50 protein-coding genes (1 of these 50 running past the window's edge) are annotated in these 57,671 nt (G+C 70.4%); 21 read left to right on the top strand and 29 right to left on the bottom strand.

The features are described from left to right. The 4 genes in view from AB0N82_RS10480 to AB0N82_RS10465 are tightly spaced (at most 52 nt apart) and all read left to right on the top strand, a layout consistent with a single transcriptional unit that may run on beyond the window. On the top strand, nucleotides 1–603 hold the 3' portion of the coding sequence (locus AB0N82_RS10480) for an iron-siderophore ABC transporter substrate-binding protein (RefSeq protein ID WP_315995844.1). Its footprint begins 429 nt before the window's first position; 603 of the gene's 1,032 nt are visible here — the last part of the coding sequence; the start codon falls outside the window, past its left edge; its stop codon occupies nucleotides 601–603. Nucleotides 604–628: 25 nt separating this feature from the next. After that, nucleotides 629–1,675, top strand: a complete 1,047-nt coding sequence (locus AB0N82_RS10475; RefSeq protein ID WP_363391325.1) for an iron ABC transporter permease — start codon at nucleotides 629–631, stop codon at nucleotides 1,673–1,675. Beyond that, nucleotides 1,672–2,748 carry an iron chelate uptake ABC transporter family permease subunit gene (locus AB0N82_RS10470; RefSeq protein ID WP_315995846.1) on the top strand — a complete coding sequence of 359 codons (1,077 nt, stop codon included), beginning with the start codon at nucleotides 1,672–1,674 and terminating at the stop codon, nucleotides 2,746–2,748. Before AB0N82_RS10475 ends, AB0N82_RS10470 begins: the two co-directional genes overlap by 4 nt. Before the next feature lie 52 nt (nucleotides 2,749–2,800). Continuing rightward, nucleotides 2,801–3,625: an ABC transporter ATP-binding protein gene (locus AB0N82_RS10465; RefSeq protein ID WP_363391321.1), complete on the top strand. Its 825-nt coding sequence runs from the start codon at nucleotides 2,801–2,803 to the stop codon at nucleotides 3,623–3,625. 81 nt (nucleotides 3,626–3,706) lie between these two features. On the opposite strand, the gene AB0N82_RS10460 is transcribed toward AB0N82_RS10465, so the two are convergent. From AB0N82_RS10460 to sufB, 7 genes are all read right to left on the bottom strand, one after another. Further along, nucleotides 3,707–4,636, bottom strand: coding sequence for a siderophore-interacting protein (locus AB0N82_RS10460; protein ID WP_363391318.1), 930 nt, complete (start codon nucleotides 4,634–4,636; stop codon nucleotides 3,707–3,709). Between the two features lie 125 nt (nucleotides 4,637–4,761). After that, complete coding sequence (locus AB0N82_RS10455) at nucleotides 4,762–5,925, bottom strand: aminotransferase class I/II-fold pyridoxal phosphate-dependent enzyme (protein ID WP_363391315.1); 1,164 nt, start codon at nucleotides 5,923–5,925, stop codon at nucleotides 4,762–4,764. A 136-nt stretch (nucleotides 5,926–6,061) separates the two neighbouring features. Then, the gene (locus AB0N82_RS10450) at nucleotides 6,062–6,391 is read right to left on the bottom strand and encodes a metal-sulfur cluster assembly factor (protein ID WP_013586729.1); all 330 of its coding nucleotides are present in this window, start codon (nucleotides 6,389–6,391) and stop codon (nucleotides 6,062–6,064) included. Nucleotides 6,392–6,400: 9 nt separating this feature from the next. Then, nucleotides 6,401–7,171: a Fe-S cluster assembly ATPase SufC gene (sufC, locus tag AB0N82_RS10445; RefSeq protein WP_058625386.1), complete on the bottom strand. Its 771-nt coding sequence runs from the start codon at nucleotides 7,169–7,171 to the stop codon at nucleotides 6,401–6,403. Nucleotides 7,172–7,210: 39 nt separating this feature from the next. Next, on the bottom strand, nucleotides 7,211–7,540 hold the full coding sequence (locus tag AB0N82_RS10440; protein WP_363391311.1) for a non-heme iron oxygenase ferredoxin subunit: 330 nt from the start codon (nucleotides 7,538–7,540) through the stop codon (nucleotides 7,211–7,213). Next, a complete protein-coding gene (gene sufD / locus AB0N82_RS10435; RefSeq protein ID WP_363391308.1) occupies nucleotides 7,537–8,727 on the bottom strand; it encodes a Fe-S cluster assembly protein SufD in 1,191 nt (396 codons plus the stop codon). Before sufD ends, AB0N82_RS10440 begins: the two co-directional genes overlap by 4 nt. Beyond that, on the bottom strand, nucleotides 8,728–10,146 hold the full coding sequence (sufB, locus tag AB0N82_RS10430) for a Fe-S cluster assembly protein SufB (protein ID WP_363391305.1): 1,419 nt from the start codon (nucleotides 10,144–10,146) through the stop codon (nucleotides 8,728–8,730). Nucleotides 10,147–10,395: 249 nt separating this feature from the next. Here sufB and AB0N82_RS10425 point away from each other — a divergent pair, with 249 nt between their 5' ends. The 3 genes from AB0N82_RS10425 to AB0N82_RS10415 all read left to right on the top strand — a co-directional run bounded on the left by AB0N82_RS10425 (nucleotide 10,396) and on the right by AB0N82_RS10415 (nucleotide 12,684). Further along, complete coding sequence (locus tag AB0N82_RS10425) at nucleotides 10,396–11,382, top strand: COX15/CtaA family protein (protein WP_363391302.1); 987 nt, start codon at nucleotides 10,396–10,398, stop codon at nucleotides 11,380–11,382. 172 nt (nucleotides 11,383–11,554) lie between these two features. Continuing rightward, a complete protein-coding gene (locus AB0N82_RS10420; protein WP_363391299.1) occupies nucleotides 11,555–12,046 on the top strand; it encodes a dinucleotide-utilizing enzyme in 492 nt (163 codons plus the stop codon). A gap of 83 nt (nucleotides 12,047–12,129) precedes the next feature. Then, nucleotides 12,130–12,684: a GNAT family N-acetyltransferase gene (locus AB0N82_RS10415; RefSeq protein ID WP_363391296.1), complete on the top strand. Its 555-nt coding sequence runs from the start codon at nucleotides 12,130–12,132 to the stop codon at nucleotides 12,682–12,684. A gap of 106 nt (nucleotides 12,685–12,790) precedes the next feature. On the opposite strand, the gene AB0N82_RS10410 is transcribed toward AB0N82_RS10415, so the two are convergent. After that, the gene (locus tag AB0N82_RS10410; protein WP_315995856.1) at nucleotides 12,791–13,717 is read right to left on the bottom strand and encodes a heme o synthase; all 927 of its coding nucleotides are present in this window, start codon (nucleotides 13,715–13,717) and stop codon (nucleotides 12,791–12,793) included. Nucleotides 13,718–13,944: 227 nt separating this feature from the next. Between AB0N82_RS10410 and tkt the strand changes: the two genes are divergently transcribed. From tkt to AB0N82_RS10375, 7 genes are all read left to right on the top strand, one after another. Next, entirely contained in the window at nucleotides 13,945–16,044 is a 2,100-nt protein-coding gene (tkt, locus tag AB0N82_RS10405; protein WP_363392275.1) for a transketolase, read from the top strand. A 19-nt stretch (nucleotides 16,045–16,063) separates the two neighbouring features. Further along, nucleotides 16,064–17,185: a transaldolase gene (tal, locus tag AB0N82_RS10400; RefSeq protein WP_363391293.1), complete on the top strand. Its 1,122-nt coding sequence runs from the start codon at nucleotides 16,064–16,066 to the stop codon at nucleotides 17,183–17,185. After that, nucleotides 17,182–18,807: a glucose-6-phosphate isomerase gene (locus tag AB0N82_RS10395; RefSeq protein WP_363391290.1), complete on the top strand. Its 1,626-nt coding sequence runs from the start codon at nucleotides 17,182–17,184 to the stop codon at nucleotides 18,805–18,807. Before tal ends, AB0N82_RS10395 begins: the two co-directional genes overlap by 4 nt. 2 nt (nucleotides 18,808–18,809) lie before the next feature. Then, nucleotides 18,810–20,360: a glucose-6-phosphate dehydrogenase gene (gene zwf / locus AB0N82_RS10390; protein ID WP_363391287.1), complete on the top strand. Its 1,551-nt coding sequence runs from the start codon at nucleotides 18,810–18,812 to the stop codon at nucleotides 20,358–20,360. Beyond that, a complete protein-coding gene (locus AB0N82_RS10385) occupies nucleotides 20,357–21,304 on the top strand; it encodes a glucose-6-phosphate dehydrogenase assembly protein OpcA (RefSeq protein ID WP_315995860.1) in 948 nt (315 codons plus the stop codon). Before zwf ends, AB0N82_RS10385 begins: the two co-directional genes overlap by 4 nt. Beyond that, entirely contained in the window at nucleotides 21,301–22,092 is a 792-nt protein-coding gene (gene pgl / locus AB0N82_RS10380; protein WP_315995861.1) for a 6-phosphogluconolactonase, read from the top strand. The genes AB0N82_RS10385 and pgl overlap by 4 nt, the downstream gene beginning before the upstream one ends. Nucleotides 22,093–22,353: 261 nt before the next feature. After that, nucleotides 22,354–24,885, top strand: coding sequence for a LuxR family transcriptional regulator (locus AB0N82_RS10375; protein WP_363391283.1), 2,532 nt, complete (start codon nucleotides 22,354–22,356; stop codon nucleotides 24,883–24,885). Here AB0N82_RS10375 and AB0N82_RS10370 read toward each other — a convergent pair. Further along, nucleotides 24,833–26,248 carry a glycosyltransferase family 2 protein gene (locus tag AB0N82_RS10370; protein WP_363391280.1) on the bottom strand — a complete coding sequence of 472 codons (1,416 nt, stop codon included), beginning with the start codon at nucleotides 26,246–26,248 and terminating at the stop codon, nucleotides 24,833–24,835. The genes AB0N82_RS10375 and AB0N82_RS10370 overlap by 53 nt on opposite strands. Before the next feature lie 374 nt (nucleotides 26,249–26,622). On the opposite strand from AB0N82_RS10370, the gene AB0N82_RS10365 reads away from it, so the two are divergent. The 5 genes from AB0N82_RS10365 to AB0N82_RS10345 are packed head-to-tail and all read left to right on the top strand — an operon-like array spanning nucleotide 26,623 to nucleotide 33,068. Further along, entirely contained in the window at nucleotides 26,623–27,954 is a 1,332-nt protein-coding gene (locus AB0N82_RS10365) for a nucleotide sugar dehydrogenase (protein ID WP_315995864.1), read from the top strand. Beyond that, nucleotides 27,951–29,015, top strand: a complete 1,065-nt coding sequence (locus tag AB0N82_RS10360) for a GDP-mannose 4,6-dehydratase (RefSeq protein ID WP_315995865.1) — start codon at nucleotides 27,951–27,953, stop codon at nucleotides 29,013–29,015. Before AB0N82_RS10365 ends, AB0N82_RS10360 begins: the two co-directional genes overlap by 4 nt. Continuing rightward, a complete protein-coding gene (gene glmS / locus AB0N82_RS10355) occupies nucleotides 29,015–30,823 on the top strand; it encodes a glutamine--fructose-6-phosphate transaminase (isomerizing) (protein WP_315995866.1) in 1,809 nt (602 codons plus the stop codon). The genes AB0N82_RS10360 and glmS overlap by 1 nt, the downstream gene beginning before the upstream one ends. 32 nt (nucleotides 30,824–30,855) lie before the next feature. Beyond that, nucleotides 30,856–32,322, top strand: coding sequence for a polysaccharide deacetylase family protein (locus AB0N82_RS10350; RefSeq protein WP_363391275.1), 1,467 nt, complete (start codon nucleotides 30,856–30,858; stop codon nucleotides 32,320–32,322). Continuing rightward, nucleotides 32,319–33,068 carry a hypothetical protein gene (locus tag AB0N82_RS10345; protein ID WP_363391272.1) on the top strand — a complete coding sequence of 250 codons (750 nt, stop codon included), beginning with the start codon at nucleotides 32,319–32,321 and terminating at the stop codon, nucleotides 33,066–33,068. Before AB0N82_RS10350 ends, AB0N82_RS10345 begins: the two co-directional genes overlap by 4 nt. 164 nt (nucleotides 33,069–33,232) lie before the next feature. Here AB0N82_RS10345 and AB0N82_RS10340 read toward each other — a convergent pair whose 3' ends face one another. The 11 genes from AB0N82_RS10340 to AB0N82_RS10290 all read right to left on the bottom strand — a co-directional run bounded on the left by AB0N82_RS10340 (nucleotide 33,233) and on the right by AB0N82_RS10290 (nucleotide 45,451). Continuing rightward, complete coding sequence (locus AB0N82_RS10340) at nucleotides 33,233–33,586, bottom strand: RNA polymerase-binding protein RbpA (protein WP_055955187.1); 354 nt, start codon at nucleotides 33,584–33,586, stop codon at nucleotides 33,233–33,235. 1 nt (nucleotide 33,587) lies between these two features. Next, a complete protein-coding gene (secG, locus tag AB0N82_RS10335; protein WP_315995869.1) occupies nucleotides 33,588–33,836 on the bottom strand; it encodes a preprotein translocase subunit SecG in 249 nt (82 codons plus the stop codon). 114 nt (nucleotides 33,837–33,950) lie between these two features. Then, nucleotides 33,951–34,742, bottom strand: coding sequence for a triose-phosphate isomerase (gene tpiA, locus AB0N82_RS10330; protein ID WP_363391268.1), 792 nt, complete (start codon nucleotides 34,740–34,742; stop codon nucleotides 33,951–33,953). Next, nucleotides 34,730–35,947 (bottom strand): phosphoglycerate kinase, encoded by a 1,218-nt coding sequence (locus tag AB0N82_RS10325; RefSeq protein WP_315995871.1) that lies wholly within the window; start codon nucleotides 35,945–35,947, stop codon nucleotides 34,730–34,732. The genes tpiA and AB0N82_RS10325 overlap by 13 nt, the downstream gene beginning before the upstream one ends. Nucleotides 35,948–35,953: 6 nt before the next feature. Next, on the bottom strand, nucleotides 35,954–36,964 hold the full coding sequence (gene gap / locus AB0N82_RS10320; RefSeq protein ID WP_076675342.1) for a type I glyceraldehyde-3-phosphate dehydrogenase: 1,011 nt from the start codon (nucleotides 36,962–36,964) through the stop codon (nucleotides 35,954–35,956). Between the two features lie 101 nt (nucleotides 36,965–37,065). After that, nucleotides 37,066–37,692, bottom strand: coding sequence for a superoxide dismutase (locus tag AB0N82_RS10315; RefSeq protein ID WP_315995872.1), 627 nt, complete (start codon nucleotides 37,690–37,692; stop codon nucleotides 37,066–37,068). A gap of 374 nt (nucleotides 37,693–38,066) precedes the next feature. Further along, complete coding sequence (gene whiA, locus AB0N82_RS10310) at nucleotides 38,067–39,044, bottom strand: DNA-binding protein WhiA (RefSeq protein ID WP_315995873.1); 978 nt, start codon at nucleotides 39,042–39,044, stop codon at nucleotides 38,067–38,069. 40 nt (nucleotides 39,045–39,084) lie between these two features. Continuing rightward, nucleotides 39,085–39,963 carry an RNase adapter RapZ gene (gene rapZ / locus AB0N82_RS10305; RefSeq protein ID WP_136585809.1) on the bottom strand — a complete coding sequence of 293 codons (879 nt, stop codon included), beginning with the start codon at nucleotides 39,961–39,963 and terminating at the stop codon, nucleotides 39,085–39,087. A 29-nt stretch (nucleotides 39,964–39,992) separates the two neighbouring features. Beyond that, the gene (uvrC, locus tag AB0N82_RS10300) at nucleotides 39,993–41,948 is read right to left on the bottom strand and encodes an excinuclease ABC subunit UvrC (RefSeq protein WP_363391262.1); all 1,956 of its coding nucleotides are present in this window, start codon (nucleotides 41,946–41,948) and stop codon (nucleotides 39,993–39,995) included. 3 nt (nucleotides 41,949–41,951) lie between these two features. Then, nucleotides 41,952–44,918: an excinuclease ABC subunit UvrA gene (gene uvrA, locus AB0N82_RS10295; RefSeq protein ID WP_315995875.1), complete on the bottom strand. Its 2,967-nt coding sequence runs from the start codon at nucleotides 44,916–44,918 to the stop codon at nucleotides 41,952–41,954. A gap of 104 nt (nucleotides 44,919–45,022) precedes the next feature. Then, the gene (locus AB0N82_RS10290) at nucleotides 45,023–45,451 is read right to left on the bottom strand and encodes a MarR family transcriptional regulator (RefSeq protein ID WP_363391258.1); all 429 of its coding nucleotides are present in this window, start codon (nucleotides 45,449–45,451) and stop codon (nucleotides 45,023–45,025) included. A gap of 36 nt (nucleotides 45,452–45,487) precedes the next feature. Between AB0N82_RS10290 and AB0N82_RS10285 the strand changes: the two genes are divergently transcribed. After that, the gene (locus tag AB0N82_RS10285; protein WP_315995877.1) at nucleotides 45,488–45,724 is read left to right on the top strand and encodes a hypothetical protein; all 237 of its coding nucleotides are present in this window, start codon (nucleotides 45,488–45,490) and stop codon (nucleotides 45,722–45,724) included. Between the two features lie 27 nt (nucleotides 45,725–45,751). On the opposite strand, the gene AB0N82_RS10280 is transcribed toward AB0N82_RS10285, so the two are convergent. From AB0N82_RS10280 to coaE, 3 genes are all read right to left on the bottom strand, one after another. Next, a complete protein-coding gene (locus AB0N82_RS10280; protein WP_363391255.1) occupies nucleotides 45,752–46,174 on the bottom strand; it encodes a VOC family protein in 423 nt (140 codons plus the stop codon). Between the two features lie 16 nt (nucleotides 46,175–46,190). Beyond that, the gene (gene uvrB, locus AB0N82_RS10275; protein WP_315995879.1) at nucleotides 46,191–48,260 is read right to left on the bottom strand and encodes an excinuclease ABC subunit UvrB; all 2,070 of its coding nucleotides are present in this window, start codon (nucleotides 48,258–48,260) and stop codon (nucleotides 46,191–46,193) included. A gap of 136 nt (nucleotides 48,261–48,396) precedes the next feature. Further along, nucleotides 48,397–48,999, bottom strand: a complete 603-nt coding sequence (gene coaE / locus AB0N82_RS10270; RefSeq protein ID WP_363391252.1) for a dephospho-CoA kinase — start codon at nucleotides 48,997–48,999, stop codon at nucleotides 48,397–48,399. 115 nt (nucleotides 49,000–49,114) lie between these two features. On the opposite strand from coaE, the gene AB0N82_RS10265 reads away from it, so the two are divergent. Further along, nucleotides 49,115–49,489, top strand: a complete 375-nt coding sequence (locus tag AB0N82_RS10265; protein ID WP_315995881.1) for a response regulator — start codon at nucleotides 49,115–49,117, stop codon at nucleotides 49,487–49,489. Nucleotides 49,490–49,498: 9 nt separating this feature from the next. On the opposite strand, the gene AB0N82_RS10260 is transcribed toward AB0N82_RS10265, so the two are convergent. The 6 genes from AB0N82_RS10260 to AB0N82_RS10235 all read right to left on the bottom strand — a co-directional run bounded on the left by AB0N82_RS10260 (nucleotide 49,499) and on the right by AB0N82_RS10235 (nucleotide 57,466). Next, complete coding sequence (locus AB0N82_RS10260) at nucleotides 49,499–50,656, bottom strand: hypothetical protein (protein WP_363391248.1); 1,158 nt, start codon at nucleotides 50,654–50,656, stop codon at nucleotides 49,499–49,501. Continuing rightward, entirely contained in the window at nucleotides 50,653–52,272 is a 1,620-nt protein-coding gene (locus tag AB0N82_RS10255; RefSeq protein WP_363391245.1) for a HAMP domain-containing sensor histidine kinase, read from the bottom strand. The genes AB0N82_RS10260 and AB0N82_RS10255 overlap by 4 nt, the downstream gene beginning before the upstream one ends. Before the next feature lie 87 nt (nucleotides 52,273–52,359). Continuing rightward, on the bottom strand, nucleotides 52,360–52,971 hold the full coding sequence (locus AB0N82_RS10250; protein ID WP_363391242.1) for a hypothetical protein: 612 nt from the start codon (nucleotides 52,969–52,971) through the stop codon (nucleotides 52,360–52,362). Nucleotides 52,972–53,202: 231 nt separating this feature from the next. Next, nucleotides 53,203–53,418 (bottom strand): hypothetical protein, encoded by a 216-nt coding sequence (locus AB0N82_RS10245; protein WP_363391239.1) that lies wholly within the window; start codon nucleotides 53,416–53,418, stop codon nucleotides 53,203–53,205. Between the two features lie 426 nt (nucleotides 53,419–53,844). Beyond that, complete coding sequence (gene treS / locus AB0N82_RS10240) at nucleotides 53,845–56,142, bottom strand: maltose alpha-D-glucosyltransferase (protein WP_315995886.1); 2,298 nt, start codon at nucleotides 56,140–56,142, stop codon at nucleotides 53,845–53,847. A 103-nt stretch (nucleotides 56,143–56,245) separates the two neighbouring features. Further along, the gene (locus tag AB0N82_RS10235) at nucleotides 56,246–57,466 is read right to left on the bottom strand and encodes an MFS transporter (protein ID WP_363391235.1); all 1,221 of its coding nucleotides are present in this window, start codon (nucleotides 57,464–57,466) and stop codon (nucleotides 56,246–56,248) included. Nucleotides 57,467–57,671 lie beyond the last annotated feature (205 nt).

The following is a 57,671-nucleotide window of genomic DNA, read 5'->3' as shown; positions in this document are numbered from 1 at the left end:
TACGACACGCTGAGCAAGATCGCACCGGTGGTCACCTATCAGGGTGTCGCCTGGGGCACGACCTGGCAGGAGATGACGGCCCTCGACGGCACCGCGCTCGGACTGAAGGACGAGGCCGACGCGCTCGTCGCCGAGAAGGAGCAGCACATCAGCACCGAGGCGGCGAAGTTCCCCGCCCTCGCGGACAAGAAGTCGCTGCTGACGTACTTCGACCCGACGAACCTGTCGACGCTCGGCTTCTACAGCACGCTCGACCCGCGCATGGGATACCTGCAGGAGCTCGGCCTCGCTCCCTCGTCGTACGTGTCCGAGGAGTCCTCCGCGTCGGAGACGTTCTGGTTCACGCCCAGCACCGAACAGATCGAGAAGTTCTCCGACGTCGACCTGATGGTCGCGTACGGCAGCGACGACATGATCGCGGCGATGCAGGCCGACCCGCTGCTGTCGAAGGTGCCCGCCGTGCAGAACGGCGCGATCGCCGTGATCGAGAGCGGGTCGACCCTGTCGTCGGCCATCACCCCGACCCCGCTCAACATCGGCACGACCTACGGCGACGACTACATCGCACTGGTGGGCGCGGCCGCCGAGAAGGCCGCGTCCTGATGCAGGTCCTCCGTCCGTCGGCGCGATGACCGCTCTCGCTCCGACCGTCACCGCCCCCGGCGGCGCACCCGTGCGTCACTGGGGGCGGCGACGCGTCGTCGGTGTCACCGCTCTCGTCGTGCTCCTCGTCGTCGCGGTGATCCTGTCCGTCACCTTCGGCGCGCGCGACGTCACGGCCGCCGACGTCTGGGCCGGCCTCTGCGGCTCCACCGACACCGCCTCCAGCGCGGCTGTCGCCAAGCGCATCCCGCGCACCGTCCTCGCGATCCTCGTGGGCGCCGCCCTCGCCGTGTCGGGCACCGTCCTGCAGGGCGCCACCCGAAACCCCCTCGCCGATCCGCAGATCCTCGGGATCAACGGCGGCGCGGGGCTCGCCATCGTCACGGGCATCGCCTTCTTCGGCCTGAGCTCGCCCTCGATGTACATCTGGATCGGCATGCTCGGAGCCGGTGCCGCCGCCGTCCTCGTCTACGCGATCGGTTCACTCGGACGCGGAGGCGCCACGCCCCTGCGCCTGGCACTCGCCGGCGCGGTCACCGCCGTGGCGTTCAGCTCGCTCACGAGTGCGATCCTGCTTCCGCGCACCGATGTGCTGAACGTGTTCCGGTTCTGGCAGATCGGCGGCGTCGGGGGCGCGACCTTCGAGACCATCGGCCAGGTCGCGCCGTTCCTTCTCGTCGGGTTCCTCATCTGCCTGGGCTCCGCCCCCGCCCTCAACACCCTCGCGCTGGGCGACGAGCTCGCCACCGGCCTCGGAGCCCGCGTGCGCACCGCCCGCCTCATCGCCACCGGCGGCGCCGTCGTCCTGTGCGGCGCCGCGACCGCGGTGGCCGGCCCCATCGGTTTCGTCGGGCTCGTCGTCCCGCACATGCTCCGCCTCATCGTCGGCGTCGACCACCGATGGCTGCTCCCCGTCTCGGCGCTGGGCGGGGCGACCCTGCTCACCCTCGCCGACGTGGTCGGACGCGTCGTCGCCCGCCCCGAGGAGATCGAGGTCGGCATCGTCACCGCGCTCGTCGGCGCCCCGTTCTTCATCGCCCTCGTCCGCCGACAGAAGATGAGGGCCCTGTGAGCGCGTCCCTGACCCACCCCGGTGCTCTGCCGCCCGCCGCGCCCGACACCCTGGCATCCGTCTCATCCGGTCGACGTCGTCGCCGCCGCCGCTGGGCGGCCGTCACCGGCACGCTCGCCGCTCTCGTCGTCGTGGCGTTCGTGCTCAGCCTCATGCTCGGGCAGACCTTTTACTCCCCGGCGGAGGTCTGGGGCGTCCTGACCGGCCAGCGCGTCGCGGGAGCCTCATTCACCGTCGGCGAGCTGCGCCTTCCGCGCGCGATGACCGGACTGCTGACCGGCCTGTGCTTCGGCATGGGCGGCGTCGTGTTCCAGACGATGCTGCGCAACGCGCTCGCGAGTCCCGACGTCATCGGCATCAACACCGGCGCCAGCGCCGCCGCGGTGATCGGCATCGTCGTGCTGGGCCTCGGCGAGACGGCGGTGTCGTTCCTGGCCATGGCCGCGGCTCTCGCGGCCGCGCTGATCATCTACCTCCTCGCCTACCGCGACGGCAGCTCGGGGGCGCGCCTCATCCTCATCGGCATCGGCGTGGCCGCCATGTGCCAGGCCGTGGTCTCGTACGTCATCGCGCGCGCCGCTCAATACGATCTCCCCGCCGCGATGCGCTGGATCACCGGCAATCTGAACGACGCCACCTGGGACCGCGCCCTGCCGGTGCTCTTCGCGGTCGTCGTGCTCGGCCCGGTGCTGGTCATCCTCTCCGGGCGCCTCGAGATCCTGCGCATGGGCGACGACACCGCCGCGGCGATCGGGCTCCCCGTCGAGCGCAGCCGCCTGCTGTTGATCGTCGCCGCGGTCGGGCTCCTCGCCTTCGGAACGGCGGCGGCGGGCCCCATCGCGTTCGTGTCGTTCCTGGCCGGTCCCATCGCGGTGCGCCTGCTCGGTCCGGTGGGCTCACCGATCGTGCCCGCGGGTCTCGTCGGCGCCCTGCTGGTGCTCGTCGCCGACTTCGCCGCGCAGTACGCCTTCGGCACCCGCCTTCCGGTCGGCGTCATCACCGGCGTGCTCGGCGCGCCGTACCTCATCTTCCTGCTCGTCCGCAGCAGCCGATCCGAAGGAACGTCGCTATGACTCTCCCTGGACAGCCGGTCCCTCCCCTCTCCCGCGTGGAAGGAACGTCACGATGACCGTCGAGCGCAGCCTGACCGCCGAGGGCGTCACCCTCGGATACGGAGACCGCACGATCGTCGACGCGCTCGACCTCTCCCTCCCGCCGGGAAAGGTCACGGCCATCGTCGGCGCCAACGCGTGCGGCAAGTCGACGCTGCTGAAGGCCATGGCCCGTCTGCTCTCCCCGACCACCGGTCAGGTGCTGCTGGACGGGAAGGCGATCCATCGGATGCCGACGAAGCAGGTCGCGCGCGTGCTGGGGCTGCTCCCCCAGTCACCGGTCGCTCCCGACGGCATCGCGGTGTCCGACCTCGTCAGTCGCGGTCGCCACCCGCACCAGGGCGCGCTGTCCCGCTGGACGCGCGCCGACGACGACGCCGTCGCGCGCGCGCTCGACGCCACCGACACCGCTCACCTCGCCGACCGGCACGTCGATCAGCTCAGCGGCGGACAGCGTCAACGCGTGTGGATCGCAATGGCCCTCGCGCAGGAGACCGATGTTCTGCTGCTGGACGAACCGACGACCTTCCTCGACATCAGCCACCAGATCGACGTGCTCGACCTGCTCACCGACCTCAACCGCGAACGCGGGACCACCGTCGCGATGGTGCTGCACGACCTCAACCTCGCCGCGCGGTACGCCGACCACCTCGTCGCGATGGCGGAGGGGCGTATCGTCGCCGCGGGCGACCCAGCCGAGGTGCTCACCGAAGCCACCGTGCAGGAGGTCTTCGGGCTGCGCAGTCGCGTCGTCCCCGATCCCCTCACGGGCCGCCCGATGATCGTGCCGATCGGGCGCCACCACACCCTGCACGAGACCGCGACGCCCTTGCGCTGACGCGACGGGACGCGGACGCGGGTTCGCGCACGCGAAAGGGCCCGGACGGCATCCCCGTCCGGGCCCTTTCGTGCGGGTCGCCTAGGCGGTCCGCTCGACCTGGCCCTCGCGCCAGTACCCCATGAACGCCACGCGCTTGCGATCGACGCCGTGCCCCTGGACGAGCAACCGTCGCAGGGTCTTCACCGTCTGCGACTCCCCCGCGATCCACGCGTAGAACTCCCCTTCGCCGTCTGCCGGGCTGTCCCACAGCAGGTCGACGTCGAGGTCGATGTCTTCGAGCTCCTGCGGGCGCGGCGCGGCGGCGCGCTCCAGCACCGCCCGGGATCCCGCGGCCCACGCCTCGACCGCCTCGATCAAGGCCTCGCCGTGCGGGCGGTCGTCGCGGGCGAGCCAGGTGACGGGCAGGGCGCCCGGGCCGACGGAGAGCGCGTCGTCGATCGTCGGCACCTCCACGAAGGCGTCGACGACGAAGCCGGGACCGAGTCCCTCGAGAATCGCGCAGATCGCCGGCGCGGCCGTTTCGTCACCCGCGAGCAGCAGACGCTGCGCCGTCCCCGGGTGGAAGTCGATGCCCTGCGCGGAATCGTCGCTGCGCGCATCGGGACCGACGACCAGGATGCTGTCACCCGCCATCGCCGACTCCGCCCAGGCACCGGCGGGGCCGGCGTCGTGGTGCAGCACGAAGTCGATGTCGAGCTCGAGCGCCGCGGGATCGATGCGCCGCACGGTGTAGGTGCGGAACGGCATCCGCTCGTCCTCCGGCAGGTCGCGCCACCGCGTGTACCACTCGCCGTTGTCGATGGCCTCGGGGTCGTGTTGCCCGATGTCGCAGAGGCGACCGTCGGCGCCGGGGAGGACGATCTTCACGCGCTGGTCGCGCCGATCGATGCCGAAGACCTCGAAATCCGGAGAGGTGAAGGTGATGCGGGCGAAGTGGGGCGACAGGCGGCGGGCGGACTTCACCACGGCGACGTACGGACGGTAAGCGGGGCGCGTGGCGGTCTTCACCCGATAAGGATATCCTTACCTATCCTCGGATGCCAGGCGCGCTGCCCCGGAAGCCTCGCCGGTGGACGACCACTGCCCGACGCGGCGCCCCGGGGCGGGGCCTGCGTGCACGACGCCCGCCGCCGTCAGGGTCGCGGCACCAGCGCCGCGACGCGTTCGATCGCTTCGCGCAGCACCTCCGGCGCGCACCCGACGTTGATGCGCACGTGGCCGATCCCCTCCGTGCCGAACAGCGGGCCGTGGTGCAACGCGACCTTGGCCTCGCGGCGGAGGAAGGGCGCGGGATTGTCGCCCCACCCGTAGGCCGACACGTCGACCCACGCGAGGAAGCCGGCCTCGGGAGCACGGTAGCGGGCCAGCGGGAGGTGCTCGGCGAGCAGGTCGGCGAGCAGTCGGCGGTTCTCGTCGAGAGCCGCCAGCAGGGAGTCGAGCCAGGGGTCGCTCTCCGCCGCGAACGCCGCCCGGTTGGCGATCACGCCAAACAGACCCGCGCGCCATTCGACCTCCCACGGCAGCGCGCGCACGACCTGCGCGGTCTCCTCCGCCCCGGTGACGATGACCGCGCACTTGAGCCCGGCGAGGTTGTAGGTCTTGCTCGCGCTCGTCACCGCGTACCCGACCGCGGCGGCCTCCGGCCCGGCATCCAGGAACGGGGTGAACACCGCCGGCGCGTGCGTCAGCGGCGCGTGGATCTCGTCGCTGACGACGCTCGCGCCGTACCGCTGGGCGAGCCGTGCGAGCGCGGCCAGGCTGTCGCGCGTGTGCACCGTGCCCGTGGGATTGTGCGGGTTGCACAGCAGCACCGCGCGGGCCCCGGATGCCAGAGCGTCCTCGATCCCGCCGAGGTCGAGGCTCCATCGCTCCCCGTCGTCGACGAGGGGGACGCGCTCCACGACGGCCCCGGCCTCCTCGACCGTGTCGTAGAACGGCGGGTACACCGGCGGCGTCACGACGACGCGGTCGCCCGGCGACGTCACCGCGCGGAGCACCTCGACCACGCCCATCATCACGTCCCCCGTCCAGCGCACGCGTGCCGGATCGATCGTCCAGCCCCACCGCCGGTGGGCGTAGGCGGCGAAATCGAGATCGATGCCGGGGCGGGGCGGCGTGTACCCGGTGTCGCCGATCTCGACCGCACGCTGCAGCGCCGCGGTGATCGCGGGGGCGAGCGGGAAGTCGGTCTCGGCGACGAACATGGGGATGACGTCGTCGCCGTACGAGCGCCACTTCGTGCTGGAGCGCTGACGGAGGAGGTCCAGGGGCAGGGCCTGCAGGGGGGTGACGCTCATGCGAAAAGCCTAACGACGGCCCCGAGGGCCCGCAGCGCGCGCGTCAGACGACGACACACGGCGCACACCGGCAACGACGAAGGGCCGCGACGACGAACGCCCACCCTCGAAGGGATGGGCGTTCGAGAGTCGGGTCTCAGATCGCGAAACCGAGGGCGCGCATCATGTCGCGGCCGTCGTCGGTGATCCGCTCGGGGCCCCACGGCGGCATCCACACCCAGTTGATGCGGAAGCGGTCCACCACGTTGTCGAGGGCCTGAGCCGTCTGCTCTTCGAGCACGTCGGTCAGGGGGCACCCGGCCGAGGTGAGGGTCATGTGGATGACGAGCGCGTCGTTCTCGTCGTCCCACGCGAGGTCGTAGATGAGGCCGAGGTCGACGACGTTGATCCCCAGTTCGGGGTCCATGACGTCTTTCAGGGCCTCGGTGACCTCGTCGTACTTCTCGGGAGCGAGGGTTGCGGTCATGTAACGATCTTACGCGTCGATCGGCGTACCGGCCTCGAGGAAGCGGTCGTAGCCCTCTTCCTCGAGTCGGTCGGCGAGCTCGGGGCCGCCCTCTTCGACGATGCGGCCCTTGACCACCACGTGCACGAAGTCGGGACGGATGTAGCGCAGGATGCGCGTGTAGTGCGTGATGAGCAGCACACCGAGGTCGGTCTGCTCCTTCGCGCGGTTCACGCCCTCCGACACGATCTTCAGCGCGTCGACGTCGAGGCCCGAGTCGGTCTCGTCGAGCACCGCGATCTTCGGCTTGAGCAGCTCGAGCTGGAGGATCTCGTGGCGCTTCTTCTCGCCGCCGGAGAAGCCCTCGTTGACGTTGCGCGAGGCGAACTTCGCGTCCATGCGCAGGTTCTCCATGGCGCCCTTGACGTCCTTGGTCCAGCTGCGGATCGCCGGCGCCTCGCCGTCGATGGCCGTCTTGGCCGTGCGCAGGAAGTTGGTGACCGTGACGCCGGGGATCTCGACGGGGTACTGCATCGCCAGGAAGAGACCGGCGCGAGCGCGCTCGTCGACGCTCATCTCGAGCACGTCCTCACCGTCGAGCGTGATCGAGCCGCTCGTGACGGTGTACTTGGGGTGACCGGCGATCGTGTACGCCAGGGTCGACTTGCCGGAGCCGTTGGGGCCCATGATGGCGTGGGTCTCACCGGTGCGCATGGTCAGCGTCACGCCGTTGAGGATCGGGGTCGTACCGTTCTCCGTCTCGACCGTCACGTGGAGGTCGCGGATCTCGAGGACAGACATGGTGTTCCTTACTCGTAAAGTCTCTGGTGTCGGCGCGGCTCAGGCCGTCGCCTTGGTGACGGACGGATCGATGAGCACGTCGTCTCCGTCGATCACGACCTCGTACACGGGAACCGGCTCGTAGGCCGGGAGGTTCAGCGGACGGCCGGTCTTCAGCGAGAACGCCGAGCCGTGAGCCCAGCACTCCAGCGTCTCGCCCTCGACGAAACCGTCGGACAGCGAGATGTCGCCGTGCGTGCAGACGTCTCCGATCGCGTGCACGTCGCCGTTGCCGTCGAGCACGACGGCCATCGCGACGCCGTCGATCTCGACGCGACGCGCCTCGTCCTGCACGAGATCACTCAGGGCGCAGACGCGCGACGCGCTCACGCGGCGGTCCCCTCGGCCAGCTCGTGCTCGATCGCCTCGATGAGCTCGGTCTCGAGCTCGGGGATGCCGATGCGCTGCACGATCTCGCTGAGGAAGCCGAGCACGACCAGGCGGCGCGCCTCGTCCTCGGCGATGCCACGGGCCTGCAGGTAGAACAGCTGCTCGTCGTCGAAACGACCCGTGGCGCTGGCGTGGCCGGCGCCCTGGATGTCGCCCGTCTCGATCTCGAGGTTCGGGATCGAATCCGCGCGCGCGCCGTCGGTGAGCACGAGGTTGCGGTTGGCTTCGTAGGAGTCGGTGCCCGTGGCATCCGGTCCGATCAGCACGTCGCCGATCCAGACGCTCCGGGCGCTCTCCCCCTGCAACGCGCCCTTGTAGAGCACGTCGCCGACGGTGTGCGGGCCCTTGTGGTGCAGGTACACCTGCGACTCGAGGTGCTGACCGGCGTCGGAGAACGACAGGCCGTACAGACGCCCCTCGGCGCCGGGGCCCGAGAGCTCGACCGAGGGGTTCACGCGCACGACGCCGCCGCCGAAGCTCACCACGACGTGCGTGAGCTTGGCGTCGCGGTCGACGCGCGCCTGGTGGGATGCCGCGTGCACCGCGTCGTCGTCCCACCGCTGCACCGAGACGACGGTGAGGTCGGCTCCGTCGCGCACGATGATCTCGACGTTCTGCGCGTGGGTCGCGGTGCCCTCGTGTCGCAGCACGACGGTGCCGCGCGAGTTCGGCTGCGCCTCGATGACGACATGAGCGTGCGCGAGGCCGCCGGTGCCGGTCAGACGCACCACGACGGGCTCGTCGAGCTCGACGTTCGCGGGGATCCGCAGCAGAGGCGCCTCGGCCTCGTGCGTCCACGCGAGGGCGGCAGGGAGGTCCTCCGGGCGGAAGTGCTCGCCGCGCGGGGCGTCGCCCGCGGCGAGGCGCAGCTGCTCGACCGCGGCCGGCGCCTCGACGTCGACGGTGATGACGCCGGTCGGGCCGGCCTCGTCGACGAAGAGCGGCGCGAGCCGGTCGATCGGGCTGAGCTTCCAGTTGACCTCGCGGCCCGTGGGGGTGCCGAAGTCGGCCGGGTCGAACGAGGTCTTCCGCTCCGAGCGCGTCTGCACCGGGACGACGGATGCCACGAGGGCTGCCGGGTCGATGTGACCCTCGGCGGCTGCGGGAGTTTCGGTCGCAGTCGTCACTTAACCAACACTGCCTTCCATGCCCATCTCGATGAGCTTGTTGAGTTCGAGCGCGTACTCCATCGGGAGCTCGCGGGCGATGGGCTCGATGAACCCGCGCACGATCATCGCCATGGCCTCGTCTTCGGGGAGGCCGCGCGACTGCAGGTAGAACAGCTGCTCCTCGCTGACCTTCGAGACGGTCGCCTCGTGGCCGAGCTGCACGTCGTCGACGCGGATGTCGATCGCGGGGTAGGTGTCGCTCCGCGAGATCGTGTCGACGAGCAGCGCATCGCAGCGCACGGTGTTGGCGGAGTGGTGCGCATTGGCATCCACTCGCACCTCACCGCGGTAACCGGCGCGACCGCCACCGCGGGCGATGGACTTCGACACGATCGACGACTGCGTGTACGGCGCCATGTGGATCATCTTCGCGCCGGCGTCCTGGTGCTGACCGGGACCGGCGAAGGCGACCGACAGGGTCTCGCCCTTGGCGTGCTCGCCCATGAGGTAGATGGAGGGGTACTTCATCGTCACCTTGGAGCCGATGTTGCCGTCGACCCATTCCATGGTCGCGCCCTCGTGGGCGACGGCGCGCTTGGTGACGAGGTTGTAGACGTTGTTCGACCAGTTCTGGATCGTCGTGTAGCGCACGCGGGCGTTCTTCTTCACGATGATCTCGACCACGGCCGAGTGCAGCGAGTCGCTCTTGTAGATCGGGGCGGTGCAGCCCTCGATGTAGTGGACGTAGCTGTCCTCGTCGGCGATGATCAGCGTCCGCTCGAACTGACCCATGTTCTCGGTGTTGATGCGGAAGTACGCCTGCAGCGGGATCTCGACGTGCACGCCCTTGGGGACGTAGACGAACGAGCCGCCCGACCACACGGCGGTGTTCAGCGCCGCGAACTTGTTGTCGCCGGCGGGGATGACCGTGCCGAAGTACTCCTCGAAGAACTCGGGGTGCTCACGCAGCGCCGTGTCGGTGTCCATGAAGATGACACCCTGCTGCTCGAGGTCCTCGCGGATCTGGTGGTACACCACCTCGGACTCGTACTGCGCGGCGACGCCGGCGACGAGGCGCTGACGCTCGGCCTCGGGGATGCCGAGCTTCTCGTACGTGTTGCGGATCTCCTCCGGGAGGTCCTCCCACGACTGCGCCTGCTTCTCGGTCGAGCGCACGAAGTACTTGATGTTGTCGAAGTCGATGTCGCTGAGGTCGGCGCCCCAGGTCGGCATGGGCTTCTTGCCGAAGAGCTGGAACCCCTTCAGACGGGTCTTCAGCATCCACTCCGGCTCGGACTTCAGCGAGGAGATGCCGCGCACGACGTCCTCGTTGATGCCGCGCTGCGCGACGGCGCCCGCGGCGTCGGTGTCGTGCCAGCCGAACTCGTATTGCCCCAGGCTCTCGAGCTCTGGTCGGTCGATGAGGACATCGGACATGGTGATCACTCTCCTTCTCGGGCCTCAACGGTGTCATCCGCCCCGACATTCCGGACTCCGGTCGAAGTCCCAGGTTCGTCGCTGGTGGGCCCGCTCGAAGGCGCTGGCTGCGCGCCTAGACTGTCTGTTGTGCGGATCGCGTGAGCGCTGCACACGGACCCTTCGATTCTACAGGCAACACCCGCTCCCGGCATGGCAGTCCCGCTCTCCCGAACGCCGGGACGGCCCCGACGCCAGGAAGCCGTACGCATGCCCTCCGCCCCGTCCTCCCCCTCCCCGTCCCGCGTCCCCGCGGTACTGCAGCGCCTCGGCGCGTGGCTGCCCACGCGGGTCGACCGCCGGGTGAAGGTGTTCGCGTGGTTGTCGTTCATCGCCGAGGTGCTCATCATCGGCACCGGCGGGGCCGTGCGTCTGACGGGATCGGGCCTGGGCTGCCCCACGTGGCCGCGCTGCACCCCCGACTCGCTCGTGAACACCCCCGAGATGGGCATCCACGGCATCATCGAGTTCGGCAATCGCACACTCACCGGCCTGGTCGGCATCCTCGCCCTCGCCGTGGTCGTGCTCGTGTGGCGCATGCGTCACGAGCGCCGCGTCCTGTTCGTGCTGTCGCTGATCGTCCTCGGCGGAATCATCGCGCAGGCGGTCGTGGGCGGTATCACGGTGCTCACGGGCCTGAACCCCTTCATCGTCGGCTTCCACTACGTCGCCTCGGTGGTGCTCGTGGCCGTGTGCGCCGCCTTCCTGGTGCGCATGTACCAGCCGGCCGGGCCCCGCACGCTGTCGGTGCCCCGCTGGTTCGCCGGGCTCGTGCACGCGACCACCGGCGTGCTGGCGCTGACCATCGTCTTCGGGGTGCTGACCACCGGTGCGGGTCCCCACTCCGGCGACGAGGCCTCGGTGCGCAACGGCTTCGACGCGCAGGTGCTGGAGCACGTGCACGCCTGGCCCGGATACGCCCTGTTCGCCCTCACGCTCGTCGTCGTCGTCGCCGCCTGGCGCCTCCGTCTGCCCGTCCGACGCTGGGCGACCGCACTGCTGGCGGTCGAACTCGTGCAGATCGCGGTGGGCCTCTACCAGGCGCGCAACGGCCTCCCCGAGATCGCCGTCGGCACGCACATGGTGCTCGCGGCCCTCGCGGCGGCGACCATGACGGTCGTCGTGCTGCGGCTGAAGACCCCGGTCGTCGCCGCCTCGGCCGAGAGCGGTCGCGCCACCGCCGACGCCCGCGCCTGACGCCCCGCTCCCCCTTATACGCTCATAGGGCATTCATCGGCGACCCCTAGGCCCCGCCAGGACCGGTGAGAGAACCTTGACGTTCCGGGTTCAGCCCGGGCATTCCCGATGCCACCGCGTCGGGGAACGCCAGTCCGGTGCCCCCGCGCCGGAACGACAAGGAGTACTCCCCATGAAGACCCGCCCCCGCCTGGTGACCAGCATCCCGTTCTGGGTGCTCGTCGTCGCCTCCCTGGCCGCCATCGCCGGTGGACTCGCGATCGTCCTGAACGGGATCGATGCGATGGAGCAGGTGCTCAACGACCCGAACGCCACCGTCGTGCAGGTCTACGTCGGTCAGTCGTGGGTCGTCGTCGGCGCCGCCGTACTCGGCGCCGGTGCGATCGGCATCGCCCTCGTGCTGGCCCTGGGCGCCGCCGCCACGCTGACCCGTCGCCCCGACGTCGCGATCGAGACCATCGACTGGAACAGCGACGACGAGACCGCCGCCGACAGCACCGCTCCCGCCGCCCCCTTCGCGCCGGCCACGACCGCTGCGCCCCTCGCGGTGGAGGATGCCGACGTCGAGACCCCGTCGACCGCCACGGCTCCTCCGGCGGCCGCGGCGGCCGCCCGCCCCGACGAGCCCACGCTCGACACCGGAGACGACGCCACGCGTCGCTGACGCTGTCCCGGAAGCGCCCGCTCCCCTCGGGGGCGGGCGCTTCCGCGTCCAGGGGCGCCGACGAGCGTGCCTACGCTGAAGACATGTTCACCCTCCGAACGACGCGGGAAGAAGACTGGCCGCAGCTGCGGACGTTCCGTCTCGAGAACGCCACCGACAACCCGGTCTCCTGGACGGCGACGGTCGACGAGACGCTGAGCATCCCCGAAGACGGATGGCGGATGCGAGCCCGACGCGGCGGTCAGCCCGACACCACCAGCGTCGTGGCGACAGACGACGAGACGGGACGCTGGCTCGGGATGATGTGCGCGCAGATCGGCGACGCCCACGGCCCCGAGCCCGTCCTCACGGGCGTCTACGTGACACCCGACGCGCGAGGGAGGGCCGCCGGCGTCACCGACGCGCTCTTCGAGTCGATCCTGCGCTGGGCGGGCTCGCGCGGAACGGTCCTCCGCCTCTGGGTGGCCGAGCACGCCGTGCCCGCTCGCCGGTACTACGCGCGGAACGGGTTCGTCCCCACGGGGCGCGTCGAGGAGCTGCGGGTCCTCGGGCGGGAGCCGCAGCCCGACGACGGCGGGCTCCTCGAGATGAGCCGCCCGCTGACGGGCGCCACCACCTCGGTGGCCGCCGCTCTCTGACCTCGCCGCGCGCAGGTCGCACGTGGCGGATGACGCCGAGGACCCGGCATCCGCACGAGGAAGCGCCCGCCCCGAGACGGGGCGGGCGCTTCCTGAAGACTCGTGCTCAGAACGGGAGGAGCGGGTCGACCGCGATCGCCACGAACAGGAGCGTGAGATAGGTGATCGAGGCGTGGAAGACGCGCATCGGCCGCGGCTCGCCGCCGCGCACCGCACGGGCGTAGAGGCGGTGCGACTCGTAGATGAACCAGCCGCCGAACACGAGGGCCGACACGCTGTACACCAGGCCCATCGAAGCGACGGGGATGAGAAGGAGCGAACAGGCGACGGTCGCCCAGGCGTAGAGGATGACCTGCAGGCCGACCTGCGAACCGCTGCGGGTGGCGCCCAGCATGGGGACGTCGACCTCGTCGTACTGCGCGGCGTACTTCATCGACAGCGGCCAGTAGTGCGGCGGCGTCCACAGGAACACCAGCGCGAACAGGATGAACGGCGCCCAGGAGAGCGAACCCGTCACCGCCGACCAACCGATGAGCACCGGGAAGCACCCCGCGATGCCGCCCCACACGATGTTCTGCTCGGTGCGGCGCTTGAGGATCATCGTGTAGATCACGACGTAGAAGAAGATCGCGACGGCCGACAGGCCCGCCGCCAGCGGGTTGGTGAACACCAGCAGCCACACGGTGGAGAACACCGCGAGCGTCCAGGCGAACGTCAGAGCCCCCCGGGGCGAGACCTCGCCGGTGACCAGCGGTCGGTTCACCGTGCGCTGCATGTGCGCGTCGATGTCGCGGTCGAGGTACATGTTGAACGCGGCCGCCGAACCGGCGCTGAGCGAGCCGCCGATCACGGTGGCGAGGATCAGCCAGAGGTTCGGCAGTCCGCCCTGCGCGAGGATCATCACCGGAACGGTGGTCACCAGCAGCAGCTCGAGGACGCGGGGCTTCGTCAGAGCGACGTAGGCCCGGAGGGTGCGTCCGACGGAGCGGCGATCGGTCGTCGCAATGACGTGCGACGTCGTCGAGATGTCCATCGTCCCCCGGGGTAGCGCGTATGTAATCCCCACGATTCTATGCCATCCCCACCACACGCACGGCCGCCTGTCGACCCCCGTCACGAACGGCAACGGCGTCGGTCGTTCTCGCTATGCTGGCGAAGAACGCGCGCCCCGCGCCGACACCCCACCCCCCTCCCACTCCTACGGTGACGAGCGCGGACGTCGGTTTGTGAATCGGGCGCAGGATCGAGAAAGGCACCGTGTTGTCGGACTTCGAATGGGACGAGATCGATCGGCGCGCGGTGGACACCGCACGCATCCTGGCGGCTGACGCCGTCGAGAAGGTGGGCAACGGCCACCCGGGAACGGCCATGTCGCTGGCCCCCGCCGCCTACCTGCTGTACCAGCGTGTGCTGCGCCACGACCCGGCCGACACCCACTGGCCCGGTCGCGACCGCTTCATCCTCTCCGCCGGGCACTCGTCGCTCACCCAGTACGTGCAGCTCTACCTCGGCGGCTTCGGCCTCGAGCTGAAGGACCTCGAGGCGCTGCGCACCTGGGGCTCGCTGACCCCCGGCCACCCCGAGTACGGACACACCGACGGCGTCGAGATCACCACCGGCCCCCTCGGCCAGGGTCTGGCCTCCTCGGTGGGCTTTGCCTACGCCGCACGCTACGAGCGCGGTCTCTTCGACGCCGAGACCCCCGCCGGTGAGAGCCCCTTCGACCACTTCGTCTACGTGATCGCCGGCGACGGCGACCTCCAGGAGGGCGTGACCAGCGAGGCCTCCTCGCTCGCCGGCCACCAGGAGCTCGGCAACCTCATCGCGATCTACGACTCCAACCAGATCTCGATCGAGGACGACACCAACGTCGCCTTCACCGAGGACGTCCAGAAGCGCTACGAGTCGTACGGCTGGCACGTGCAGACCGTGGACTGGAAGAAGACCGGTCAGTACGTCGAGGACGTCGCCGAGCTGCACGCCGCGATCGAGGCCGCCAAGGGCGAGACGAGCAAGCCTTCGCTCATCATCCTCAAGACGATCATCGGTTGGCCCTCGCCCGGCAAGCAGAACTCCGGCAAGATCCACGGCTCCGCCCTCGGCGCCGACGAGCTCAAGGCCACGAAGGAAGTGCTCGGCTTCGACCCCGAGCAGCACTTCGCCGTCGCCGACGACGTCCTCGACCACACGCGCGAGCTCGTGAAGCGCGGCGAGGCCGAGAAGGCCGCCTGGCAGGACAAGTTCGACGCCTGGGCCGCCGCCCACCCCGAGCGCAAGCAGCTGTGGGACCGCCTGCAGGCCCGCGAGCTCCCGGCCGATATCGCCGAGGCGCTGCCCGCCTTCGAGGCCGGCAAGGACGTCTCCACCCGCGCCGCCTCGGGCACCGTCATCAACGCCCTCGCCGCCTCGCTCCCCGAGCTCTGGGGCGGTTCGGCCGACCTCGCCGAGTCCAACCTGACGACGATCAAGGATGCCAAGTCCTTCATCCCCGCCTCGTGGTCGACGCACGAGTGGTCGGGCGACCCCTACGGCCGCGTGCTGCACTTCGGCATCCGCGAGCACGCCATGGGCGCGATCCTCAACGGCATCGTCCTGCACGGACCCACCCGTCCGTTCGGCGGCACCTTCCTCATCTTCAGCGACTACATGCGCCCGCCGGTGCGTCTGGCCGCGCTGATGAACATCCCGACGATCTTCGTCTGGACGCACGACTCCGTCGCGCTCGGCGAGGACGGCCCCACGCACCAGCCGATCGAGCAGCTCGCGACGCTCCGCGCCATCCCGAACTTCGCCCTCGTGCGTCCCGCGGATGCCAACGAGACCTCCGTCGTGTGGCTCGAGATGCTGCGCCGCACCGCCGGTCCCGCCGGTATCGCCCTGACCCGTCAGAACATCCCGGTCTTCGCCCGCGGCGAGGGCGCGGCATCCGGCGACGAGTTCGCCTCCGCCGAAGGCGCCGTCAAGGGCGCCTACGTGCTGGCCGAGGCGAAGAACGGCGAGCCCGACGTGATCCTCATCGCCACCGGCTCCGAGGTGCAGCTGGCCGTCGAGGCGCGCGAGACGCTCGCCGCCGAGGGCGTGCACGCCCGCGTGGTGTCGGCTCCGTCGCTGGAGTGGTTCGCCGAGCAGGACGAGGCCTACCGCGAGTCGGTGCTGCCGTCGTCGGTGAAGGCGCGCGTCTCGGTCGAGGCGGGCTCCGCGCTCAGCTGGGCCGGCATCGTCGGCGACGCCGGCCGCTCCGTCGCGATCGACCACTTCGGTGCGTCGGCCGACTACAAGACCCTGTTCCAGAAGTTCGGCATCACGACCGAGCATGTCGTCGAGGCCGCACGCGAGTCGCTCGCCGCGGCGAAGAAGTAATCGAGAGGGACCGACACACATGAGCACTCCCACCGCAGACCTCGCCGCTCAGGGCGTCAGCATCTGGCTCGACGACCTGTCGCGTCAGCGCATCCAGTCCGGCAACCTCGCCGAGCTGATCGAGTCGCGCAACGTCTCGGGCGTCACGACCAACCCGACCATCTTCGCCGGAGCCCTCTCGAAGGGCGAGGCGTACGAGGGCCAGGTCAAGGAGCTCGCCGCGGCGGGCGCCGACGTCGACGAGGCGATCTTCTCGATCACCACCGACGACGTGCGCGACGCATGCGACATCTTCCTGCCCGTCTTCGAGGCCACGAACGGCGTCGACGGTCGCGTGTCGATCGAGGTCTCCCCCGACCTCGCCCACGACACCGAGGGCACCGTCGCGCAGGCGAAGGACCTCTCGGCGCGCGTCGACCGCAAGAACGTCCTCATCAAGATCCCCGCGACCAAGGCCGGCCTGCCGGCGATCACCGAGGTCATCGGTGCGGGCATCTCGGTCAACGTCACGCTCATCTTCAGCCTCGAGCGGTACGAAGAGGTCATCGACGCCTACCTCGCCGGAGTCGAGAAGGCGCAGGCCGCCGGCCACGACATCACGACCCTGCAGTCGGTGGCGTCGTTCTTCGTGTCGCGCGTCGACACCGAGATCGACAAGCGTCTCGCCGCGATCGGCACCGATGAGGCCGCCGAGCTGAAGGGCAAGGCCGGTATCGCCAACGCCCGCCTGGCCTACGAGCTGTTCGAGAAGAAGTTCTCCGACGACCGTGCCAAGAAGCTCCTGGATGCCGGTGCGACCGTGCAGCGTCCCCTCTGGGCCTCGACGGGTGTCAAGGACCCCGCCCTGCCCGACACGCTCTACGTGACCGAACTCGTCGCCCCCGGCACCGTGAACACGATGCCCGAGAAGACGCTCGAGGCCACGTTCGACCACGGCGTCATCACCGGAGACACCGTCACCGGTGCCTACGCCGAGGCGCACGAGGTGTTCGACCGCCTCGCCGCGGCGGGCGTCGACGTGGCCGACGCCACGCAGACGCTCGAGGACGAGGGCGTCGAGAAGTTCATCGCGTCGTGGCACGAGCTGCAGGACACGGTCAAGACCGCCCTCGACGCCGGAAGCGCCCAGGCCGCCAAGTGAGCTTCGCCGTCAAGGTCACCGGCCACGTCAAGTCGGTGGTCGACGCCGAGCTTCCCGGTCTGACCGGGTCGCTCATCGCGTCGGGCATCACGGCGGGCGATGCGAGCCTGTGGGGCGCGGCTGCCGAAGACGAGGCCTCTCGTCGGCTCGGGTGGGTGCGGGCGGTCTCCGTCTCGCGCCCGCTCGTGCCCGAGATCACCGCCCTGCGCGACGAGCTCGTCGCGCAGGGCGTGACCCGGGTGGTGCTGGCCGGCATGGGCGGATCGTCCCTCGCGCCCGAGGTCATCGCGCAGTCGTCCGGCGTACCCCTCGTCATCCTCGACTCCACGGCCCCCGGCCAGGTGCTCGCCGCGATCGACGGCGACGCCGAGTCGGGCGGACTCGAGCAGACGGTGCTCGTCGTATCGAGCAAGTCGGGGTCGACGATCGAGACCGACTCCGCCAAGCGCGCCTTCGAGGCCGCCTTCCGCGACGTCGGTATCGACCCCGCGGGGCGCATCGTGGTCGTGACCGACCCCGGCTCCCCGCTCGAGCAGTCGGCCCGCGCCGACGGCTACCGCGTGTTCCTCGCCGACCCCGAGGTCGGCGGACGATACTCCGCGCTCACCGCCTTCGGACTCGTGCCGGCGGGTCTCGCCGGCGTCGACATCGACGATCTGCTCGACGAAGCCGACGCGACCCTCCTCGAGGTCGCCATCGACTCCCCCGAGAACCCGGCCCTCGTGCTCGCGGCGGCCATCGCCGGAGGCGGCGCGCACCGACGCGACAAGCTCGGCCTCGTCACCGACGGCAGCCACATCATCGGCCTGCCCGACTGGATCGAACAGCTCGTCGCCGAGTCCACGGGCAAGGACGGCACCGGCATCCTGCCCGTCGTGCTGCTCCCCGTCTCGCCCGAGCTCGAGGCGAAGCCCGACGACCTGCAGGTCGTGCGCTTCGTCGACGACGCCGATGCGTTCCACCTCTTCGAGCGCCACACCGGCGAGGTGCTGGTCAGCGGCTCGCTGGGCGCGCAGTTCGTCGTGTGGGAGTACGCGACGGCGATCGCCGGCCGCCTCCTGGGCATCGATCCGTTCGACCAGCCCGACGTGGAGTCGGCGAAGGAGGCGACGCGGGGCCTGCTCGAGTCGCAGCCCGCCCCCACCGCCGCGGCCTTCGTCGCCGACGGCGTCGAGGTGCGCGTGTCCGACCCGGCCCTCGCCGAGAGCGGCACCGTCGCCGGCGTGCTCGCGGCGCTCTGGGCCCGCGTCCCCGCAGACGGGTACGTCAGCGTGCAGGCGTACGTGAACCGTCTCGACCTCGCTCAGCTGTCGGGGCTCCGCGAGCTGGTGGCGGCCGACACGGCTCGTCCCACCACGTTCGGATGGGGTCCGCGGTTCCTGCACTCCACCGGGCAGTACCACAAGGGCGGACCCGCCAACGGGGTGTTCCTCCAGATCATCGAACGCACCGATGTCGACCTCGAGATCCCGGGGCGGCCGTTCACGTTCGGACAACTCATCCAGGCACAGGCCGCGGGAGACGCGAGCGTACTGGCGGAGGCTCATGGCCGTCCCGTCGTCACGCTGACGCTGACCGACCCGCAGGTCGAGGTGCTCTCACTCTTCGAGGCGGCACAGTAAGCATGGTCGTAAAGATCACACCGGGTCACAATCCTCTGCGCGATCCCGAGGATCGCCGACTCAACCGCATCGCGGGGCCCAGCGCGCTCGTCATCTTCGGCGTGACGGGAGACCTGTCACGCAAGAAGCTCATGCCGGCCGTCTACGACCTCGCGAACCGCGGACTCCTGCCCCCCGGATTCGCGCTCGTCGGCTTCGCCCGCCGCGACTGGGAGGACCAGGACTTCGCGAAGGTCGTCTACGAGTCGGTGAAGAAGTACGCGCGCACGGAGTTCCGCGAGGAGACGTGGAAGGAGCTCCTCGAGGGCATCCGCTTCGTGCAGGGCGAGTTCGACGACCCCGAGGCGTTCGTGCGCCTGCGCGACACCGTCGACAAGCTCGACACCGAGCGCGGGACCATGGGCAATCACGCGTACTACCTGTCGATCCCGCCGAAGGCCTTCCCGCTGGTCACCACCCAGCTGAAGGCGTCGGGTCTCGTGGGCGACAAGGCCGAGGACACCTCGGGCTGGCGCCGCGTGGTCATCGAGAAGCCCTTCGGCCACGACCTCGCCTCGGCCCGCGAGCTGAACGAGGTCGTCGAGAGCGCGTTCCCGGCCGACTCGATCTTCCGGATCGACCACTACCTCGGCAAAGAGACCGTGCAGAACATCCTCGCGCTGCGCTTCGCCAATGAGCTGTACGAGCCCATCTGGAACCGCAACTACGTCGACCACGTGCAGATCACCATGGCCGAGGACATCGGCGTGGGTGGCCGTGCGGGGTATTACGACGGCATCGGCGCGGCGCGCGACGTCATCCAGAACCACCTCCTGCAGCTGCTCGCCCTGACCGCGATGGAGGAGCCGATCAGCTTCAACGCCGCGGACCTGCGCGCCGAGAAGGAAAAGGTGCTCGCCGCCGTCCGCCTGCCGGAGAATCTGGCCGAGGCCACCGCGCGCGGTCAGTACGCCGGCGGATGGCAGGGCGGCGAGAAGGTGCTCGGCTTCCTCGAGGAAGACGGGATGAACCCCGAGTCGGTCACCGAGACGTACGCGGCGATCAAGCTCGAGATCAACACGCGCCGCTGGTCGGGCGTGCCGTTCTACGTGCGCAGCGGAAAGCGCCTGGGACGCCGCGTGACCGAGGTCGCCGTGGTGTTCAAGCGGGCGCCGCAGCAGCTGTTCTCCCGCAGCCAAACGCAGGAGCTCGGACAGAACGCGCTCGTCATCCGCGTCCAGCCCGATGAGGGCGTCACGATCCGGTTCGGATCCAAGGTCCCCGGCGACGGCACCCAGGTGCGCGACGTCACGATGGACTTCGGCTACGGCCACGCCTTCACCGAGGCCAGCCCGGAGGCCTACGAGCGTCTGATCCTCGACGTGCTCCTCGGCGACCCGCCGCTGTTCCCGCGGCACGAAGAGGTCGAGCTCAGCTGGAAGATCCTCGACCCGATCGAGGAGTTCTGGGCCGCCGAGGGCGGTCCCCTCGAACAGTATTCGCCCGGGTCGTGGGGGCCGGCATCCGCCGACGAGCTCCTCGCCCGCGACGGCCGCACCTGGAGGCGCCCGTGATCATCGATCTGCCCGACACCACCGTCAGCGCGATCTCGAAGAGCCTCGTGAGCGTGCGCGAAGAGGGCGGCGCCGTCGCCCTCGGGCGCGTGCTGACGCTCATCATCGTCACCCACCACGGTGCCGAGGAAGAAGTCATCGAGGCCGCGAACGACGCCTCGCGCGAGCACCCGATGCGCGTGATCGCCGTGTTGTTCGGCGACGAGGACGAGGAGCCGCGCCTCGACGCGCAGATCCGCGTCGGCGGCGACGCCGGTGCGAGCGAGGTGGTCGTGCTCCGCGCCCACGGCGCGGCCGGCTCCAACGCCGAGAGCCTCGTGACGGGCCTGCTCCTGCCTGACGCACCCGTCGTGGCGTGGTGGCCGGCCGAAGCCCCTGAGAACCCCTCGCGCTCGGCCATCGGCCGCATCGCCCAGCGTCGCATCACCGATGCCTCGTCGCAGGCGGATCCCGCTGCCTGGGTCGCGCAGCTCGGCGAGCACTACGCGCCCGGCGACACCGATTTCGCCTGGACGCGGGTCACCCGGTGGCGCGAGCAGCTGGCCGCCGTGCTCGACCAGCCGCCGTTCGAACCGGTCACCGCCGTCGAGGTGCGCGGTGCGGCCGACTCCCCCTCCACCGCCCTGCTGGCGGCGTGGCTGGGCATGAAGCTCGAAGCTCCGGTGGATTACGCCTACCTGCCCGCCGACGAGTGGGCGAGCGGCATCAAGTCGGTGCGCCTCACGCGCCCGAGTGGCGACACGCTCCTCGAGCGTCCCGAGGCGGGCATCGCGGTACTCACGCAGCCCGGGCAGCCCACGCACGACCTCGCCTTCCCTCGCCGCACCCTGCGGGAGTGCCTGGCGGAGGAGCTGCGACGTCTCGACCCCGACCTGCTCTACGGGCGGGTCATCACCGAGGGGCACGACCTGCTGCTCGCGGCGAGCGAGCAGGACGCGTCATGACCGACAACGGCTCGGCCAAGCGCGTCATCATCAAGCGCGACGCCGACACGCTCGCCGAGTACGTCGCGACCCGCTTCATGAACCGGATCGTCAAGCGCGTCGCCGAGGGCAAGCGCATGCACGTCTGTCTGACCGGCGGGACCATGGGCGCAGCGGTGCTGCGCACCGCGGCAAGCGATGCGCGCGTCGCCGACGTCGACTGGTCGCTCGTGCACTTCTGGTTCGGCGACGAGCGCTTCGTTCCGCGCGATTCCGACGACCGCAACGAGAAGCAAGCGCGCGAAGCGTTCCTCGACCACCTCGACATCCCGGCCGAGAACATCCACGTGGTCGCCTCGAGCGACGACGGACTCGACCTGGATGCCGCGGCGATCGCATACGCCGACGAACTGGCGCAGTTCGCCCCCTCCGACCGCAGCGAGACCGGCCCCTGGCCGTCGTTCGACATCTGCTTCCTCGGAGTGGGCCCCGACGCGCACATCGCCTCGCTGTTCCCCGACCGGCCCGAGATCTCGGTCACCGATCGCGCCACCGTGCCGGTGCGCGATTCACCGAAGCCGCCGAGCGACCGCGTCTCGCTGACGCGGCCGGTCATCAACTCCTCGAAGCGCGTGTGGATGGTCATCGCCGGCGCCGACAAGGCCGCAGCCCTCGGGCTGGCCCTCGCCGGGGCCAGCTATCAGAGCGTCCCCGCGGCGGGTGCGAAGGGCCGTCGTCGCACGGCCTTCTTCGTCGACGAGGTCGCCGCCGATCAGGTTCCGCCGCAGCTCATCGATCGCGAGTACTGACCTCCGGTACCCCCGCCCGCGCACTCCGACCACGCGAGGTCTCACGCCGCGGCTGCGGCGAGAACACTTCGTCGGCGGAACCCTGACGGCACGAGGGGCTCGGATGCCCGGCATCCGGGCCCCTTCCGTGCGAACGGGGAGAAATCCTCCGGCTCTTGTCTTCGACGGTGCGGCGGCTTACCCTTCCTGCAGGGGGGGCATCCTGAACCGGCGCGACGATCGTGATCGTCGCCCGCCGGTTCGCGCGAGAGGGAGCGTGGGATGCCATTGTTCGGTCGCGGGCGCGAGCTCGACATCGCACGGACGACCGTCGGACTGCGCACGGGAGCCGCGTGCGTGTTCGTCGGCGAGGCGGGAATGGGCAAATCGGCCCTGGCGGCCGAACTCGCCCGGGAGCACCGGGCGAACCTGGTCGCCGTCAGTCCGAGCGAGCGGATGTGGCCGTACTCGGGCCTGTCGGCCGTCGCCGCCGGACTCGGCGGCGCGCGCGGCGCCGCGATCGACGGCATCCTGGACCGCGGTCGCGATTGGCCGGAGCACCTGATGGCCGAGGAGGTGAGCCGGACACTGCACCTCATCCGCGACGACGCGGGCGTGCTCGTCATCGACGACCTCGATGAGATGGACGGTGCGAGCCTCACGGTGCTGTCGTACGTGTTCGGGCGTCTTCGTGGCACGGGGGTCACGATCCTCGCCACCGTGGGGGCCCCCGGACACCGCCACGAAGTCGCCGCGCTGCCGCACGTGCGCCTCGAGCCCCTCGCCTTCGAGGCCGCGTCCGACCTCGCACGCGAGATCGTCGGTCCCGCGAGCGCGGCCGCCGTACGCCACCTCGTCGTGATGTTCACCGGCGGCGACCCCGGCGTGCTGTCTCGCGTGCGGCTGACGGCGGCGGAGGCGGCGGGTGAGGACGCGCTGCCCCTCCCGCTGCGCCTGTCGGACGACCGGAGCGGTCGCCCACGGCGCGAGGCATTCTCCCCGCGCGGCGCACGCGCGGACGCGGTGCTCGACCTGCTGTCGATCGGTCCCGTCTACGACTACGAGCGACTGCGCCTCACCGCCCTCGCCGAGGGCGCCGACGTCGACCAGCTCATCGACGACGGCACGGTCCGCGTGCACGACGACCTGGCCCGCATGAGCGATCCCGCGCTCCGTCTGCGGCGACACGCGGCGATGGCGCCGGAGGACCGGCGCCGACTGCACGCCCAAGCGGCCGACGATCATCGCGACCGCGACCGTGCCACCCAGCTGTGGCACGAGAGCTTCCTCGAGCCCGACGGCGACCGCGGTTCGCTCCTCGCCGCGGCGGTGGGCTTCGCGCGCGCCGGGGAGACGGCATCCGCTGTGGAGTTCGCCGAACGCGCCCTGTCGGGTCGACTCGACCCCGAGGGCCGCACCCGAGGACTCGTCGATCTCGGCGGCGCGCTGGTGCTCCAGGGGCTCGACCTGCTCGGACAGCACTATCTGCGGCGCGCGGGTCGCAGCGACGATGCCGCCGTCCGTGTGCGCGCGGCGATCGCCCGCCTGCGCGCAGGGGCGAACGTCGACCACGTGATCGACGACGTCCTCGTCCGCGTCGACGCCGAGGGATGGACCGCCGGTGCGGAGCGCCTGCTCTGCGAGAGCGCCCGACTGCATCTGGGGCGCGGGGAGCTCGCCGCGGCGCTCGAGGCTCTGGACGCGATCGCCGCGGCAGGTGCCGCGTCGACCGAGACCGCGATGCTGCGCCTGCTCGTCGCCGAACTCGGCTGCGGCGCCCCGGCGCCGGGTCGCGACGTGCCGCCGCCCCTCGACCCGGCCGTACTTGCGGCGGATGCACCGGTCGAGATCGCCTCGCTCTCGGCGAGCGTGCGCATGCTGCGCGAGGAGTACGCCGCGGCGCGGCGTCAGGCGACCGAGCTGCTGGAGCGCGTTCCCCGGGTGGCCCCGTTGTGGCGCGAGCGCGTCCTGCGCCTGCTCGTGGTCTGCGAGGTGCGAGGCGGCGACGCGTCGGCGGTGCGCGAGGCCGTCGCGGCCTGGCGCCACGAGTGGGCCCCGGGCCGCGCGGAGGACGCCGCGACGACCCTGTTGTGCGCCGAGGCGGCCGCAGCCGACCCTCTCGACGCGCGCGCGGGCGACATGATCGCACGGGGACGCCACCTGTGCCGGCGTGAGGGGACGACGGCCCTCCTGCCGTTCTTCGCGGCGCTGGAGGGGAGGCTCGCCCTCGCCGAGGGACGGTACGAGGATGCCGTGGACCTGCTCCGCGGGGCCGGCGACGCTGCGGCGACGCATGATCCGTCGCTGCTGCGCATCGACGCCGATCTGATCGAGGCGCTGTGGCTGACCGGGCGCGAGGCCGAGGCCCGCCGCGAGCTCGCGCGGTTCGAAGCGGCCGCGGCCCGGCATCCGCGTCGATGGACGACCCTCGCCGTGGCGCGATCCCGCGCCGTCTGCCGCTCCGCGGAGGACGGCGCGCGGGCGTTCCGCGACGCCGACGCCGTCCTGCGCAGCACCGACGCCCCCTCGGAGCATTCGGCCCTGCACGCGACGCGCGAGCGGTGCCTGCCGACGGCGGACCGCTCCCCCGCGGCGCGCACGAGCACGATTCCGGCGCGCGGTCGCGCGCTGTCGCCGCAGGAGCAGGAGGTCGTGGCCCTGGTGGAGCAGGGTCTGCGCAACCGCGAGATCGCGTCGGCGCTGTTCGTCTCGCTGCGCACGGTCGAACTGCGCCTGACGCGCGTCTACCGCAAGCTCGGCGTCACCTCGCGCGTCCACCTCGTCTCGCTGCTGCGCGGAGCGGCGACGCCCTGATCGCGCCGGGCGACGGCGTCGCGGAGGTCCGGCGCCGGAACTCGCGACGAGGGGCCGACACGGATGCCGAGGTCACGGCATCCGCTCCCCCCGCTGCCGGCGCGACAGCGGCCGGCCGGCGGTCCGGGCTGCGCCAGCGCCCGTCGGAGGGACGCCCCCACGCCGACATCAGCGCCCGCAGGCACAGCAGCGCGTCCCACACCCGCAGCAGCGGGAACAGCAGCATCCACACGCGCGGCCGGGTGCGCGAGAGGGCGCAGGCGAAGACCGTCATCAGCGCGTCCACGAGCAGGAAGGCCAGCGCGAGCGGACCGACCGGCAGAGCGGCCGACAGCGCCGCCGCGGTCTGCGCCGCCGGTCCGGTGAGGACGGCCGCTGCCACGGCCGCGAGACCGGCGAACAGCAGCACCGGAAGCGCCGCGGCGAGCACGAGACTGGAGACGACGGTCTCGATCGCGAAGACGCCCACCGAGGTCCAGAACAGCCCGTAGCGCACACCGTGCCGCCGCACCGTCTGCCAGAAGCCCAGGCTCCACCGGCGCACCTGTGCGGTGTAGTCGCGCAGGGTCGCCGGGTCCTGCGTTTCGGCCACCGCACAGCCGGGATGGAAGGCGATGCGCCCCAAGCGCTTCGCGTGCACCTCGAACGTCATGTTGAAGTCCTCGATCGAGAGCCCCGGGGCATCGATGTCGATGCGGTCCAGCACGTCGGTGCGGTAGAGGCTCGCGAAGCCCGGCACGATCGCCACCGCGTCGGCGCCCCGCGCAGCCTGGCCGAACTTGTGCAGGTACTGGGTGCAGACGTAGGTGCGCTCGCGATACGCCGTGAGCACGCGGCCGACGACGGTGCGCGGGGTGTCGGCCGCGGTCGTGGCGCGGCCCGCGACAGCGACCACCCCGTCGTCGGTGAACAAGGGGAGGGCGGTGCGCAGGTAGTCCGGGCGGGGGCGGGAGTCGGCGTCGAGCAGGAGCAGGAGGGGGAAGCGGGCGGCGATGCCGAAGCGCTCGAGCCCGGCCCGGATGGCGCCGGCCTTGCCGCGGTTCGGAACGAGGTCGACGGCCGTCGCTCCGGCGCGTCGCGCCCGCCCGACGGTGTCGTCGCTCGACCCGTCCGAGACCACGAAGACGTTGCCGGGCGGAACGAGGCGTCGCGCGGCGCCGACCGCCTCCGCGATGACCAGCTCCTCGTTGTGCGCCGCGATCAGCACGGCCACCTCGTCGGACCGGTAGAACATCGACGGTGCGCCCCACGGCGACGCGATGCAGGACTCGGCGAGCAGGCGCAGGATGCCGACGGTCCCCCACGCCAGCGTCGACACGCCCACCGTCGCGACGGCGATGACGACGGCGAACGTCACGGTCACGGCATCCGCCCCTCGTCGGCGGCGCGCGAGGGGGACACGGCAGGGGGGCGTGCGAGGTCGTGCGCGGGCAGGGCGGGGCTCACGGGGTCCTCCTCTTCGGGTCGAGGCTGCGCCCGACGGTACGCGCAGAACGGGCCCGCGGCGCCGCAGCCGGCCCGCACTCGTCGATGCGGTTTCCCGCACGGCACGGTGCGGTCGGCGGTATCCCGCACGATCCGCCCGGCGTCCTTGACCATCCCACCGGTCCGCATCAGTGTGGGCCCCGGATCAGCGCCGACCCACCCGATCGGCCGCCTCCCACCCGCACCACCCGAATCGTCCGAGGGGGCCTGGCCCCCCATCGCCCCCTCGGACCCCGCTGTTGGAGGATGACGATGTCCACACTCGATGTGCGCGCCGAAGCGACCCCCGTGTCGCCGCCCCCGGTCGCCGCCGCGCCGCCCCGATTCGACTTCGACGTCGCGATCGTCGGCCTGGGGTACGTGGGGCTGCCGACGGCGCTGGCCTATCACGCCAGCGGCTCTCGCGTCCTGGCGCTCGACGTCTCATCGCGCCGGCTGCGCACGATCGCCGCCCGCGGCGCCGACCTCATCGACACCGATCGAGAACGGTTGGATGCCGCGCTGCGGCGTCCCGGCGCGTTCCGCCTGACCGGTGACGTGACCGAGCTGTCGCGGGCGGCCGCCATCGTGGTGTGCGTCCCCACGCCGGTGGACCACCAGCAGGTCCCCGACCTCGCTCCCCTGCGGGCCGCGTGCGCCACCGTCGTCGCCGCGGCCCGCCCGGGGCAGCTCGTCATGCTGACCTCCACCACCTACGTCGGCTGCACGCACGACCTGGTCGAGCAGCCCTTGCGCGAGCGGGGGTTCGAGATCGGCCACGACGTCTTCGTCGCCTTCAGCGCCGAGCGCATCGACCCCGGCAACGTCGGCTTCGCGCAGGAGGTCGTCCCGCGTGTCGTGGGCGGGGCCACCGCCCGCTGCGAGGAGCAGGGCGCGCAGCTGCTCGCACGCTACGCTGCCCGCGTCCACCGGGTCTCCTCCCTCGCGACCGCCGAGATGACGAAGCTGCTCGAGAACACCTTCCGCGCGGTCAACATCGCGCTCGCGAACGAGTTCGCCGACATCTGCGGCGCGCTCGACGTGCCCGTCACCGAGGTGATCGAGGCGGCGAGCACGAAGCCCTACGGCTTCATGGCGTTCTATCCCGGTCCCGGGGTGGGCGGGCACTGCATCCCGTGCGATCCGCACTACCTGCTCTGGCAGCTGAAGGCGCTGCACGTCGACGCCGGCGTCATCACCGAGGCGATGACGCGCATCGCCGCCCGTCCGCGCCGCGTCGTCGAACGCATCCGCGACGTGCTGGGCCGCGCCGGCAAGGGCACGCTAGGGGCCCGCGTCCTGGTGGTCGGGGTGACGTACAAGCCCGACGTCGCCGATCTGCGCGAGTCGCCCGCCCTCGAGATCATCGACCACCTGATCGACGTGGGTGCCGAGGTGCAGTACGTCGACACCCACGCCCCGCACATCCACCTCGACTCGGGGCGCGAGCGCGATTCCCTCGCCGACCCGGGCGGATTCCATCCCGACGTCGTGCTCGTGCACACGCGGCATCACGACTGCGACCTGGCGTGGCTCGACGGCGACGCCCTCGTGGTCGACGGCACCTACCGCAGCACCGACATCGCAGGGCGGGTGCTGCTGTGAGCGGCGTCCCGGTCTTCCCCGCGTCGGCGGGCGGACGCACGCGCACGCTGGTCACCGGCGGCGCCGGCTTCGTCGGCAGCCACCTCGTCGAGCACCTCCTCGCGGCCGGCGACGACGTCGTCGTCCTGGACGACCTCTCCACCGGGTCGGCGCGCAACCTGGCCGGTGTCGCCGACAACCCCCGGCTGGAGATGATCCACGGATCCATCCTCAACAGCAGGACCGTCGCCCAGGCGATGCACTCCTGCGATCGGGTGTTCCACCTCGCCGCCGCCGTCGGCGTCAAGCTCATCGTCGAGCAGCCGCTGCGGGGCCTGCGCATCAACATCCACGGAACCGAGAACGTGCTCACCGCGGCGATCGAGCACAAGGCGTCGGTGCTCCTGGTGTCCACGAGCGAGGTCTACGGCAAGAACACCGCCGACCGCCTGCGCGAGGATTCCGACCGCGTGCTGGGCGATCCCCTGCTCTCGCGGTGGACCTACGCCGGCGCCAAGGGGATCGACGAAGCCTTCGCCAAGGCCTATTGCGATCAGGAGGGGCTGGACGTCGCGATCGTCCGCCTGTTCAACACCGTGGGTCCGCGTCAGACCGGCCGCTACGGCATGGTGCTGCCCAACCTCGTCGGCCAGGCGCTGCGCGGGCACCCCCTCACGGTGTTCGGCGACGGCCTGCAGACGCGCTGCTTCTCCGCCGTCGAAGACGTCGTCCCCGCCATGGTGCGCATCGAACGCGATCCCCGTGCCCGCGGACAGGCCTACAACCTCGGCGGGTCGCGGGAGATCTCGATCCTCGACCTGGCGCGCGAGATCATCGCGACCCTCGACAGTCGCAGCGAGATCGAGCTCGTCCCTTACGAGCAGGCCTACGCCGCCGGTTTCGAGGACATGCGTCGCCGCGTCCCCGACAACACCAAGGCGCACGACCTCGTCGGCTACGAGCCCACCACCCCGCTCACCACGACCATCATGCGCGTGGCTGCCGATCTGCTCTCTCGGGAGCGTCTCGGGTCGGATGCCATGCCCCTCGCCGGCGCCGGCTCGTTCCGGGGCGTCGTCTGATGTGCGGAATCACCGCCTACCGCGGCCCCGCCGCCGCGGCATCCCGTGCGCGTTCCGCCCTCGAACGCCTCGAGTACCGCGGCTACGACTCCGCCGGGATCGCCGCGCGACGGCCCGACGGCACCACCCTGCACGCGCGTACTCTCAGCGGCGTGGCGGCCCTCGCGGTGGTGACCGGAGAACAGAGCACGGATGCCACGACCGCGGCCATCGGGCACACCCGGTGGGCCACGCACGGAGAGGTGAGCGAGGCGAACGCCCACCCGCTGGAAGACTGCAGCGGCCGGCTCTACGTGGTGCACAACGGCATCATCGACAACGCCGAGGTCCTCCGGGCGCAACTCGTCGCCGCCGGGCACCGCTTCGCCACGGGCGTCGACAGCGAGGTGATCGTGCACCTCATCGAGCAGGCTCAGCGCCCCGGGGTGGGACTCGGCGACGCCCTCGCCGACGCGGCCGGCCACCTCTCGGGCTCGTGGGCGGTCGTCGCCCTCGACGCGCGCACCGGGACCCTCGCGGCGACGGCGCACGGCTCCCCCCTCATCTCCGCCCAGGACGGCACGGGCACCTACCTCGCGAGCGATGTCGGGGCGGTGGCTCCCGAGGTCACCGAGTTCCGCGTGCTCGAAGACGACGACGTGGTCGAGATCGACGCCGCAGGCATCCGCTGGCACCGCGCCGGGGGCAGCTGCCGACCGCGCGGGCTGTGGCCGGTCCCCCGCACGGCGCTGCTGGCCAGCACCGGTCGCCACCGCGACCACATGGGCAACGAGATCGACGAACAGCCCGTGGTCGCCCGCCGGGTGCTCGAGGCCCTCGGCCCGGGCATCGTCGACGGGTCGCTGTGGCGCGGCCTGGGCCTGCCGTCGCTCGACGACATCGACCGGGTCACGGTGATCGGCTGCGGCACGTCGCTGCACGCCGGTCGCGCCGTCGCGGGGGTCTTCGGGCGTCTCGGCGGTCTGCCCACGCGCACCCTCGTGGCCAGCGAGGCCGCGCACGAGGTGTGGGAGCCGCGCACCCTCGTGATCGCGATGAGCCAGTCCGGCGAGACCGCCGACGTCTTGCGCGCCCTCGACGCCCTGCCGCCCCGGCACGGCACCCTGCTCGCCTTGACCAACAGCTCCTCCTCCACCCTGGCCCGCCGCTCCGACGCGGTCATCGACTGCCTCGCCGGCCCGGAGGTGGGGGTGGCCGCGACCAAGACGTTCGTCGCGCAGGTGCTGACCGGGGTCTGCGTGGCCCTGTCGGGACTGTCCGCCTTCGACCGCGCCGACTCGGCGTGCCTGGGCGCAGACCTCCGCGCCCTGGCCGCGACGCCCGATGCGCTCGCCGCCGCCCTCGACGCCTGGCGGGGACCCAGCGCGCAGCTGGCCGCCGAGTACGCCCGGGCGTCGGGGTTCCTCTTCCTCGGCCGCGGCGCGGGTCTGATCTACGCCGCCGAGGGTGCCCTCAAGCTCAAGGAGCTGTCGTACCGCTGGGCGGAGTCCCACCCCGCCGGCGAGCTCAAGCACGGTCCCCTCGCCCTGGTGGATGCCGGCACCCCCGTGTTCGTGGTCGACAACGGCGATCCGCGGCTCGATGTCGACATCGCCGAAGTCGCCGCACGCGGAGGTCGCGTCATCCGGATCGGCGAACGCGTGCTCACCGTGGGCGGAGTGCCGCTGCATCTGCCGCGCACCGGACCCTCGTGGGGACCGCTCGAGACCGTGGTTCCGCTGCAGATGTTCGCGCGCGAGCTCGCCGTGCGTCTGCATCGCGACGTCGACAAGCCCCGCAACCTCGCCAAGTCGGTGACGGTGTCGTGAACCCTCCGCACCCCCCACGAAAGGCAGAGCCCATGCTCCGACGAGACCTCCGGATCGAACGCCGACGCCCGCCCACGCTCGCGCCCCCGAGATGGCGGCGCGTCCTCGCCGTCGTCTCGGCCTTCGCGGTGGTGGCGGGAGCCTCGGTCGCGCTCGCGCCCCCGCCCGCCGAAGCGGCGACCCGCACCGTGGTCAGCCTCACCTTCGACGACGCCAACGCCGACCAGCTGAACGCACTGCCCGCCCTGCAGGCCAACGCGATGAAGGCGACCTTCTACGTCCCGTCCGGCTACATCGGCGCTGCCGGGCACATGACGCGCGCCGACCTCACGAAGCTCAAGAACGCCGGTCACGAGATCGGCGGGCACACCGTCAACCACCCCGACCTCGCCGACGTGAGCGTCGACGAGGCGACCCGGCAGATCTGCCTGGACCGCAAGAACCTCACCTCGTGGGGTTTCACGGTCAAGAGCTTCGCCTACCCCTTCGCCTCGAGCACGCCCGACGTCGAGAAGGCGGTCGCCACATGCGGATACAACAGCGGTCGCCTGCTCGGCGACATCAAGAGCCGCTTCGGCTGCCCCGACTGCGCCTACGCCGAGAAGACGCCTCCGCCCGATCCGTTCGCCCTCGCCGCGCTCGATCAGGTCGATGCCACCTGGACGCTCGCCGACCTGAAGCAGGGCGTGACCAACGCCGAGAAGAACGGCGGCGGGTGGGTGCAGTACACGTTCCACGACGTGTGCGACGACGCCTGCAGCGACCTCGCCGTGACGACGTCGACCTTCAGCCAGTTCCTGTCGTGGCTGAAGACCCGGCAGTCCGCCGGCACGGTCGTGAAGACCATCGGAAGCGTCATCGGCGGGACCACGAAGCCCGTCGTCGACGGTCCCGCCGTGCCGGCGGCCACCGGCTCGACGAACGGCATCGTCAACCCCGGCATGGAGACGGGCGCCCCCGACTGCTGGATGCGAGGGGGCTACGGCACCAACACGCCCTCCTTCAGCACGGGCTCCCCCGCGCACACCGGCAACATCGCCAGCGGCATCTCGATGACGGGGTACGTCGACGGCGACGCCAAGCTCCTGCCGCAGTTCGACCTCGGCCAGTGCTCGCCGACGGTGACCCCCGGACGGACGTACACGCTGCGTGAGTGGTATCAGGCGAGCGGGCCGACGCAGTTCGCCGTCTACCTCCGGTCGGCGAGCGGGTCCTGGTCGTACTGGACATCGAGCCCCTGGTTCGCCGCGGCCGATGCCTGGACCGAAGCCGACTGGACCACGGCTCCCATCCCGTCGGGATACACCGGCATCAGCTTCGCGCTGAACATCTTCGGCAACGGCACGCTGCGCACCGACGACCTCGGCCTCTACGACAGTTCCAGTGCCCCGCCGCTGACCGTCATGAGCGCCACGGCCCCGATCGACACGTCAGCACCGTCGACGCCACAGGGTCCGCTCGAGGTGTTCCGTCCGACGGAGAGCGACGTCACCGGATGACACCCCGCTCGCGCTCGACGGCGGCGATCGCCCTCGCGGTGGTCGCCGTCGTCGGCGCGACCGGCTGCGCGCCCACGCTCGCGCCGCTGCCCGACACCGGCTATCCCTGGCACACCGGGATCGTCTCGACGACCTTCTGGGTCGGCGAGGTCTTCGACCCCCAGGCCTCCGACGGCAGTCAGCGCATCTCGACGTACGATTCCGACTGGCTCACCTCGTACGGCGGGTGCGACGGCGTCGTCGACGGTGACGACTGCCGCACCGAGACCCGCACCGCCGACAACGGTTACTTCCCCACCCGCATGACGCCGCGGCAGAACCCGTTCTACCTCGATCTCCCCTTCGACGACGTCAACGACGACAAGGGGTTCGCGATGCGCGGTCAGGTCATCCCCTGGGCCGACCGATCGCCCTACGCCACGGTCGTCGACGACCGCCGCGCGAGCCTGATGAAGAACCGCTGGGTCGTCCTTCGCAAGGGCGACCGCCTCTGCTACGGGCAGATCCAGGATGCCGGACCCGGCGAATACCGCGACAGCGCCTACGTCTTCGGCTCCGACGACCGCCGACCCGCCAACGAGCGCTACAACGGAGCGGGCCTCGATGTCTCTCCCGCCCTCAACGGCTGTCTCGGCTACGCGGAGCTCGACGGCGACGGCGACCGCGTCGACTGGGCGTTCATCGATGACGCCGACGTCCCGCCCGGCCCGTGGACCACGATCGTCACGGACTCCCCCGTCCGCTGAGCGGACGCCGTGCGGCACGCGTACGCCCCGTGAGGCCTCGCCGAGAAAGGCGACCGGTCCGGGGACGGCGTGCGAAGACGACGTCCGTTCCCGGACGCCGTGAACGCGGAAGGGCCGGATGCCATGGCATCCGGCCCTTCCGTGGAAAGCGAGGCGAAGCGGGCTTACTGTCCGCGACGCTCGCGCAGCTGCTGCAGGGCGTCGTCGAGGAGCGAAGCGGCCTCTTCGTCGCTGCGGCGCTCCTTCACGTAGGCGAGGTGCGTCTTGTAGGGCTCCGCCTTGGCCAGTGCCGGGGGGTTCGCCTTGTCGCGACCCGCGGGGAGGCCCGAGTGAGGCGAGTCGATCGTCTCGGGGATCTCGTCGTCGGGGATGCCCGCCGCGAAGTAGCGAACGGTCTCGTTGCCGAGGGCGTCCCAGTACGACACGGCGACGCGGTCGGCGTGGAAGCCGTGGTCCTGTTCTCCCATGGGGCCCGCGCCGACGCGCGAGCCACGGATGGCATTGCCGCCAGTGGCCATGTCAGATCTCCGCGAATTTGGTCAGCAGACCGAGACCGACGATGGTGATGAACCACACCAGCGCGAGCACGATCGTGAAACGGTTGAGGTTGCGTTCAGCCAGGCCCGACGAACCGAGGGCGGAGCTCATGCCGCCGCCGAACATGTCGGACAGACCGCCGCCGCGACCCTTGTGGAGCAGGATGAGCAGGGTCAGCAGGAGGCTGGTGACGCCCAGAAGCACCTGCAGGACGAACTCGAGAATCTGCACTGTCGAAAGCCTTTCGCGAGCGGACGGGACGACCGCACAAGCGTCAAGTATACGGGGACGCGTCTCAGACGCACGGATGCCCGCGGCGTGCTGCCGCGGGCATCCGGAGGGGCGTCAGACGCCGACGTGCTTCTGGAAGCGGATGATCGCCGCGAACTCGTCGACGACGAGGCTCGCACCGCCCACCAGCGCGCCGTCCACGTCGGGCTCGCGCATGAACCCGGCGATGTTGCCGGACTTGACCGAGCCGCCGTAGAGCAGGCGGGTGCGCGCGGCCGCATCGGCACCGAGCTTGTCGGCGACGACGGCACGCAGCTTGGCGCAGACCTCCTGGGCCTGGTCGGGCGTCGCCGCCTGGCCGGAGCCGATGGCCCAGACCGGCTCGTACGCCACGACGATGTCGGCGTCCGCCGACACACCCTCGAGTGCGACCTCGAGCTGCCCGACCGGAACGGCGCTGGCGCCGAACTTCTCGAGGTCCTCCGAGGTCTCGCCCACGCAGATCACGGGCACGAGACCGTGACGGAGTGCCGCCTGGGTCTTGGCCGCGACGACCTCGTCGGTCTCGTGGTGGAACTGGCGTCGCTCGGAGTGACCGATGATCACATAGGTCGCGTCGAGCTTCGCCAGGAACTGGCCCGAGATCTCACCGGTGTAGGCACCGGAGTCGTGCGCGGACAAATCCTGACCGCCGAGCGCGAACTCGATCTTGTCGGCACCGAGGAGCGTCTGCACGGTGCGCAGGTCGGTGTACGGCGGGAACACCGCGACCTCGACGCTGCCGTTCTCGTGCTTGGCCTCTTTCAAGGTCCAGTGCAGCTTCTGCACGAATGCGACCGCCTGCAGGTGGTCGAGATTCATCTTCCAGTTGCCCGCGATGAGGGGGGTTCTGTTCACTGTTGCCATCCGAGGACCTCCAGTCCGGGGAGCTTCTTGCCTTCGAGGAACTCCAGGCTGGCGCCTCCGCCGGTGGAGATGTGACCGAATCGGTCGTCGGAGAAACCGAGCTGACGCACGGCCGCCGCGGAGTCGCCGCCGCCGACGACGCTGAGGCCGTCGACCTCGGTGAGCGCCTGGGCGACGGTCTTGGTGCCGGCTTCGAACGCCTTCATCTCGAACACGCCCATCGGGCCGTTCCAGAAGACGGTCCGCGAGCCCCGAATCGCGTCGGCGAAGATCTCCGCCGTGCGCGGCCCGATGTCGAGACCGAGACCGGAGGCGCCGAAGGCGGTGTCCTCCAGGGCGTCGGCATCGGCGACCACGTGCTCGGCATCCGCCGAGAACGACGCCGCCACGACCGCGTCGACCGGCAGCACGATCTCGACGCCGCGCTCCTTCGCCGTGGCGAGATAGCCCTTCACGGTGTCGATCTGGTCCTGCTCGAGCAGGCTCGATCCGACCTTGTGCCCCTCGGCGACGAGGAACGTGAACATCATGCCGCCGCCGACGAGGAGTTTGTCCACGCGGGGCAGCAGGTGCTCGATGACGCCGAGCTTGTCGCTCACCTTCGATCCGCCGAGCACGACCGTGTACGGACGCTCGGGGTTCTCGGTGAGGCGGTCGAGGACCTCGAGCTCCTTCTGGATGAGCAGGCCCGCGGCCGAGGGCACCAACTGGGCGAGGTCGTAGACGCTCGCCTGCTTGCGGTGCACGACGCCGAAGCCGTCCGACACGAGGGCATCGCCGAGACCGGCGAGCTCGCGAGCGAACGCCTGACGCTCGGACTCGTCCTTCGAGGTCTCCCCCGCGTTGAAGCGGAGGTTCTCGATGACCGCGACCTCTCCGTCCTCGAGCGAGGCGACGGCATCCTGAGCCGACTCGCCGACCGTGTCGCGCGCGAACGCGACCGGCTGGCCGAGCAGCTCGGACAGGCGCTGCGCGACCGGCTCGAGCGAGTACTTCGGGTCGGGCGCCCCGTCGGGGCGGCCCAGGTGCGAGCACACGACCACGCGCGCGCCGGCGTTGATCAGTGCATTGAGGGTCGGCAGCGACGCGCGCACGCGGCCATCGTCCGTGATGACGCCGTCCTTGAGGGGGACGTTCAGATCACAACGGACGATGACGCGCGTGCCGGCGAGCGACCCCAGCGAATCGAGGGTGCGCAGAGCCATGGAGGGTCAGAGACGCTCGGCGACGTACTCGGTCAGGTCGACGAGACGGTTCGAGTAGCCCCACTCGTTGTCGTACCACGACGACACCTTGACGAGGTTGCCGCTGACGTTGGTCAGCTCCGCGTCGAAGATCGACGAGTGCGGGTTGCCCTGGATGTCGCTCGAGACGATCGGGTCCTCGGTGTACTGCAGGATCCCGTTGAGGCGCCCCTCGGCGGCGGCCTTCTTGTAGACCTCGTTGACCTGGTCGACGGTCAGACCCTCGGTGGGGGTGACGATCGTGAGGTCGACGATGGAGCCGGTGGGAACCGGAACGCGGTACGACGAGCCGCTCAGCTTGCCGTTCAGCTCGGGCAGGACGAGGCCGATGGCCTTCGCGGCGCCGGTGGAGGCGGGGACGATGTTGATCGCCGCACCGCGGGCACGACGCAGGTCGCTGTGCGGGCCGTCCTGCAGGTTCTGGTCGGCCGTGTAGGCGTGAGCGGTCATCATGAAGCCGCGCTCGATGCCGAAGGCGTCGTTGAACACCTTCGCGAGGGGCGCGAGGCAGTTCGTGGTGCACGACGCGTTCGAGATGATGACGTCGGTCTCAGGGTTGTACGTCTCTTCGTTCACGCCCATGACGATGGTGGCGTCGTCACCCGTGGCGGGAGCCGAGATGAGCACCTTCTTGGCGCCACCGGCGACGTGCTTCTTGGCGTCTTCGGCCTTGGTGAAACGGCCGGTCGACTCGATGACGATGTCGACGCCCAGCTCGCCCCAGGGGAGGTTGGCGGGGTCGCGCTCTTCGAAGACCTTGATGGTCTTGTCGCCGACGGTGATGGAGTCTTCGGTGTACGAGACGTCCTCGGACAGCACGCCGCCCACGGAGTCGTACTTGAGGAGGTGCGCGAGGGTCTTGTTGTCGGTGAGGTCGTTCACCGCCACGATTTCGAGGTCGGCACCCTGCGCGAGAGCCGCGCGGAGGTAGTTGCGTCCGATACGGCCGAAGCCGTTGATTCCGATCTTGACGGTCACGGAATATCTCCTGAATCAGTTGTGCGCGATGAGCGCGTGATTGCGGTTTCGCTGGCGGACAACGGCGTCCCGGTGGGTGTCCCACCGGGACGCCGCACCGTTTACGACAGTACCAGCAGACCCGCGGTCTTCTCGCGGGCGGCGGCGAAGCGCTCCTGCGCATCGGCCCAGTTGGCGATGTTCCAGAAGGCCTTCACGTAGTCGGCGCGCACGTTCTTGTAGTCGAGGTAGTACGCGTGCTCCCAGACGTCGAGAAGCAGCAGCGGAACGGTACCGGCAACGATCTGACCCTGCTGGTCGAAGAACTGCTGGATGACGAGGTTCTCCCCGATCGAGTCCCAGAACAGGCCGGCCCAGCCCGAGCCCTGCACGCCGAGGGCGGCGGCGGTGAACTGCGCGCGGAAGGCGTCGAACGAGCCGAACTGGTCGTCGATGGCCGACTCGAGGTCGCCGGTGGGCTTGTCGCCACCGTTGGGCGAGAGGTTCGTCCAGAAGATCGAGTGGTTGGTGTGACCGCCGAGGTTGAACGCGAGGTCCTTCTGCAGGCGGTTGATGTTGGCGAACTCGCCCTTCTCGCGCGCTTCGGCGAGGAGGTCGAGGGTGGTGTTGGCGCCGTTGACGTAGGTCTGGTGGTGCTTGCTGTGGTGCAGCTCCATGATCGTCGCACTGATGTGCGGCTCCAGCGCCGAGTAGTCGTAGGGCAGTTCGGGCAGCGTGTACTTCGCCATGTTCTCTACTTCCGAATCGGGCGCCGCCGAAACCTCTCCGCCAAGACGACGAGCTGAGGGATCGCGCAGCGAGGGTGACGTCTTCATCCTATTGAGGGCCAACGCGCAACCCACAGGGTTGCTTCCCCGCGCGACGAAAGGTAGCGGCCCGGGCGCGTCGTCGGGCGTCGGGGACCCCCGGACCGGTGGCACGTCGGCGCACCCGAGCCGGCGCGGACTCGGTCCGGGCGGGCTCGGCCCGGGCGGGCTCCCCTCGCGCGGGCCGGATCGGGATGCCCGGGGGGTCGGGGCAGCCGGAGAGGCGAGGGGCTCGGCCGCACACCCTGCGCGATCGGATCACGGATGCCGGGAACGCGGCATCCGGAAGAGATCCGTCAGTCGTCGGCGCCGACGGGGACCGCGGCCTCGGTCCCGGGGATGCCCTCGGTCTCGGCCTTCTTGTCGGCCATCGCGAGCAGACGGCGGATACGCCCGGCGACGGCGTCCTTGGTCAGCGGCGGATCAGCGTGATGGCCGAGCTCGTCCAGGCTCGCGTCGCGGTGAGCCAGACGCAGCTCGCCCGCCTGCTGCAGGTGGTCGGGGACCTCGTCGCCGAGGATCTCGAGGGCGCGCTCGACGCGCGCGCACGCGGCGACGGCGGCCTGGGCCGATCGGCGGAGGTTCGCGTCGTCGAAGTTGACGAGACGGTTCACGCCGGCGCGCACCTCGCGGCGCTGGCGCATCTGATCCCACTCCCCCGCGGTGCGGCGGGCACCCATCTCGTAGAGGGCGCCGCGGATGGCCTCCCCGTCGCGCACGACGACGCGGGGGACGCCGCGCACCTCACGGGCCTTGGCCGGGATGCCGATGCGGTGACCCGCGCCGACGAGGGCCATCGCCGCCTCGGACGAGGGGCAGGAGATCTCGAGTGCAGCCGACCGGCCGGGATCGCTCAGCGTGCCGCTCGCGAGGAACGCGCCGCGCCAGATGGCGCTGAGGTCGGGGCGCGAGCCGGTCGTGAGCTTGTTGGGCAGACCGCGAACGGGGCGACGTCGCTGGTCGAGCAGCCCCGTCTGACGCGCGAGCGTCTCACCCGCCTCGATCACGCGCACGGCGAAGAGACCGCCGCTGCGACCGCCGGAGCCCTGCACGTGGTGCAGTTCGGGGCGCACGCCGTACAGCTCCATCAGGTCGCGGGCGACGCGACGCGCGAGGATGTCGGAGTCCAACTCGGCCTCGACGGCGACGCGATTGGCGATGGAGTGCAGACCACCGGAGAAGCGCAGGAGGGCCGTGAGCTCGGCGACGCGCGCGGTCGGGCGCGGGTCGCGGACGGTGATGAGCTCGGCCTTCACGTCGGCGGTCAGGGGCACGATTCTCCTCGGGTGGGGGCGGCGGGGACGACGTTACAGCCTACTCGCGACCGAGGTCGCGGTGAGCCACGCGGACGGCCACACCCGGAACATCGGCCAGACGTGCAGCGAGCTCGCGCGCCATCACCACCGATCTGTGCTTACCCCCCGTGCACCCCACGGCGACCACGGAATGCCGCTTGTTCTCGCGCTGATATCCCTCGAGGACGGGCCGCAGCGCGGCCGAATACGCGTCCAGGAACGCCGAGGCGCCCTCCTGCCCCAGCACGTATTCCCGCACGCGGGGGTCTTCGCCGGTCAACGGACGCAGCTCGTCGTTCCAGAACGGGTTCGGCAGGAAGCGCATGTCGGCCACGAGGTCGACGTCGGGCGGCAGCCCGTACTTGAAGCCGAAACTCATCAGGGTGATCGTGTGACGGGCCGCCCCTTCCTCGCCGAACAGCGCGACCGTACGCAACGACAGCTGGTGGACGTTCAGGCTCGACGTGTCGATGACCACGTCGGCGGCCTCGCGAACCGGAGCCAGGCGCTCGCGCTCCCGGCGGATGCCATCGAGGATCGTGCCGTCGCCCTGCAGTGGGTGCGGCCGTCGCACCGCCTCGAAGCGGCGCACCAGCACCGCATCGGAGGCGTCGAGGAAGACCACGCGCACCTGGCGTCCGGCCTGCAGCGTCCGCATCGCCTCGGGAAGATCGCCGAACAACGAGCGTCCGCGCACGTCGACCACGACCGCCACGCGGGGGACGGCGCCACCGGCGAGTTCGGTGAGTTCGAGCAGAGGGCGCAGCATGCGCGGCGGCAGATTGTCGACCACGTACCAGTCGAGGTCTTCGAGCGCGTTCGCCACCGTGGAGCGGCCGGCGCCCGACATGCCCGTGACGATCAGCACCTCACCTGGCTCGTCGCGTGCCGGTTCCATGGTGATCGCCTCCCGTCCTCGTCCTCAGCCTATCGAGCCAGATGCGTGTGGATCGCCTCTGCCAGGGTCGGCCCGATACCGGGCAGCACCGTCATCTCGTCTGGGCTGGCGTTCTTGAGCGCCGACACCGAGCCGAAGTGGCGCAGCAGAGCCTTGATGCGGGCATCACCGAGACCCGGCACCTCCGACAGCACGCTGGTGATGTCACGCTTCCGACGTTTGCGCTGGTGCACGATGGCGAAACGGTGGGCCTCGTCGCGCAGTCGCTGCAGCAGGTAGAGCGCCTCCGAGGTGCGGGGCAGGATGACGGGGTACTCCTCACCCGGCAGCCACACCTCCTCGAGGCGCTTGGCGATGCCGCAGAGGGCGATCTCCTCGTGACCCGCGTCGGCCAGCGCCCGCGCCGCGGCGGCCACCTGCGGCTGTCCGCCGTCGACCACGAGCAGCTGCGGGCGGTACGCGAAGCGCGGACGCTTGCGGGCGGTGACCACGTCGCCGTCGCTCGTGGCCTCCTCCGACTCGGGGGCGGCGACGATCGCGCCGTTCACCGTCTCGGGTTCGATCTCGTCGGGACGGTCGAGGTAGGCCAGACGACGCGTGAGCACCTGGTACATCGAGTCGGTGTCGTCGGTGGTCTCGGCGACGCCGAAGGAACGGTACTGGTCTTTTCGCGGGAGCCCGTCCTCGAACACGACCATGGATGCCACGACGTTGGTGCCCGCGAGGTGCGAGACGTCGAAGCACTCGATGCGCAGCGGCGCCTCGCTCATCCCGAGCGCTTCCTGCAGGTCGGTGAGGGCCTGCGATCGGGCGACGTAATCGCTCGTGCGGCGGGTCTTGTGCAGCATGAGCGCCTGCTGGGCGTTGAGGGTCGCGGTCTTGAGCAGATCGGCCTTGCGCCCGCGCTGCGCGATCTGCAGCGTCACCGGCCGGCCCCGTCGCTCGCGCAGCCAGTCCTCCAGCTGCTCGGCGTCATCGGGCAGCTCGGGCACGAGCACCTGGCGGGGGATGTCCGACGCATCCGCGTCGCCGTAGGTGCGCTGCAGCACCTGGTCGACGAGCTCCGCTCCGGAGATGTCGATCTCCTTCTCGATCGTCGTCGCGCGCACACCGCGCACGCGGCCTCCGCGCACGACGAAATGCTGCACGGTCGCGGCGAGTTCGTCTTCAGCGATGCCGAAGAGGTCGGCATCCGTGTCGGGAGCCAGAACGAGCGCGCTCTTGCCCAGCACCGCGTCGATCGCTTGCAGACGGTCGCGGTAGTGGGCGGCCGACTCGTAGTCCATCGCCGCCGACGCCTCTTTCATGCGCGCCGTCAGCTCGCGCGTGAAGCGCTGATCGCCGCCCGACATGAAGGAGATGAAGTCGTTCACGACGGCGCGATGCTCCTCGACGGTCACCTTCATCGAGCACGGTCCGCCGCAGCGGCCGATCTGCCCCGGGAAGCAGGGGCGACCCGAGGCCATCGCCTTCTTGTACGACGAGTCGCTGCACGTGCGGATCGGGAAGACCTTGATCATCAGGTCGATGGTGTCGTGCACCGCCCACACCTTCGGGTACGGCCCGAAGTATTTTGCCCCGCGGATCTTGTGATTGCGGGTGACGATGACGCGCGGCGCCTCATCCGCGAGGGTGATGGCCATGAACGGGTAGGACTTGTCGTCGCGGTAGCGCACATTGAAGGGCGGATCGAACTCCTTGATCCACATGTACTCGAGCTGCAGCGAATCCACGTCGCTGGGCACGACCGTCCACTCCACACTGGCCGCCGTGGTGACCATGCGGCGGGTGCGCTCGTGCAGCGAGTACAGCGGCGCGAAGTAGTTCGACAGTCGCGCGCGGAGGTTCTTCGCCTTACCGACGTACAGCACGCGCCCGTCGGCGTCCCGGAACCGGTAGACCCCGGGATTGGTCGGGATCTCCCCCGCCTTCGGGCGATAGGGCAGCTGCGACATCCGCTCCCGGGATGCAGGTGCAGGGGCCATGACTCAGCCCGCCGCGCTCACGAGCTCCCGCTCGGCGCTGTCCGCATCCGATGCGGTGTTGCGCTGCGCGCCCGTGCGTCCGGTCTCGAGCAGTTCGGCCAGGAAAGCGCCGGTGTGGCTCTCCTCGACCTTCGCGACCTGCTCGGGCGTTCCGGTCGCGACGACCGTGCCGCCGCCGGCGCCGCCCTCGGGCCCGAGGTCGATGACCCAGTCGCTGCTCTTGATGACGTCGAGGTTGTGCTCGATGACGATGACGGTGTTCCCCTTGTCGACCAGGCCGTTCAGCACCTTCAGCAGCAGCGACACGTCTTCGAAGTGCAGACCCGTGGTGGGCTCGTCGAGCACGTAGATCGAGCGGCCGTTGCTGCGACGCTGGAGCTCGGTGGCGAGCTTGACGCGCTGCGCCTCGCCGCCCGAGAGCGTCGTGGCCGACTGCCCGAGCCGCACGTAGCCGAGGCCCACGTCGACCAGCGTCTTGAGGTAGCGGTGGATGGCCTGGATGGGTTCGAAGAACTCCGCGGCCTCCGAGATCGGCATCTCGAGCACCTCGGCGATGTTCTTCCCCTTGTAGTGCACCGACAGCGTGTCGCGGTTGTACCGCTTGCCGTGGCACACCTCGCAGTCGACGTAGACGTCGGGGAGGAAGTTCATCTCGATCTTCAGCGTTCCGTCGCCGGAGCACGCCTCGCAGCGACCGCCCTTGACGTTGAAGCTGAAGCGCCCCGCCTGGTAACCGCGCACCTTCGCCTCGGGGGTCTCGCTGAAGAGGGTGCGGATCCGGTCGAACACACCCGTGTAGGTCGCGGGATTGGAGCGCGGGGTGCGGCCGATCGGCGCCTGGTCGACGTGCACGACCTTGTCGAGGTTGTCGAGACCGGTGACCCGCGTGTGCTTGCCCGGAACGCGGCGCGCGCCGTTCAGCTTCGAGGCGAGCACTTCGTACAGGATGCCGTTCACCAGCGTCGACTTGCCCGAACCGCTCACGCCGGTGACCGAGGTGAGCACGCCGAGGGGGAAGTCGACGGTGACGTTCTTGAGGTTGTTCTCCCGCGCCCCGACGACGGTGACCTGACGCTTCTTGTCGATCTTGCGACGCGTCTGGGGCGCCTCGATCGCGCGACGGCCCGACAGGTACGCCCCCGTCAGTGAGCGCTCGTCGGTCAGCAGTTCGGCGAGGGGCCCGGAGTGCACGACGTTGCCGCCGTCGACGCCGGCGCGGGGTCCGATGTCGACCACCCAGTCGGCCGCGTGGATGGTCTCCTCGTCGTGCTCGACGACGATGAGCGTGTTGCCGAGGTCGCGCAGGGTCTCGAGCGTCTGGATGAGGCGGCGGTTGTCGCGCTGGTGCAAACCGATCGACGGCTCGTCGAGCACGTACAGCACGCCCGTCAGGCCCGAGCCGATCTGGGTGGCCAGGCGGATGCGCTGCGCCTCGCCGCCGGACAGCGTGCCGGCCGCGCGGCCGAGGCTCAGGTAGTTCAGACCCACCTGGAGCAGGAAGTCGAGGCGTGCGCGGATCTCGCGCAGCACGGCCGCGGCGATGGTCGCCTCGCGGTCGGTGAGGGTGAGCTGGGAGAAGAACTCGCGCGCGTCGGCCAGGCTCATGCGCGAGGCTGCGGCGATGGACGTGTCGTCGACGAGGACCGCCAGCACCTCGGGCTTGAGGCGGTCGCCGTCGCACACCGCGCAGGGCACCTCGCGCAGGTACTCCGCCCAGCGCTGCCGCTGGGTGTCGGACTCCGCCTGCAGGTACTGACGCTCGATGTACGGCACGACGCCCTCGAACCCGGACGAGTACCGCATCTCACGCCCGTAGCGGTTCTTCCACTTGACCGTGACCTTGTAGTTCTCGCCTCGCAGCACCGCCTGCTGCACGTCCTTCGACAGGTCTTTCCACGGGGTGTCGAGCGAGAACTTCAGGTCGCGCGCGAGACCTTCGAGCAGCCGCTCGTAGTACTGGAACAGGCCCTTGCCCTGCGTCGTCCAGGGAAGGATGGCGCCGTCGCGGATCGAGAGCTCTTCGTCGCCGAGCATGAGGTCGACGTCGACCGACATGCGGGTGCCCAGGCCCGAGCAGACGGGGCAGGCGCCGAAGGGGGCGTTGAACGAGAACGTCCGCGGCTCGATCTCGGTCAACTGCAGCGGGTGCCCGTTCGGGCACGCGAGCTTCTCGGAGAACGACTGCCAGGCGTCGTCGCCCTCTTCGTCGACGTAGTTGACCTGCATGATGCCGCCGGCCAGCCCCATCGCCGTCTCGACCGAGTCGGTGACGCGGCTGAGGATGTCTCCGGATGCCACGAGACGGTCGACCACGACGGCGATGTCGTGCTTGTAGCTCTTCTTGAGGGTCGGCGGCTCGGACAGCTGCACGAGGTCGCCGTCGACGACCGCGCGGGCGTATCCCTTCGCGCTGAGTTCCTTGAAGAGGTCGACGAACTCGCCCTTCTTCTGGGTCACCACGGGGGCGACGATCTGGTACCGCGTGCGCTCGGGCAGCTCCATGAGCTGGTCGGCGATCTGCTGCACGGTCTGCCGCTGGATGCGCGCGCCGCAGTCCGGGCAGTGGGGCACACCGATACGGGCCCACAGCAGACGCATGTAGTCGTGGATCTCGGTGATCGTGCCGACCGTCGAGCGGGGGTTGCGGTTCGTCGACTTCTGGTCGATCGACACCGCGGGGCTGAGGCCCTCGATGAAGTCGACGTCGGGGCGATCGACCTGCCCGAGGAACTGACGGGCGTAGGCGCTCAGCGACTCGACGTAACGCCGCTGGCCCTCCGCGAAGATCGTGTCGAAGGCGAGGCTCGACTTGCCTGAGCCCGAGAGTCCCGTGAAGACGACCAGCGAATCGCGGGGGATGTCGAGGTCGACGTCCTTGAGGTTGTGGACGCGCGCACCCCGGACGCTGAGCTTGCCGCTGGTGGCGGAATTCGCGGACGACGAGGGCGAAGAGACAGGAACGATCGGCACCTGTTAAGTCTAGGTCGACCCTCCGACATCGGCCCCGGGTTCGCCCCGAGCGCACGGATGTGCGAGGCTCGCGCACCGTCGCCGTGCTCGGAAGGCGAGGTCGCTCAGTCCCGCACGGGAGACGCGAACGGCGCGAGACCGTCGCGCAGGGCGATGAGCGAGCGCTCGTCGGCGCCGACGCGCTCCATGATCTTGCCCGGCACCTCGAGCGCCGCGGCGCGGAGCGCCCGCCCCTCGTCGGTGAGGTCGATGTCGAGGACGCGCTCGTCGTCGACACGACGCCGACGCGCGACCCGCCCCTGCGCTTCGAGGCGTTTCACCAAGGGTGAAAGGGTCGCCGGCTCCATGGCGAGTTCCGCGGCCAGCGTCCCGAGCGACCGCGGCGCGTCCTCCCACAGGGCGAGCATCACGAGATACTGCGGGTGCGTCAGCCCGAGCGGCTCCAGCACGGGCCGGTAGGTCGACACGACGTTCCGTGCGGCCGTGACGAGGGCGAAGCACACCTGGTTCTCCAGCTTGAGCGGATCTTCCACGGCCTCCTCCTTCGAACAGTTAGTACACTAATAATCATGACACGAAAGGATGCCGACCGCCCGTCCCTGCGCGCACGCGTACGCGAGGCCGGCGGCTGGTACCAGTACCTCAACACCCGCCTCATCCGCGTCGCGGGGCCGGCGTCGGTCGGCCCCTACGAGACCACACCCGAGCCCGTGCGAACCGGACGCCCCTGCCCCCTGTGCGGCCACGCGATGGCCGAGCATTCGGTGGACCGGACGGGACCGAAGCCGTTGCTGCACTGCCCCTGACCACGGCGGGTTCCTCGCTCGCCTTCGTCACCCCAGCTGTGGACGGCCCAGTTCGTCCAACGGCCATCCGGGATTGACCGCCACTTCCCAGGGGTGGCCGTCCGGATCGACGAAGACCCCGGAGTAGCCGCCCCAGACGGTGGGGGCTCCGCCGCGCGCGAGCCGGGCCCCGGCCGATCGAGCCGCCTCCAGGATGCCGTCGACCTCGGCCGGGGTGCCGACATTGTGCGCGAGGGTGACGCCACCCCACCCGCCGCCGTCGGTGACCCCGGAGTCCGCGGCGAGGGCATCTCGAGCCCACAGCGCGACGACGAGCCCGCCGGTGTCGTAGAAAGCCACCTCGCCATCGACGGACGTCGGATGGGCCTGCCAACCGAGCGCCCCGTAGAAGGTGATCGCACGGGCGAGATCCTGCACTCCGAGGGTGATCAGGGTGACGCGCTGGTCCATCGGTCGCTCCCCCGGCTCAGGCGTGCCCGGCCCGCTCCATCGCGCGAAGCTCCTTCTTCATGTCCTGCACCTCGTCGCGCAGACGCCCGGCCAACTCGAACTTGAGTTCCGCCGCGGCGGCGAGCATCTGCTGGGTGAGGTCGGCGATGGTCGATTCGAGCTGGTCCGCGCCCTCGGCCGCGATCCCCGTGCGACGCAGCGAGGGCGTGGGCGACTTGCCCTTGCCCGCCTTGTCGTTTCGGGCGAGCAGCTTCTTGGTGTCCGTCGCTTCGCGGTTGAGAACCTCGGTGATGTCGGCGATCTTCTTCCGCAGCGGCTGCGGGTCGATGCCGTGCTCGGTGTTGTAGGCGATCTGCTTCTCGCGACGTCGCTCCGTCTCGTCGATGGCGTTGCGCATCGAGTCGGTCACCTTGTCGGCGTACATGTGCACCTCGCCCGAGACGTTTCTCGCGGCACGGCCGATCGTCTGGATGAGTGAGGTGCCGCTGCGCAGGAAGCCCTCCTTGTCGGCGTCGAGGATCGCCACCAGCGAGACCTCGGGCAGGTCGAGACCCTCGCGCAACAGGTTGATGCCGACGAGCACGTCGTAGACGCCGGCGCGCAGCTCCGTGAGCAGTTCGACGCGGCGCAGGGTGTCGACGTCCGAGTGCAGATAGCGCACGCGCACTCCGTGCTCTCCCAGGAAGTCGGTGAGCTCCTCCGCCATCTTCTTGGTGAGGGTGGTGACCAGCACGCGCTCGTCACGCTCGACGCGCACCCGGATCTCCTCGAGCAGGTCGTCGATCTGCCCCTTCGACGGTTTGACGATGATCTCGGGGTCGACGAGTCCGGTCGGGCGGATGATCTGCTCGACGACTCCGTCTGCGATCCCCATCTCGTAGCGCCCCGGGGTGGCCGAGAGATAGACGGTCTGCCCCACGCGCTCCTTGAACTCGTCCCAGCGCAACGGACGGTTGTCCATCGCGCTCGGCAGACGGAAGCCGTGCTCCACCAGGGTGCGCTTGCGCGATGCGTCTCCCTCGTACATCGCGCCGATCTGCGGCACGGTCACGTGCGACTCGTCGATCACCAGCAGGAAGTCGTCGGGGAAGAAGTCGAGCAGCGTGTGGGGCGGATCACCGGCCATGCGGCCGTCCATGTGACGCGAGTAGTTCTCGATACCCGAGCAGAAGCCGAGCTGCTGCAGCATTTCGAGGTCGAAGGTCGTGCGCATGCGGAGACGCTGCGCCTCGAGAAGCTTGTTCTGCGACTCGAGCTCCTTGAGCCGCTCGTCGAGCTCGTGCTCGATGGTGCCGATGGCGCGCTGCACCGTCTCGGTCCCCGCGACGTAGTGCGACGCCGGGAAGATCGGCACGGAGTCCATCTTCTCGATGACGTCGCCCGTGAGCGGATGGAGCGTGTAGAGCGCCTCGATCTCGTCACCGAACATCTCGATGCGGATGGCGTACTCCTCGTAGACCGGGATGATCTCGATCGTGTCGCCCCGCACGCGGAAGTTGCCGCGCGAGAAGTCGACGTCGTTGCGGTTGTACTGCATCGAGATGAATTTGCGGATGAGCGCGTCTCGGTCGTACCGCTCCCCCACCTGCAGGGCGACCATGGCGCGCAGGTATTCCTCGGGCGCACCGAGGCCGTAGATGCACGAGACCGTCGAGACCACCACGACGTCGCGGCGAGACAGCAACGAGTTCGTCGTCGAGTGACGCAGCCGTTCGACCTCGGCGTTGATCGAGCTGTCTTTCTCGATGAACGTATCGGTCTGCGGCACGTAGGCCTCGGGCTGGTAGTAGTCGTAGTACGACACGAAGTATTCGACGGCGTTGTTCGGCATGAGCGCACGGAACTCGTTCGCGAGCTGCGCCGCGAGGGTCTTGTTGTGCGCGAGCACCAGGGTCGGACGCTGCACCTGCTCGACGAGCCAGGCGGTGGTCGCCGACTTGCCGGTTCCGGTGGCGCCGAGCAGCACCACGTCTGTCTCGCCCGCGTTGATGCGGCCCGCGAGATCGGCGATGGCCTGCGGCTGATCGCCGGACGGGGAGTATTCGCTGATGACCTCGAAGGGACGCACGGAGCGAGTGGGCTGCATGATTCCAGCGTAGGCGGGGCCTCCGACATCGGGGTCGGGTTGCGTTCGCCGTGGGCGAGCGCGAATGCTCTCGGCCGCTCGTCGGCCCGTCGACGGCGGGATGCGACCGCGGCGACGACGTGCCCCGTGACCGCGGTCAGTCCGCCGGGAAGATCCGCGCCCAGAGGTCGTCGACCTGGCTCCGCGTGTCATCCATCGTCGTCGAGGTGTCGATCACCACGTCGGCCAGCGCCAGGCGGTCCTCGTCGGACGCCTGCGAGCCCACGCGCGCACGGGCGTCCGCCTCGGAGAGTCCTCGGCCCTCGATGAGCCGCCGCACGCGCGTCTCGGCCGGCGCATGAGCGACGATCACGAGATCCCACGCGTCCCCGGCGCGCGCCTCGGCGAGCAACGGGACGTCGTAGACCACGACGGCCGCGGGGTCGCGGGCGAAGGCTTCGTCGAAGCGCCGCTGCGACTCCGCCCTGACCGCGGGGTGCACGAGGGCGTTGAGAGCGGCCAATCGGTCGGGGTGACCGAACACCCGCGCTCCGAGAGCGGGCCGATCGAGTGCTCCCTCGGCCGTGAGCACGTCGTCTCCGAACTCGCGGGCGATCGCCGACAGAACCGGCGATCCGGGCGCCTGCACCTCGCGCACGATGGCGTCGGCGTCGACGACCACGGCGCCGCGTCCGGCCAGGAGGGCGGCGATGGTGGACTTCCCGGAGGCGATCCCACCCGTCAGCGCGAGAAGAGGCACCCGACGAGGATGCCACAACACGACGTCCCGGGCACCCCCGAGCGTCACGGCGCTGCGTCGTCTACGATTCCCCCAGGTGGGATCGCTCCCGGACCCACCCGACGAAAGCTCCGCCATGCCCGATGCCCGCACCACGGTGGTGATCGAGGACGACCTCGACATCCGCACGCTCGTGTCCACCGTGCTCGAGAGCGCGGGCTTCACGGTGCACGCAGCGAGCACCGGACTCGACGGCATCGAACTGGTCCGACTCCACGCGCCGGTGGTCACGACGCTCGACGTGAGCATGCCGGGAATCGACGGTTTCGAGACCGCACGGCGCATCAGGGCCTTCAGCGACACGCGCATCCTCATGGTGAGCGCCCGCGCCGACGAGGCGGAGCAGCGCACGGGGCGCGAGGCCGGAGCGGACGACTACCTGACGAAACCGTTCCGACCCCGCGAGCTGCGCCAGCGGGTGGAAGACCTGGCCGCGGCCGCCGGGGCCTGACGGCCGCTCTCAGCCGATCCGGAAGGACTGCTCGCCCGTGACGGCGGCCCGCGCGGCCGCTTCATCGGCCCGCAGCGTGAGCGCGCGGGAATCGTGACCGTGGTCCGCCGTGACAGCGACGCCGACCCCCACCACGGGCACCACCGCGGTACCGAGGCGCGAGAGATCGCTCACGACGCTGTCGTGCAGTGCGCGTGCGACGCGCCCGATGTCGGTGGTCGGACCGGTCGTGAAGGCGACCGCGAGGCCTGTTGCATCGGCCTCCCCCACCAGCGCCATCGTGGGCGAGTACCGACGCACCGCTCCGCGCAGCTCGCGGGCGAGCTGCTCGGCATCCTCCGGGCCGAAGGCGACCGAGACGCGCTTCAGGTCGTCGATCCGGATGCCGATCACGCACACGCCCTCACCGGCGAGTTCCGCCCGCGCGCAGACGATGGCGAGCGTCGCCTCGAACGACTCGCGGAACAGCACGCCGTTGGCATCCACCGAGAGTCGGCGGACGTCGGGCGAGCCGCGCAGGGTCGACTCGTTCGCCCGGAGGACGGAGGTCACCGTCACCGCGGCGATCACGAGGGTGATGGTCAGCAGAGCGGAGACGCGGGTGTCGTACACCGTCCGGAAGAGGTCGCTCTCGGGGCCGCTGACGATGAACACCGCCGTGCGGCTGACGAACCACACCGCCTCGATCGCGAGGATGATGGTGAGCCCCACGGCGCTCCACCGCCTCCCGATGGCGCCGCGGCGCGTCTCGACGGCTCCGAGAACGGCGAACAGCGCGTTGCCCAGGAAGAACGGGATGGCACCTGCCCAATCGCCACCGGCCGGACCGGCTGCCAGGGCGGACACCACCACGAGGAGGATGACCGCGCCGACGACGATCGAGGGCACGCGAAGGGGGCGGCCGTTGAAGGCCACGCACCCCAGCCAGATGAACGCCGTCGCACCGACGAACGCCCCGTTGCCCACGGCGACCGCCACGAACACGTCGGGCAGCAGCAGCCACGCGAGGTAGCAGACGGCGGAGAAAGTGCCGGACAGGTAGGCGCTCGCCCACAGCCGCCCCGGGAGGCCGTCCTTGAGCATGATCGTGTCGAGCAGGTACATGACCGCGGAGACGACGATCACGAGGGCTGCCGAGGCCTGCAGCGTCAGAACGTCGAAGATCACTCGCCCTCCCGGGGGTTTCGAGGCAGCCGCACGGTGAAGGCGGCGCCCTCGCCGGGGGCGGTCCGCACGGTGATCTCGCCACCGTGGGCCCGGGCGAGGTCGCGACTGATCGCCAGACCGAGGCCGCTGCCGTGCGCCGAGGAATTGCGCACGGCGTCGCCGCGGAAGAAGCGCTCGAACAGGCGCCCCTGCTCGGTGAGGGAGATCCCGGGGCCATCGTCGGCCACGACGATCGAGACCGAGTGCAGGTCCTGCTGCACGGCCACGCTCACCGCCGCGTCGCGGGGGATGTACTTGATCGCGTTCGACAGGAGGTTGTCGACGATCTGACGCACGCGGCGCGCGTCGATCACCGCTCGCGCCTCGACGACGCCCGAGGCGTCGATGTGCACGCCGTGGTCCACGGCGCGTGGGGCGATCGACTCGATCGCCGCCCGCACCACCGCCGCGACATCGGCGGATCGGAGTTCGAGCTCCACCCCCACTCCTTCGCGCGAGGTGGCCGACAGAGCCAGGATGTCGGCGACCAACTCCAGCAGACGCGACGCGTTGCGTTCGGCCACGGTCAGCCGGTCGCGGGTGCCGGGGGCGATGGAGGGGTCGTCGAGCGCGAGTTCGAGGTAGCCGATGATCGAGGTGAGCGGCGTACGCAGCTCGTGCGACACGCTCGCCACGAGGTCCTCCCGCGCGCGACGCGCCTGCTCCTCGACCGTGACGTCGCGCGAGACGATGACCGCGCTGATCTCGCCGGTCTCGGCCGCCGGCAGTCGGCGCGCGGTCACGCTCAGCGCGCGTCGGTCCTCCCCCGGCCCGCCGTACCAGACCATCTCGCCCTCGAACACCTCGCCGGCTCGCGCACGGGCGAGAGGCGTGGCATCCGCGGCGATCAGCGTCGAGCCGTCCGCGGCGAAGACCTCGACCTCCCGCCCCAGCACGTCGGTGGTGTTCAGCAGTCGCGCGTGAGCGGCGTTCGTGACGGCGAACTCTCCGGCCGCCGTGACGCGGGTGACGCCGAAATCGACGGCATCCAGAACCTCCGTGACGAGATCCTCCTGCCGACGCGCGCGCTCCACGGCGCGGCGCAGCTCCGCGGACTGCTTCTCGAGGAGCTCGCGCTGCGCCTGCGAGCGACGCGCGGTGAAGTGGGCGATGGTCGACAGCGCGGCGACGACGAACGGCAGCAGCAGCGTGGAGGCGGTGAAGCGCTGCAGGTCGATGACGACGGCTTGGTGGACCATCACGATTGTCACCGAGACCGAGATCGCGACGATGCCCCACACCCCGAACACCGTGCCGATCCAGAGCGCCGGGAAGGCCCAGAGCAGTCCGAGACCCGCCAGCGGCGCGCTCTCGCGCATCAGGGCGACGGCCACGACGTCGACGATCGGCAGCAGGGCGGCCCACAGCTGGGACACGCGGTCCCAGGGCAGCAGGACCGCGGCGATCGCCCCGGCGAAGAGCAGGGACGCACCCGCGAGGAACAGGGTGGGGTCGACCACGTGCCCGACCGCGATCGACACCAGGATGCCGATGAGCGCGGCCGCCGAAAGGAGCATCTGGTTCGCCACGATGCTGCGCCGCAGACCGAGGCGCACACGGGAGATGCGGGGCGCCATGGCCTCGACGATATCGTCTCACCGAGCCTCGGACGCGCGCTCGGACCGCGGCACGCCGACGTTCGCCGCCGGCGCGGGTCTCACGGATCAGAACCCGAAGTCTCCGCCGCCGAAGTCACCTCCCCCGAAATCGCCTCCGCCGAGATCTCCCCCACCGAAGCCGCCGGCATCGCCGCCGCCCATATCCGCCGCCGCATCGCCTCCGGAACCATCGGTTCCCGCGTCCGCGGCGACGCCGTCCGCGTAGCCGGCGTCGTATCCGGGGTCGAACATCGCGCCCACGAGGGCGGAGCCCACCACGTACCCGCCGATCGTGCCGAGCATCGACGCGCCGAGCATCGAGCCGAACCCGGGCCCCGCCCCGCCGCCGCTGAAGGAGCGACCGCCGAACGTCCGCTCCATGAAGCCCGGCTGCGAGTACTCCGCACGCGTGGCCGCGCGGGCGAGGGCCCGAGGGGCATCGCTCGCCGGCCGCTCCGACGCCGCCAACCCCGACGACATCTCGTCGAGCACCTGGCGGCGCTGCGCCGGCGTGAGGCGTTCGAAGGCCTCGGCGTGCACCTGCTCCACCGTCTCGGGCGGCGCCGTACGCAGCAGATAGCGGTAGCGCTCGATCGCCCGCTGGTCGTCCGGGGAACCGGATGCCGTCGAGTCGGCCTGGGCGGGGGGCGGCGCGTATCGTCCCCCCGCATCGCGCATCCCGCTCGCCCCGCCACGGGGTGCGGGGGGCGGGGTGCGGTCTGACGCGTCGTCCCCTGATCCGAACAACCGGTCGAAAAGTCCCATGTCTCGGCCTTCCTCGTCGTCGCTTCACGCTACGACGCGGATCGGAGGAGGAGGGAGGGGTTGTCACCGCGCTCACCGCGTCGTACTCCCCCGACGCCGTCATCCGCACCGATGTCAGCCGCCACGGTGTCCGCCGCGACGGTGTCAGCCGCGACGCGCGATCGCCTCGCTCGTCCACCGCGCGTACAGCGCCCACGGGTCGTCGACCCCGGCGGACAACCCGGAGACGTGCGCGTCCAGCGCCGCGCTGCGCCGGAACCACTCCGTGCGGCCGAACCTCGCGTCGGCGAACTGGGTGTGACGACGTCTCTCGACGAGGCGGTCCCCCGGCTCGAATGCGAGCAGCTCGTCGTGCCACACGGCGGCGAGACGCTGTCGCGGCTGCGCGCTCGTTCCGATCTTGATGCGGTCCTCGAATCTCAGGTAGTAGACGATATCGACCCGGGGCGGGGGAGCTCCCCGTCGACGGGTTCACCGTGACGCCATTCGCACACGGCGCACAACCACCCGCTCGGCCAGCGCACGCCCAGCCGCGACCCGCAGAGCCGGCACGGCGTGGGCAACAGGTCGGTGACGCCGTCGGTCGCCGCTGCCCAGTCCGCCCCGACGGCGAGGTGCCAGGTGCAGACGCGCACGGGCGCGTCGGCATCGACGTCTCGTCGACAGCCGGACACGAGGCAGGCGGAGGTGGGCACGCGAACACGCTACGCCGAGCCCCCGACATCGTCGCGCCCGCCGAACGGGGCGGGGAGAGCGGCCCGTCGGGCCACCGCTCCCCGCCGCGACTCAGTCGTCGGTCTCGGGCGCCTCCAGCACCAGGAAGAGCCCCGCGTACGGGCCGAGTTCGAGCGAGAAGCTCTGCAGCTCGTCCACGCGACCGACGACGTCTCCGGTGGCGGCGTCGACGGCCGTGCTCTGCGGCACGAGGAACTCCGAACGCACGGTGCCCTCGATGGTCTCGCCCGAGAAGTTGAGCACCGTGATCTGCAGCGGGGCGTCCTCGGCGCGGCGATCCCCGCCGTCCAGGCGATGCACCATCACGAGCATGCTGGGGTGCCCCACCTGCGGGATGTCGACCTGCGTGGCGATGGCGATGCCGTGGTCCCCGCGGATGCGGAGCACGTCGCGCAGCCCGGAGAGGAACGACTCCGGGTTCGCCTGCTGATCGCCCAGCGATCCGTACAGCGAGCGGGCCCGCGGCATCCCCGAGACCGAGGAGACGGCCTCCGGAGCGACGTCGAGCAGGTCGTGGCCGCCTCGCTCGATCCACCGGGTGTCGCCCGACGCGATGAGATGGCGCACGTCGTCAGCGGGCAGCGTGAGCGAACCCGTGAGGTCCCATCCCGAGAGCGCGAACACCCCCGGCTGCCACGAGTTGTACTTGGCCAGCAGCAGGTGCGCGTCGCGGATCGCGGGGATGTCCGCATCCGTGATGTCGTCGAGCGTCGCTTTCCCCTGCGTCGCGGCGATCAGCGATGCCGTGGTGCAGGCGATGCCGTTCTGCGTGAAGACGAGGTTGTAGTCCGCGTCGACCGTGAGCTTCTGCGTCAGGTCGGCCCGCACCATCTCGGCGATCTCGCCACCGGTGTGCTCCTCGTGGCGGAACGGGTAGACGGTGTCGCGGTGCGTCGTCGCCCAGTGCACGAGCTCGTAGGTGAGCTCGTCGTGGTTCTGCATCCCGTGCACGAGCTGCACCGGTTCGACACCGGTCTCGAGGGCGGTGTTCAGAGCGAGGCGGAGGAATTCCGTGTTCGCCGTCGCGAGCGCGTGGTGGTACCCGGGCCGGGTGACGAAGTCGTACGACAGATCGGCTCCGACGGCGCCCGTATCGCGGATGTCCTCCATCGTGAGGTTGAGCTCTTGGAACGTGAACCCGCCGACCTTGCGCACCATCCCGGCGATGATGTGGTTCGCCGCGTGCGACAGGGGGTGGCCCTCCGACCACGCCGGCAGACCCTCCGCGCTCTTCTCGACGCCGAGGAAGCCGTTGGCATCCAGTCGCAGCGCGCTCGTTCCCAGGTCACCGAGCGAGTGCAGGGCGTCGCCGATCACCAGGCGCATCCCCGCGAACGTGGGGTCGAGCCAGTTGATCGAGGGCTGGCCCTCCTTGAAGTAGTGCAGATACACCCAGCGGCGCTCGAGCCCGTCGGTTCCCACCACGGGCGCCGTAGCGCTCCAGTTGGTCTCCTTCACGCCGGGCGTGTAGAAGATCACGCGCTGCAGCTCGCCGATGATGTAGCCCCGGGCGCTCAGCTCGCGCTCGGTCTCCGCGTCGAGGTTGACGGAGTCGCGCCCGGCCGGGACCTCCGGCAGCAGGGCCCAGTCCTCGCGCGGGATCTCGACCATGTGGTAGATCCCGGGGTAGTCCTTGTACGCCATCTCGGCGAGGCGGAAGTCCGCCCCCTTGCCCGTGTGCCCGGGCACGATGTCGTCGATCACGCTGCCGCCGTGCGACTCGGCGACGTCCGCGACGCGGCGGAACGCGTTCTCGTCACCGAACTCGGGATCGATCTGCGTGCTGATGCGGTCGAAGTGCCCGTCGACGCTGGGCGTCTCCTGCCATCCCGTGATGCCGCCCGCCCGCTTCACGGGACCCGTGTGGATGCCGTTGATCCCGACCCACTCGAACGCCTCCCACAGCGCCTCGTCACCGAGCGCGTCGAGGAACGACTCCCCCGGCCGAGTGATCAGCGAGATGGGGTACGCGGTGAACCAGACGTCGGTCGACTCGATCGCCCGTCGGGCGTCCGGACGCGCGTAGGGGTTCCGCCACATCGACGGCTGGCCCGACAACTGCCGACTGAGCACGTCGGCGTCCTTGAGCATCGACTGACGAACCAGCCACTCCACGTACGACGGATTGCCGCCGTTGGCGTTGCGCGGGTCGGTGAGGAAGCGTCGCAGCGTCCCGCCCCGGAACTGATCCCGCGGACGCAGTCGTCGCGGGCGTGCGGGATACCGCTGCTCGTCGTAACTGATCTCGGTGACGGTCTCGCCCGCCTCGTCGATGTCATCCGCGGCGGCGTGCTGCTGCGCGTCGACCAGCTCGTCATCCGTCATGGTGCGCTCTTCGGCGTCGTCCACTCCCGACCTCCCTCACGTCACCTTCGACGCTAGTCGGTTCCCTCCGTGTCGGACGTGGGCATTGACCTCCGGATGCCGCGTGTCGATGAATCGGCACGAATGCTCAGGCGGATGCGACCGGCCGGCCCCCGCCGCGCAGCACCAGCAGAGCCAGGATGAGGGCCGTCGCGCACATCGTCAGCACCGCCCCCAGGAACCAACCCCACCCCGCGGCGCCGAACACGATGCCCAGCGCCCACCCGAACAGGCTCGAGCCGGCGTAGTAGCCGAGGTAGTACAACGACGAGGCCTGCGCCCGCGCCTCCGGTATGGCCGCGACCGGCGTCCATCCGGATGCCACCGCGTGCGCCGCGAAGAATCCGGCGGTGAAGGCGATCAGGCCCGCCAGCACGGCGACGACCGCGGGCACGAGCATCAGTGCGGCCCCGGCTGCCATCACCGCGGTCCCCGCGACGAGAACGGGAAGGCGACCGTGTCTCACCGCCAGCGCTCCCGCCTGAGGAGACGAGACCGTCCCCGCCAGGTAAGCGAGGAACAGCAGGGTGATGACCGCCGGGGCGAGCAAGAACGGTGGCGCGCTCAGGTGGAAGCCGAGGTAGTTGTAGACCGCGACGAAAGCCCCCATCAGCAGGAAGCCCTGCGCGTACAGGGCCAGCTGCATCGATGAACGCAGATTCACCGCCAGGCGGCGACGGATCGACGGCCCCCGCACCGCGCGATGACGGCCCGGGACGAAGCCCCGGGCTGCCGGAACCAGCGTGAGGAACACCACCGCCGCGATCACGCAGAGAAGAACGACGGATGCCACCCCCCATCGCCAGCCGGCCGCCTCTCCCACCCAGCCCGACAGCACGCGCCCGCTCAGGCCGCCGACGGTGGTCCCCGCGATGTAGGAGCCCGCCGCTGCGGCGACGTGGCGCGCGTCGACCTCCTCGCTCAGGTAAGCCAGGGCGACGGCCGGGACGGCGCCGAGGGCGGCCCCCTCGAGCAGGCGCAGCACGAGGAGGACGACGATGTCGTGCGCCACGGGAGTGAGCGCCCCGAGCACCGTCGCAGCGATGAGCCCGATGGCCATGGCAGGCACGCGTCCGATGCGATCGGCGACGATCGACCACGGGATCACCGCCGCAGCCAGACCCATCGTGGATGCCGACACGGTCAGCGCGGCACCGGCGGGAGGCGTCCCCACGTCCGCCGAGATCGCCGGCAGAAGCGCCTGCGTCGAATACAGCTGCGCGAAGGTGGCCACTCCGCCGAAGAAGAGCCCGATGAGAAGCCGCCGATAGTCGCGGCTGCCGGGAAGGTGCCCCGCGAATTCGCTCACTCCGTCGACCTTAGCCGTCCGGGTACGGCGAAGCGCCGGTCCGCGTCCCCCCTCGATACCAAAAGGAAGGGGGGTGCGTACCGACGCTGTCACCGTACGGGCGGGGAATGTGCCCGTAAATGCGAAATGGCCACCCAGCGTTGGGTGGCCATTTCGTTAAAGGAAGTCCGGCGGTGTCCTACTCTCCCACAGGGTCCCCCCTGCA

The organism is Microbacterium sp. NPDC089186 (assembly GCF_040685115.1).
Taxonomy (GTDB): Bacteria; Actinomycetota; Actinomycetes; order Actinomycetales; family Microbacteriaceae; genus Microbacterium; species Microbacterium galbum.
Note: the sequence above shows the minus strand (reverse complement) of the source record. Positions and strands in the feature narration are given on the sequence as shown.

What these genes read in the sequence shown, in the direction of transcription:
- sufC (WP_058625386.1), bottom strand. Translation starts at nt 7,171, where the DNA reads ATGTCTGTCCTCGAGATCCGCGACCTCCACGTGACGGTCGAGACGGAG.
- uvrC (WP_363391262.1), bottom strand. Translation starts at nt 41,948, where the DNA reads ATGGCCCCTGCACCTGCATCCCGGGAGCGGATGTCGCAGCTGCCCTAT.
- AB0N82_RS10465 (WP_363391321.1), top strand. Translation starts at nt 2,801, where the DNA reads ATGACCGTCGAGCGCAGCCTGACCGCCGAGGGCGTCACCCTCGGATAC.
- tpiA (WP_363391268.1), bottom strand. Translation starts at nt 34,742, where the DNA reads ATGGCAACAGTGAACAGAACCCCCCTCATCGCGGGCAACTGGAAGATG.
- uvrB (WP_315995879.1), bottom strand. Translation starts at nt 48,260, where the DNA reads ATGCAGCCCACTCGCTCCGTGCGTCCCTTCGAGGTCATCAGCGAATAC.
- AB0N82_RS10455 (WP_363391315.1), bottom strand. Translation starts at nt 5,925, where the DNA reads ATGAGCGTCACCCCCCTGCAGGCCCTGCCCCTGGACCTCCTCCGTCAG.
- AB0N82_RS10340 (WP_055955187.1), bottom strand. Translation starts at nt 33,586, where the DNA reads ATGGCCACTGGCGGCAATGCCATCCGTGGCTCGCGCGTCGGCGCGGGC.
- AB0N82_RS10365 (WP_315995864.1), top strand. Translation starts at nt 26,623, where the DNA reads ATGTCCACACTCGATGTGCGCGCCGAAGCGACCCCCGTGTCGCCGCCC.
- AB0N82_RS10425 (WP_363391302.1), top strand. Translation starts at nt 10,396, where the DNA reads ATGCCCTCCGCCCCGTCCTCCCCCTCCCCGTCCCGCGTCCCCGCGGTA.
- AB0N82_RS10450 (WP_013586729.1), bottom strand. Translation starts at nt 6,391, where the DNA reads ATGACCGCAACCCTCGCTCCCGAGAAGTACGACGAGGTCACCGAGGCC.
- pgl (WP_315995861.1), top strand. Translation starts at nt 21,301, where the DNA reads ATGACCGACAACGGCTCGGCCAAGCGCGTCATCATCAAGCGCGACGCC.
- zwf (WP_363391287.1), top strand. Translation starts at nt 18,810, where the DNA reads ATGGTCGTAAAGATCACACCGGGTCACAATCCTCTGCGCGATCCCGAG.
- AB0N82_RS10315 (WP_315995872.1), bottom strand. Translation starts at nt 37,692, where the DNA reads ATGGCGAAGTACACGCTGCCCGAACTGCCCTACGACTACTCGGCGCTG.
- AB0N82_RS10325 (WP_315995871.1), bottom strand. Translation starts at nt 35,947, where the DNA reads ATGGCTCTGCGCACCCTCGATTCGCTGGGGTCGCTCGCCGGCACGCGC.
- AB0N82_RS10475 (WP_363391325.1), top strand. Translation starts at nt 629, where the DNA reads ATGACCGCTCTCGCTCCGACCGTCACCGCCCCCGGCGGCGCACCCGTG.
- AB0N82_RS10255 (WP_363391245.1), bottom strand. Translation starts at nt 52,272, where the DNA reads ATGGCGCCCCGCATCTCCCGTGTGCGCCTCGGTCTGCGGCGCAGCATC.
- AB0N82_RS10415 (WP_363391296.1), top strand. Translation starts at nt 12,130, where the DNA reads ATGTTCACCCTCCGAACGACGCGGGAAGAAGACTGGCCGCAGCTGCGG.
- tal (WP_363391293.1), top strand. Translation starts at nt 16,064, where the DNA reads ATGAGCACTCCCACCGCAGACCTCGCCGCTCAGGGCGTCAGCATCTGG.
- AB0N82_RS10410 (WP_315995856.1), bottom strand. Translation starts at nt 13,717, where the DNA reads ATGGACATCTCGACGACGTCGCACGTCATTGCGACGACCGATCGCCGC.
- AB0N82_RS10345 (WP_363391272.1), top strand. Translation starts at nt 32,319, where the DNA reads ATGACACCCCGCTCGCGCTCGACGGCGGCGATCGCCCTCGCGGTGGTC.
- rapZ (WP_136585809.1), bottom strand. Translation starts at nt 39,963, where the DNA reads ATGGAACCGGCACGCGACGAGCCAGGTGAGGTGCTGATCGTCACGGGC.
- AB0N82_RS10265 (WP_315995881.1), top strand. Translation starts at nt 49,115, where the DNA reads ATGCCCGATGCCCGCACCACGGTGGTGATCGAGGACGACCTCGACATC.
- AB0N82_RS10350 (WP_363391275.1), top strand. Translation starts at nt 30,856, where the DNA reads ATGCTCCGACGAGACCTCCGGATCGAACGCCGACGCCCGCCCACGCTC.
- AB0N82_RS10420 (WP_363391299.1), top strand. Translation starts at nt 11,555, where the DNA reads ATGAAGACCCGCCCCCGCCTGGTGACCAGCATCCCGTTCTGGGTGCTC.
- AB0N82_RS10280 (WP_363391255.1), bottom strand. Translation starts at nt 46,174, where the DNA reads ATGGACCAGCGCGTCACCCTGATCACCCTCGGAGTGCAGGATCTCGCC.
- AB0N82_RS10250 (WP_363391242.1), bottom strand. Translation starts at nt 52,971, where the DNA reads ATGCGCGATGCGGGGGGACGATACGCGCCGCCCCCCGCCCAGGCCGAC.
- glmS (WP_315995866.1), top strand. Translation starts at nt 29,015, where the DNA reads ATGTGCGGAATCACCGCCTACCGCGGCCCCGCCGCCGCGGCATCCCGT.
- AB0N82_RS10375 (WP_363391283.1), top strand. Translation starts at nt 22,354, where the DNA reads ATGCCATTGTTCGGTCGCGGGCGCGAGCTCGACATCGCACGGACGACC.
- AB0N82_RS10285 (WP_315995877.1), top strand. Translation starts at nt 45,488, where the DNA reads ATGACACGAAAGGATGCCGACCGCCCGTCCCTGCGCGCACGCGTACGC.
- sufB (WP_363391305.1), bottom strand. Translation starts at nt 10,146, where the DNA reads ATGTCCGATGTCCTCATCGACCGACCAGAGCTCGAGAGCCTGGGGCAA.